Consider the following 57,671-nt stretch of genomic DNA (forward strand, 5'->3'; position numbering starts at 1 on the left):
CCCGTCCGGATCGGCTTTGAGGCCACAGGCAACTATCACCGTGTGCTGATGTATCACCTCGGCGTAGCTGGGTTCGATCTGAAGCTGGTGTCTTCGGTCGCTTTGGCCCGGACGCGGGAGGCGCTGCGGAATGAGCTTCGACCGCAAGCGCGCCTCGCTGGAACGGTTCATCCGCGACGTCATGCCGGCCTTCGCGTGATGGAGCGGTTCCAGCAGTACATCGACGGACAGTTTTCGGACGGGGCGGGCCGCTTCGACAGCCTCGACCCCGCGACCGGGCAGGCATGGGCGTCGATGCCCGATGCGAACGCGGGCGATGTGGACCGCGCCGTGCGTGCCGCCGACCGGGCCTTTCGCGACCCCGCATGGGCCGGGCTGACCGCCACCGCGCGCGGCAGGCTGCTGTTCCGGCTGGCCGATCTGGTGGCGGAGGCCGCGCCCCGGCTGGCCGCGCTGGAGACCCGCGACACCGGCAAGATCATCCGCGAGACCGGCGCCCAGATCGCCTATGTCGCGGACTACTACCGCTATTATGCCGGGCTGGCGGACAAGATCGAGGGCGCGCATCTGCCCATCGACAAGCCCGACATGGAGGTCTGGTTGCGCCGCGAACCCGTGGGCGTGGTCGCGGCCATCGTGCCGTGGAACAGCCAGCTGTTCCTGTCCGCCGTCAAGCTGGGGCCAGCGCTGGCGGCGGGCTGCACCGTGGTGCTGAAAGCCAGCGAGGATGGGCCCGCGCCGCTGCTGAAGTTTGCCCGGCTGGTCGATCGGGCGGGCTTTCCGCCCGGTGTGGTCAATATCCTGACCGGCGGACCTCAGGCCGGCCGCGCGCTGACCAGCCATCCGCTGGTCGCCCATATCGCCTTCACCGGCGGGCCGGACACCGCGCGACATATCCTGCGCGCCTCGGCCGAGAACCTGTCGCGGACCTCGCTGGAACTGGGCGGCAAGTCGCCCTTCGTCGTCTTCGACGACGCCGATCTGGACAGCGCCGCCAATGCCCAGGTGGCGGGGATCTTTGCCGCGACCGGGCAAAGCTGCGTCGCCGGTTCGCGGCTGATCGTGCAGGCAAGCGTGCACGAGGCGCTGCTGGCGCGTCTGGTCGCCAAGGCGAACGCCGCCGCCATCGGCGTCCCCGACCGGATGGAGACTGAGATCGGGCCGCTGTGCACGGCCCGCCAGCGCGACCGGATCGACCGCATCGTGCAGGACAGCATCGCGGCGGGCGCGGTGCTGCGCGCCGGGGGCGTGGTGCCCGAAGGGCCGGGTTTTTTCTATCCGCCCACGATCCTCGACTGCTCTGATGCGCCCGACGCGCCCTGCGTGACGCAGGAACTGTTCGGCCCGGTCCTGTCGGTGCTGTCCTTCGACACCGAGGAACAGGCGCTGCATCTGGCCAACGACACGCCCTTCGGCCTGGCCTCGGGCGTCTTCACCCGCAGCCTGACGCGGGCGCACCGGATGATCCGGGGGCTGCGCGCAGGCGTGGTCTGGGTGAACACCTACCGCGCCGTCTCGCCCATGGCGCCCTTCGGCGGGCACGGGCTGTCAGGCCAGGGCCGCGAAGGCGGGCTGGCCGCCGCGCTGGATTACACGACGGTCAAGACCGTCTGGCTGCGGGTCTCGGACGATCCGATCCCCGATCCCTTCATCATGCGATAACGACCGTGGCCCATCGCAGGCCGCGGCGGCACCCCTCAACAGCGGAGTTCCTATCATGACACTCAAGGCTTTGGCCGCATTGACCCTGATCTCGGCGCTGGCCGTTCCGGCCCATGCGCAGCAGATGGTCTTCACCTCGTGGGGCGGCACCACGCAGGACGCCCAGACCGAACACTGGGCCGCGCCCTTTTCCGAGGCGACCGGCACGACCGTCGTGCAGGACGGCCCCACCGATTACGGAAAGATTCGCGCCATGGTCGAAGCCGGTGCCACGAACTGGGACGTGGTCGATGTCGAATATGACTGGGCCCTGCAGGCGGGCGAAGCCGGCCTGCTGGAACCGCTGGATTTCGACATCATCGACCGCGACGTGCTGGACCCGCGCTTCGTGTCCGATCATGCGGTGGGCTCGTTCTATTATTCCTTCGTGCTGGGCTGGAACCCGGCGCAGTTCCCGGACGCGCAGCCCGCGACGCTGGCCGACCTGTTCGACACCGAGGCCTTCCCCGGCAACCGCACCTTCTACAAATGGTCGGCGCCGGGCGTGATCGAGGCCGCGCTGCTGGCCGATGGCGTGGCCGCCGGGGATCTGTATCCGCTGGATCTGGACCGGGCCTTCGCGAAACTGGACATGATCAAGGGCGACATCATCTGGTGGGAAGGCGGCGCGCAAAGCCAGCAGCTGCTGGCCTCGGGCGAGGCGCCGGTCGGGCTGTTCTGGAACGGCCGCCTGGCCGCGCTGGAGGCCGAGGGCATGCCGGTGGGCATCAGCTGGGACCAGAACATCACCGCAGCCGACGCGCTGGTCGTGCCCAAGGGCGCCCCCAACCGCGACGCCGCGATGGCCTTCATCGCCGCCGCGACAGGTGCACAGCCGCAGGCCGATTTTGCCGCAGCCACCGGCTATGCGCCGATCAACACCGGCTCGGCCGATCTGATGGAGGCGGACCTGCGCGCCACCCTGCCCGACGCGCAGACGGCGGTTCAGGTGAATGCCGACATGGCCTATTGGGCCGCCAACCGCGATGAGATCGGCAACCGCTGGTATGCCTGGCAGGCCGAGTGACCCTGACCGGGGCGCGTGCCCGCGCCCCGGTCCTGGCGAAAAGGTGATCCGATGCTGTCCTTCCTGATGCCCGCCCGTCGCGGGTCGGGCCTGGGCATGGCGCTGCCCGCGCTGGTGCTGCTCTTGGCCTTCTTCGTCGTGCCGGTCACGCTGCTGCTGACCCGCTCGGTCACCGAGCCGCAGCCGGGGTTGCAGAATTACGAGACACTTTTGGGATCGGCCACCTATCTGCGGGTCTTCGGGAACACCTTTCTGGTGTCGGGCACGGTGACGCTGGTCACCGCGCTGATCGCGTTCCCGGTGGCCTGGCTGCTGGCCATCACCACGCCGCGTCTGGCGGGCATCCTCTTCGGCATCATCCTGCTGTCGATGTGGACCAACCTTCTGGCGCGCACCTATGCCTGGATGGTGCTGCTGCAGCAGACGGGCCTGATCAACCGGATGCTGATGGCGGTGGGCGTGATCGACCAGCCGCTGCAGCTGACCAACAACCTGATCGGCGTGACCATCGGCATGGTCTATATCATGCTGCCCTTCATGATCCTGCCGCTGTACGGGGTCATCCGCAAGATCGACCCCGCCATCCTGCAGGCGGCGGCCCTGTGCGGCGCCAGCAAGGGGCAGGCGCTGCGCCGGGTGCTGCTGCCACTGGCCGCGCCCGGCATCGCCTCGGGCGCGCTGATGGTCTTCGTCATGTCGCTTGGCTATTTCGTGACGCCCGCGCTGCTGGGCGGCACCTCGAACATGATGCTGGCCGAGCTGATCGTCCAGCAGGTCCAGAGCCTCGTGAACTGGGGCATGGGGGCGGCGGCCGCCTTCATCCTGCTGGTGGTGACGCTGATCCTGTATGCGCTGCAGCTGCGCCTGTTCGCGGGAAGGGGCGTCTGATGCTGATGAACTTCGACAAGCTGGGGACGTGGCGGTGGGTGCTGGCGGGCATTGCGGTCCTGATGGCTCTGTTCCTGCTGCTGCCGATCGTGTTCATCGTGGCGCTGTCCTTCGGCGACAGCCGCTGGCTGATCTTTCCGCCGCCCGGCTGGACGATGCGCTGGTATCACGAGCTGTTCGCCGATCCGCGCTGGCTGCAATCGGCCTGGACCTCGGCGCGGATCGCGGTCGTGGTCATGGTGCTGTCGGTGATCCTGGGGCTGCTGGCCTCATTCGCGCTGGTGCGCGGACAGTTCCGGGGGCGCGCGGTGCTGCGGGCCTTCTTCCTGACGCCGATGATCCTGCCCGTCGTCATCATCGCCGTCGCGCTCTATGCGTTCTTCCTGCGCATCGGGCTGAACGGCACCTTCACGGGCTTCGTCGCAGCCCACCTGATCGTCGCCCTGCCCTTTTCCATCATCGCCATCACCGGCGCGCTGAAGACCTTCGACCCCGCGATCGAGGATGCCGCCATCCTCTGCGGCGCCCATCCGTGGGAGGCGCGGGCCCGCGTCACCCTGCCTGCGATCAGCCACGGCGTGTTCTCGGCCGCGATCTTTTCGTTCCTGATCTCGTGGGACGAGGTCGTGCTGGCGATCTTCATGGCCTCGCCCACCCTGCAGACGCTGCCGGTGCGCGTCTGGACCACGCTGCGGCAGGACTTGACACCGGTGATCGCCGCCGCCTCGACCCTTCTCGTGTTGCTGACCGTGGTCCTGATGATCGTGGCTGCCCTGATCCGCAAAGGCAAATCCAGATGAGCTATCTGCATATCAACGGCATCCGCAAGGTGTTCGGCGATGTCGTCGCCACCGATCATGTCGAGCTTGAGATCGCGCAGGGCGAGTTCATGACATTTCTCGGCCCATCCGGGTCGGGCAAGTCGACGACGCTGTACATCGTGGCCGGGTTTCAGGACCCGACGGCGGGCGACATCCGGCTGCGCGGCCAGTCGATCCTGAACATCCCCTCGCACAAGCGCAACATCGGCATGGTGTTCCAGCGCTATACCCTGTTCCCGCATCTGAGCGTGGCCGAGAACGTGGCCTTTCCGCTGCGCGTGCGCCGCATGAACCGCGCGGAGATCGACGACAAGGTGCGGCGCGCGCTGGCTCTGGTGCGGCTGGACGGGCTGGGCGAGCGGATGCCGGCCAAGATGTCGGGCGGCCAGCAGCAGCGCGTCGCCCTGGCCCGCGCGCTGGTCTATGACCCGCCGGTCCTGCTGATGGACGAGCCGCTGTCGGCGCTGGACAAGAAGCTGCGCGAGGAGATCCAGCACGAGATCCGCCGCATCCATCAGGAAACCGGGGTCACCATCCTCTATGTCACCCATGATCAGGAAGAGGCCCTGCGCCTGTCCGACCGCATTGCCGTCTTCAATCAGGGCAAGATCGAGCAGGTCGGCACCGGCCCGCAACTGTATGCCAGCCCCGCCACGCGTTTCGTCGCCGATTTCGTGGGCGACAGCGCCTTTCTCAGCGGGCAGGTGCAGGACATGACCGGCACGGGGGCCACGCTGCGCTTTGCCGATGGCACGATGCTGAGGGACCTGCCCCTGCACGGTGCGGGGCGCCCGGGCGGGGCCGCCGACCTAATGCTGCGCCCCGAACGGATCGATCTGACGCCGGGGCGGGGGCGCGAGGGCGCGTCGCTGCCCGTCACGGTCGAGGACGTGACCTTCCTCGGCAACAGCAGCACCATCAGCGCTCGCACCCCTTGGGGCGAGGTGCTGGCCGTGCGTCTGACCTTCGGCCATCCCCTGCTGGGACAGGTGCGGCGCGGCGACCGGCTGACCGTGCAATGGCAGGCGCAGGACGCCCATGCCTTCGCGCGCGACTGACGGATCCCGTCGCGCGGGAGGTCTGCCCAGAAGTCAGGCAAAACCGTCGTTCAGTACGAAAAAGCCGATGCTCGAATAATTTATTCATAGGAAATAAGTATTCGTAAGGATAAATTCGACAGGACACCACCGATGTAAGGATAGAGCCATGTGCGGCATCGTCGGCCTGTTTCTGAAGAACGACTCAATGCGTCCCCGTTTGGGCGAGATGCTGACGGACATGCTGATCACCATGACCGATCGCGGCCCCGACAGCGCGGGCATCGCCATCTATGGCGAAGGCGACCAGCTGAAGATCACCGTGCAATCCGACAGCCCGCAGACCGGCTTTGCAGGTCTGGATGCGGATCTGGCTGCGGCGCTGGACGGCCCGGTCACGATGCGGGTGATCGACACCCATGCCGTGCTGACCCTGCCCGACGGGACCGAGGCGCAGGCCCGCGCCTTTCTGCTGGACCGGGGCCTGCGGGTCATGGGCACGGGACATTCCATGGAGATCTTCAAGGAGGTCGGCCTGCCCCGCGATGTCGCCCGCCGCTTTGGCCTGCGCGCCATGTCGGGCAGCCACGGGATCGGGCACACCCGCATGGCCACCGAAAGTGCGGTGACCACGCTTGGCGCGCATCCCTTCTCGACCGGGACCGACCAGTGCCTCGTCCATAACGGCTCGCTGTCCAACCACAACCGGATGCGGCGGGTGCTGGCCGACAAGGGCTTTGCCCCCCTGACCGCCAACGATACCGAGGTGGCGGCCTGCTATCTGTCGTCCCGCCTGGCCGAGGGCGCCGATCTGGGCCAGGCGCTGGAGGGCACGCTGCAGGATCTGGACGGGTTCTTCACCTTCGTCGTGGGCACCCGCACCGGCTTTGGCGTGGTCCGCGACCCCATTGCCTGCAAGCCCGCCACCATGGCCGAAACCGACGATTACGTGGCCTTCGGGTCTGAATACCGGGCACTGGCCGATCTGCCCGGCATCGAGGCCGCCCGCGTGTGGGAGCCCGAACCCGCCACCGTCTATTTCTGGGAGCGTTAGGATGCAGACCATCGACCTTGCCACCACCCCGCTGCGCGAGCTGAACACCGCCCTGCAGGCGCAGGCGGCGCAGACGAACCAGACCGAATGGCAGATCCTGAACCCCAAGGGCGCCCATGCCATCGCCGTGGGTCTGGACGCGCCCATCGAGGTCACCGTCAGGGGCCATACCGGATACTATTGCGGGGGCATGAACAAGCAGGCGACGATCCGCGTCGCGGGATCGGCCGGACCAGGCGTGGCCGAGAACATGATGTCGGGCACCGTCGTGATCGAGGGCGATGCCAGCCAATATGCGGGCGCCACCGGCAATGGCGGGCTGCTGGTCATCAAGGGCAATGCCAGTTCGCGCTGCGGCATCTCGATGAAGGGCATCGACATCGTGGTGCATGGCAATATCGGCCACATGTCCGCCTTCATGGCGCAGTCGGGCAACCTGGTCGTGCTGGGCGATGCGGGCGACGCGCTTGGCGACAGTCTGTACGAGGCGCGGCTGTTCGTGCGCGGCACGGTCAAGTCGCTCGGCTCGGACTGCGTCGAGAAGGAGATGCGCCCCGAACATCTGGACCTGCTGCGCGACCTGCTGGACCGCGCCGGCGCCGATGCCCGCCCCGAGGAGTTCCGCCGCTATGGCTCGGCGCGCAAGCTGTATCATTTCAACGTCGATCACGCCGCCGCGTATTGAGGAGAGACCGATGGACCGACCCACCCCCCCCTCGACCGCGCAGACGCTGCCCCGCAACAGCCACACCTGGAGCCCCGAGACAAACGCCGAGATCCGCCGCGCCGCCGAGACGGGCATCTACGACATCCGCGGGGGCGGCGCCAAGCGCAAGCTGCCGCATTTCGACGACCTGCTGTTCCTGGGCGCCTCGATGAGCCGCTATCCGCTGGAGGGCTATCGCGAGACCTGCGACACCTCGGTCCTGCTGGGCACGCGCTTCGCGAAGAAACCGATCCGGCTGAAGATCCCGGTGACCATCGCGGGCATGTCCTTCGGCGCGCTGTCCGGCCCCGCCAAGGAGGCCTTGGGACGCGGCGCGACGCTGGCGGGGACCTCGACCACCACCGGCGACGGCGGCATGACCGACGAGGAGCGCGGCCATTCCGACCAGCTGGTCTATCAGTACCTGCCAAGCCGTTACGGCATGAACCCCGACGACCTGCGCCGCGCGGATGCGATCGAGATCGTGGTGGGTCAGGGCGCCAAGCCCGGCGGCGGCGGCATGCTGCTGGGCCAGAAGATCACCGAACGCGTGGCCCGCATGCGCAACCTGCCGCAGGGGATCGACCAGCGCTCCGCCTGCCGCCATCCCGACTGGACCGGTCCCGACGATCTGGAGATCAAGATCCTGGAACTGCGCGAGATCACCGGGTGGGAAAAGCCCATCTACATCAAGATCGGCGGCGCGCGGCCCTATTACGACACCGCGCTGGCGGTCAAGGCGGGCGCGGATGTGGTCGTGCTGGACGGGATGCAGGGCGGCACGGCGGCCACGCAGGACGTGTTCATCGAGAATGTCGGGCAGCCGACGCTGGCCTGCATCCGCCCCGCCGTGCAGGCGCTGCAGGATCTGGGCATGCACCGCAAGGTCCAGCTGGTCGTCTCGGGCGGCATCCGGAACGGCGCCGACGTGGCCAAGGCGCTGGCGCTCGGCGCCGATGCGGTGGCCATCGGCACCGCCGCGCTGATCGCCCTGGGCGAGAACGACCCGAAATGGGGCGCGGAATACGCGGCGATGGGCACCACGGCGGACGCCTATGACGACTGGCACGAGGGGCGCGATCCGGCGGGCATCACCACGCAGGACCCCGTCTTGATGGCGCGGTTCGATCCCCTCGAGGGCGCCCGGCGGCTGCGCAACTATCTGGCCGTGCTGACACTGGAATGCCAGACCATTGCACGGGCCTGCGGCAAGAGCCACGTCCACAACCTGGAGCCCGAGGATCTGTGCGCGCTGACCATCGAGGCCGCCGCCATGGCGGGCGTGCCGCTGGCGGGCACCGACTGGATCCCGGGCCGCACCGGTCTGTGACTTCGGGCCCGTGATCGCGGGCCTGCGACCGACCAGCGCCAGACGGGCGGGGCACCGTATCCCGCCCCGGCCCCTTTCCTCATCAACAGGGACATATCGCCATGACCGATCTGGCAGCCTTTGCCGCCGACAGGGGCATCAAGTACTTCATGATCTCCTATACCGACCTCTTCGGCGCGCAGCGCGCCAAGCTGGTGCCCGCGCAGGCCATTGCCGACATGCAGCGGGACGGCGCGGGCTTCGCGGGCTTTGCCACCTGGCTGGACCTGACGCCCGCCCATCCCGACATGATGGCCCTGCCCGATGCGGCCTCGGTCTTTCAGCTGCCGTGGAAGCGCGACGTGGCCTGGGTCGCCTCGAACTGCGTGATGGCGGGGGGCGGGCCGCTGGATCAGGCGCCGCGCAACGTGCTGAACCGGCTGGTGGCCGAGGCCGCCGATCTGGGCCTGACCGTCAAGACCGGGGTCGAGCCGGAATTCTTCCTGCTGACGCCAGAAGGCACGCAGATCTCGGACCCGGCCGACACGGCGGTCAAGCCCTGCTATGACCAGCAGGCCGTCATGCGCCGCTATGACGTGATCGCCGAGATCTGCGACGCCATGCTGGAGCTGGGTTGGCAGCCCTATCAGAACGACCACGAGGATGCGAACGGCCAGTTCGAGATGAACTGGATGTACGACAACGCGCTGGCCACCGCCGACAAGCACAGCTTCTTCAAGTTCATGACCCGGTCCATCGCGGAAAAGCACGGGCTGCGCGCGACCTTCATGCCCAAGCCGATCATGGGGCTGACGGGGAACGGCTGCCACGCGCATATCTCGGTCTGGACCGATGACGGGCGGAATGCCTTCGCCGATGACAGCAAGGATCTGTCGCTGTCCGACCCGGGGCGGCACTTCCTGGGCGGCATCATGAAACATGCCTCGGCCTTGGCGGCGATCACCAATCCCACGGTCAACAGCTACAAGCGGATCAACGCGCCGCGTACGGTGTCGGGGGCGACATGGGCGCCCAATTCGGTGACATGGACCGGCAACAACCGCACCCATATGGTGCGCGTCCCCGGCCCGGGCCGGTTCGAGCTGCGCCTGCCGGACGGAGCCGTGAACCCCTATCTGCTGCAGGCGGTGATCATCGCGGCCGGCCTGTCGGGGCTGAAGTCCAAGGCCGATCCCGGCAAGCGGTGGGATATCGACATGTATGCCGAGGGCCACACCGTCACCGGCGCGCCCAAGCTGCCGCTGAACCTTCTGGATGCATTGCGGGCTTATGATGCGGATGGCGAGTTGAAGGCGGCGATGGGCTCCGAATTCTCGGCGGCCTATATCAAGATGAAGACCCAGGAATGGAACGCCTACACCGCCCATTTGACGCAATGGGAACGCGACACCACGCTGGACATCTGAGGCGCAGAACCGGTCCAATTGGTTCCCTTTCGCTCTGGCAGCGGGGCGCAGCCGGCGCTAGTCTGGCGGCATGCACGATCCGGTATCCAACCTGCCCGCGGCGGCGGGTTCCCATGTTCCCGCGACCGGCCCGACGGTCCGCCGGGTGGTGGAGCAACTGGTCGCGCACATCCGGCAGGGGGATCTTGCCCCGGGCAGCCGTCTGCCGGCCGAGCGGCTGCTGGCGCGCGATCTGGGCGTCGCCCGCAACACCCTGCGCGAGGCGTTGGATCAGTTGGAACGGCAGGGGCTGATCGACCGCCGCCTTGGCGCGGGCACCTTCGTCACCGGCGCGCCGGAACCCGGCCTGGCCCGCCGGACCGGCCCCCTGCACCTGCATGTCATGCGCGGCATCCTGGAACCCGAGATCGCCCGTCTGGCCATCATGCACATGCCGCAGGCGGGGCTGGACCAATTGGCCGCGCAGCTGGACCTGATGTCGGACCGCGCCAGCCCGGCCGATTTCGCGCAGGCCGAACAGGATTTCCTGTCGATCCTGGCCGAGTCCAGCGCCAACCCGTTGCTGCTGGCCTGCTATCGGCTGGTCCTGCAGGCGCGGCGCGAGGCTGCAAGCGGTGTCATGCTGGACCGCCACCTGACGTCCGAGCGGCGCGACCGGATCCGTGCGGGCCATGGCGCGCTGCTGCAGGCCATCGAGCTTCGCGACATGGCCGAGGCGCAGGCGGTGGTCCAGCAGATGCTGCTGGACGAACAGGCCCTGTTCACCCAGGGCGACTGACGGCGCGCTGCTGCCAGCGTAGCCCCAGATCCTGCAAGTGGTCCAGCAGCAGGCCCTCGTGCCGCGACAACCAGTCCAGCACTGATCCGAACGCCTGGATCCGCGCCCGCCCGTCCTGGATGCGCACCACTGGCCAGTCGCCGATCAGCGCGTTGTCGATGCCGAACAGCGCCTCGCCCTGCCAGCGGGCGGGGCCAAAGGCGTTCATCATCCGCCCGCCCCGCTTCATGGCATCCAGCACCCGGTCGGCCCGGGCCGAGCCCGCGATCTCGACCGCGCTCTGCCACTGGTCCAGGATCGCGGCATATTCCCAGCTGACCGCCGACCAGTGCCCCGGATAGCGGGCTTGAAAGCTGGCATGGAACCCCGAGGGCTGGCGAAAGAAGAACGCCCGCCCGACCAGCGCCGGATCGTCGAAATCGGGAAAGTGAAAGATGAAATCCTGCATGAAGTCGACCGAGGTCCGTTCCACGAGGCGCGGATAGTAATCGCCGGTACAGGACAGGATCGGGCCGCGGAAGCCCGCGTGAAACGCGGCCTCGGTCAGGGCATGGACCATCTGCGGCTCGGACGAGCACCAGCACAGGATCTGCGGACCCTCCTGCAGCATCGCGGCCAGGATCGCCGCGGGATCGGCGCCCTGCGGCGAATAGCGCACCTCGCGCACCCGCGTGATCCCGGCGGCATCGAAGGCCGCGCGATAGGTCGCCAGCGAGGGCAGGCCCATCAGATCCTCCTGACTGCACAGGGACACGCGGCGCAGATCGGGCCGCCGCGCCGCCAGCCACGCGACCGAGGTGACGACGAACAGCGGATGGATCTCGGCCGGGGCGATCAGACTGGGGGTCGCGGGCGACAGATCGAAGGGCAGCAGGGTGGACACCAGCGCGCCCCGATCCATCAGCCATGGCAGCGCCGGGGCCAGACTGTCGCCGCCAAGCGACAGGATGATCCGCGCGCCCTGCGCCACCATCGTCCGCGCCCCCTGCCGCGTCGCCTCGAGACCCCTTGCCGTGTCGCAGTCGAGGATCCGCACGGGATGGCGTGCCGCCCCGATGGTCAGGCCACCCTGCCCGTTCAGCCAGTCGGCCCATAACCGGCATCCTTCCAGCCCCGGCAGGCCCCACGGGGCCAGCGGCCCGGTCAGCGGGGCCAGAAATCCGATTCGCACCGCGGGCGGGCCGGGGCGCAGAGTGCGCGGCAGGGCCCCGCCCAAGGCAAGACGCTGCGCCAGCGACATCTGCACTCCGTGAGTGGGTTTGAGGCATCCTGACCCATCAACGACCAAATTCAAGGCAATTTTCTTGACGCGCAAGAAATAAACTTGACCGGCAGTCACAGGCGGCGCCAATTGGTTCAAGCCAATCATGCCAAAATTACTGTTTCGGTTCATGCCAATGGAGCACAGAATGACACAGAGAGTCGCCGTCATCGGTGCGGGGCCATCGGGACTGGCCCAGCTGCGGGCCTTTCAGTCCGCCGGCGAGGCGACCCCGATCCCCGAGGTGGTCTGTTTCGAGAAGCAGACGAACTGGGGCGGGCTGTGGAATTACAGCTGGCGCACCGGCACCGATGAATATGGCGAACCGGTCCACGGCTCGATGTATCGCTATCTGTGGACCAACGGCCCGAAGGAGGGGCTGGAATTCGCCGACTATTCCTTCGAGGAGCATTTCGGCAAGCAGATCGCGTCCTATCCGCCGCGTGCGGTGATGTTCGACTATATCGAGGGGCGGGTGAAGAAGGCGGGCATCCGCGACTGGATCCGGTTCTCGACCGTGGTGCGTTCCGTCACCCATGATCCGGCGACCGACCAGTTCACCGTCACCGTGCACGACCTGCAGGCCGACCGCGTCTATTCCGAGGTCTTCGATTGGGTCGTCGTGGCCTCGGGTCATTTCTCGACGCCCAACGCGCCGGAGTTTCCGGGCTTCGACCGCTTTGCCGGGCGGATCGTGCATGCCCATGATTTCCGCGACGCCTGCGAGTTCACCGGCAAGGACGTGCTGATCGTCGGCACCTCCTATTCTGCCGAGGATATCGGCTCGCAATGCTGGAAATACGGCTGCAAATCGGTCACGGTCAGCTATCGCACCGCGCCGATGGGCTTTGCCTGGCCCGACAACTGGGCCGAGGTGCCGCTGCTGACCCATGTCGATGGCCGGACCGCGCATTTCCGCGACGGCACCTCGCGCGATGTGGACGCGATCATCCTGTGCACCGGCTACAGGCATTATTTCCCGTTCCTGCCCGACGGGTTGCGGCTCAAGACCGCGAACCGCCTGGCGGCGGCGGATCTCTACAAGGGGGTGGTCTATGTCCACAACCCGCGGCTGATCTATCTGGGCATGCAGGACCAGTGGTTCACCTTCAACATGTTCGACGCCCAGGCCTGGTATGCCCGCGACATCATCCTGGGGCGGATCGCGGTGCCCGCCGACACGCAGGCGCTGTTGGCCGACGTGGCCGAACGCGAGGCCCGCGAGGACGCCGGCAACGACACGAAATATGCGATCAAATATCAGGGCGACTACGTCAAGGAGCTGATCGCCGAGACCGATTACCCCAGCTTCGACGTCGATGGCGCCTGCGCGGCCTTCTATGAATGGAAGCATCACAAGGCGCACGACATCATGGGCTTCCGCGACCAGTCCTATCGTTCGGTCATGACCGGAACGATGGCACCTGCGCATCACACGCCCTGGCGCGAGGCGCTGGACGACAGCATGGAGACCTATCTGCGCAACTGACCCCCCAAGGCCTGCCCGAAGGTGCCCGCCATGACCCCGACCCTGCCCCGCCTGTTCCGACCCGGCCCGCCCGTCTCGTCGCGCCCCCCGCGCGCGGTCGCGGAACGGCATGGCGTGCCGGGCGGCGGGGCGGTGATGCTGCGCCTTTCGGCGGGCGACCGGATCACGCTGCTGAATGACGAGGGCGGGCAGAGGGCCGAACTGGCCACCGCAACGCCGGACGGGCGCCCCGCCGACCTGCTGGACCGGGCCGCGGACCGCCCCGCGCTCGGGCTGCAGGCGGCGCTGTCCTCGGGCGAGGCCAGCCTGCGCCGTCTGGCGGCGGGCATCGCCCGGCGCGGCATCGACCCCGGAGCCCTGCGCGCGGTGACGCTGTTCGGCGCAGCCAGCCCGGCGGGCGACCGCGCCGACCTGACCGCGACCGCGCCGGGCTGGCTGATCGTCTGCGCCCCCGCCGCCCCCATGACGCCCGAGGGGCACGACACCGCCTCGCCCCTCACAGTGCACATCCTGCGCGCCGATCCGGCCCATGCGCTGCGCCATGATCTGCCCGATCCGCTGGCCGATCCGGTGCTGGACCTGCGCGTCGCCTCGGCCACGGCCCAGGCCTATCTGATCCGCGCGGGGGAATATCTGCAGGTGATCGACGTGGACGGGCGCCAATGCACTGATTTCCAATGCTTCGACGCGCGCAAGCTGGACCGGGGCCTGCAGCACCCGCTGGACGTGACCACGACCCGCACGATCCTGGGCCACAGCTATGCCAGCCCCGGCCTGCATGCGAAATATTACGATCAGGACATGGTGCCGCTGGTCGAGGTCGTCCAAGACAGCTGCGGGCGCCACGATGCCTTCGCCCTGGCCTGTTCGGCCAAGTATTACGACGATATCGGCTATCCGGGCCATGCGAACTGTTCGGACAATTTCAACGCCGCGCTGGCCCCGCACGGGGTCGATCCACGCAAGGGCTGGATGGCGGCGAATTTCTTCTTCAACACCGCGATCGACCATGCGGGCGTCCTGATCGCGGACGAGCCGTGGTCGCGGCCCGGCGATTACGTCCTGATGCGGGCGCTGACCGATATCGTCTGCGTGTCCTCGGCCTGCCCCGACGATACCAGCCCCGCGAATGGCTGGGCGCCAAGCGACATCCACATCCGCAGCTATGCCGCGACCCAGAGTTTTCAGCGCGCCTCTGCCTGGCGCCCGATGCCGGACAGCCCCCCGATCATGACCCGACAGACCGCCTTTCACGACGATTTCGCCGCGCTGACCCGGGATTTTGTGGACTACAAGGGGTTCTGGCTGCCCGCCACCTTCCCCAACTCCTCGCCCGAAGAGGAATACCGCGCCTGCCGCACGGGCGTCGCCTTCATGGACCTCTCGGCCCTGCGCAAGTTCGAGGTGACCGGCCCCGATGCCGAGGCCTTGCTGCAATGGGTGCTGACCCGCGATGTCGGAAGGCTGGGCACGGGGCAGGTGGTCTATTCCGCGATGTGTCATCCCCATGGCGGCATGATCGACGACGGCACGCTGTTCCGCATGGGGCCCGACCGGTTCCGCTGGATCGGCGGCAGCGATTTCGGCGGCGAATGGCTGCGCCAGCAGGCGGCCGAGCTGGGACTGCAGGCGATGGTGCGCGGCTCGACCGATCAGCTGCACAATCTGGCGATCCAAGGACCCAAAAGCCGCGACCTGATGGCCGGGCTGGTCTGGACGGCGCCGCAACAGACCGCGATCCCTGAACTGGGCTGGTTCCGCTGGACCCCAGGCCGGATCGGCGGGCCCGACGGCGTGCCGGTCGTCGTCTCGCGCACCGGCTATACGGGCGAGCTGGGATACGAGCTGTTCTGCCATCCCCGCGACGGACGGGCGGTCTTTGCCGCCCTGACCGAGGCCGGGCGCGATTTCGGGCTGGTGCCGATGGGGCTTGCCGCGCTGGACCTGTTGCGGATCGAGGCGGGGCTGATCTTTGCCGATCACGAATTCACCGACCAGACCGATCCGTTCGAGGCCGGCATCGGCTTCACCGTGCCGCTGAAGACCAAGCCTGACGATTTCATGGGCCGCGAGGCGCTGATCCGCCGCAAGGCCCATCCGCGCATCAAGCTGACGGGTCTGGTCATCGACAGCCGCATCCCGGCGGTGCACGGCGACCCCCTGTATCTGGGCCGCGCCCGGGTGGGGCAGATCACATCCGCGATGTGGTCGCCCCTGCTCGGCCAGCAGATCGCGCTGGCGCAGGTCGACGTGACCCATTCCGACCCCGACACGCGGCTGGAGGTGGGGCAGCTGGACGGCCTTCAGCGCCGCCTGCCCGCCCGCGTCACTGCCTTTCCGCATTACGACCCCACCAAGGAACGCGCCCGCGCGTGACCCCGCCCCCCTGATGAACGGAGCATCCCGATGACCAATTCCTGGCGCTTTTCGACCCTGGCCGACCGGCACCGCACGCTTGGCTCGGCGCTGGAGGACTGGAGCGGGATGGGTACCGCATGGTCCTATGACGGCGATCCGATGGCCGAATATGCGGCGATCCGCACCAAGGCCGGGCTGATGGATGTGTCGGGGCTGAAGAAGGTGCATGTCACCGGCCCCGCCGCCAGCCATGTGATCGACCGCGCGACGACCCGGAACGTCGAAAAGCTGATGCCGGGCCGCGCGGTCTATGCCTGCATGCTGAACGATGGCGGCAAATTCATCGACGATTGCGTGATCTATCGCACCGCGCCCAACGCCTACATGGTCGTCCATGGCGCCGGTCAGGGGCACGAGCAGCTGACCATGGCGGCCTCGGGGCGCGACGTGTCGGTGCGGTTCGACGACAACCTTCACGACCTGTCGCTGCAAGGCCCCCTGGCCGTCGACTTCCTGGACCGCCATGTACCGGGCATCCGCGCCCTGCCCTATTTCAGCCACATGGCCACGTCGATCTTCGGCAGGCCCGCGCTGATCTCGCGCACCGGCTATACCGGCGAGCGGGGATACGAGCTGTTCGTGCGCGGGCAGGACGCGCCGCTGATCTGGGACCGCATCCTGGAGGATGGCGCCGATCTAGGCATCATCCCCTGCCGCTTTACCACGCTGGACCTGCTGCGGACCGAAAGCTACCTGCTGTTCTTCCCCTATGACAATTCCGAGATGTATCCCTTCGACGACCAGCCCTGCGGAGATACCCTGTGGGAGCTGGGGCTGGATTTCACCGTCTCGCCCGGCAAGACCGGCTTTCGCGGCGCCGAGGAACACTATCGCCTGAAGGGCAAGGAACGCTTCCGGATCTGGGGCCTGCGGCTGGAGGGCGACAGGGTGCCCGGCAACGGCGCCCCGGTCCTGCGCAACGGGGTGCAGGTGGGCGTCGTGACGCAGGCGATGCACTCGGCCCTGAACGGCTGGACCGTGGCCATCGCGCGCCTGCCGGTCGATTGCGCGAATGACGGCACGCCGCTGGTCGTGGCCTGCCCCGAACATGGTCGGATTGCGGCCACGACCGCGCCGATGCCCTTCCTCGATCCCGGCAAGACGCGCCGGACGGCCAAGGGCTGAACCTGATGACCCCCGCCCCGGCCAACCGCATCCCCAGCCATCCGACCTATGCCCCCCTGCAGCCCCGGCCCGGGCACGCGGCCCTGATGATTGCCGATGCGGGGGGGGCCGTGGCGCTGGCGCAGCTGCTGGCGCAGGCCCCCGATCTGAGGGCCACGGCGCGCATCCTGCTGGTGGCGGCGGATGTCCCGCCCGATCTGCCCGCCGTCACGCCGGTCCCGGGGACAGAGGCGCTGGAGGCGGCCATCGCCGGGGCGCTGCAGGGCGCCCGGATGGGCCTGCAGGCCTATCTGGCCGGATCGCAGGGGCTGATCGGGCAGGCTCAGGCGCTGCTGCTGGCGCAGGGCATGGCGCCGGGCGCGATCCAGATGCAGCAATGCGGCGGCCCGGCGCGGCGCATGCAATGCGTGCATTGCAAGACGATCGCCCCGGATGTCGTCATCGATCCCTATCGCTGCCCCGGCTGCGGGCGGTGGCTTTATGTGCGCGACCATTTCTCGCGCCGCTTGGGGGCCTTCCAAGGCGTCTGCATCGACGCCGAGACGCCCGGCCTTGTCCCGGAACCCACGGAGATCGCGCCATGATGCAGCCGCTGAAACTGGTCCTGAAGCAGCCCCTGTCGCCCCGCGTGACCCGCTTTCGGCTGGAACATCCGGAGGGCGCCCCCCTGCCGGTCTTTTCCGGCGGCGCGCATGTCATGGTCCAGATGCAGGACGGCCCGGTTCTGCGCCGCAACGCCTATTCACTGATCTCGGACCCGCAGGACCGCAGCGGCTACGAGATCGCCGTGCAGCGCGAGGATGCGGGCCGGGGCGGGTCCCTCTGGATGCACCGGCAGGCGCAGCCGGGGATGATCCTGGACGTGGGCGCGCCGGTGAACCTCTTCGCGCTGGACCGGACGGCGCGCAAGCATCTGATGATCGCGGGCGGGATCGGCATCACCCCGTTTCTGGCGCATCTGCACGAGCTGGTGCGGGGCGATGCGGCCTGGGATCTGCATCTGGCCTGGCGCAGCCGGGCCGATCTGCCCGACATGGCCCTGCCGGCGCGCGCCCATCTGCATCTGGGCGACGAGGGGACACGGATGGATGTGCCGAAGGTCCTGTCCGGCCAGCCGCTTGGCACGCATCTCTATGTCTGCGGCTCGGCCCGGATGATCGCCGCTGTGCTGGACACGGCCCAAGGTCTGGGCTGGCCCCCCGAGACCCTGCATGCCGAGGAATTCCTGGCCCCCGCCCCCGGCGCGCCGTTCCAGGTGCATTGCGCCACAAGCGACCGCCATGTCCATGTCGGCGCGCAGGAAAGCCTGCTGGAGGCGCTGGAACGCGAGGGCATCGACGCCCCCTGGCTGTGTCGCGGCGGCGCCTGCGGGCAGTGCGAGACGCGGGTGCTGGCCTGCGACGGCACGGTGGACCACCGCGACCACTTCCTGGCACCCGATGAGCGTGCGGACCGCATCATGCCCTGCGTCTCGCGGTTTCGCGGCACGCTGCTGACCCTCGACCGATAGGAGGCCGCCCGTGACCCTCAGCTTCAGCCAATCCCGGTTCCGCGACGATTACAGCTTTGCGAATTCGGACGCCGCGATCCGCCGCTTTCCCTTCCCCTTCGACCGCGACAGCTACATGTATTCCGTCAACATGGAGCCCCATCGCGCCGCCGGTCCCGAAGACAGCGTGTTCCAGCGCCGCTTCGACGTGGACGAACATTACCTGTCGGAAATGGCGGACCGCGCGATCACGCTGCAGCGCGACCCGATGCGCTGCCAGTCGCTGCCCCATATGCGGCTGGCGGGCTGGGATCTGCTGGAGCTGATCATGACGGCCAAGGCCGAGGATTATCCCGACCTCTTCGCCCTACAGCGCGACGGCGCGTGCTGGCGCTGGATCAACCGGCCCATGGGGATCGACGACCGCTTCACCTTCCTGGACGACGCGACCCTGCCCTGCGGGCCGATGGAGTACATCACCCGCCAGACGCAGGGCGACTTCGCGCTGCTGGACCAGCGGCAGGGCAATCTTTGGATGGATGCCGGCATGATCACCAGTCAGGCGGACTGGAGCCTGGATTTCGACATCGGCATGAATTTCTTCGAATGGCACGCCCCGGTGCCCCGCGCCGCCCAGATGGGCATCTTTCAGCGGGCGCTGAAATTCCTGCTGAACGTGCAGCAGGGCGCCCCCTCGCGGCGGCTGAACTGGACGATGACGGTGAACCCGCGGCTGGACACCAGCCCCGAGACCTATCCCGAATGGGGCCCGGAAAAGCGCAGCCTGACCCCCGAAAATGTGGGGCAACGCCAATTCCTGCGGGTCGAGCTGCAAAGCTTCTGGCGGTTGCCGCGATCGAACGGGCTGGCCTTTCCGATCCGCTGCTATCTCTGCGCGCTGGAGGATCTGGTGACGGTTCCCAAATGGGGCCGCCGCCTGCACCGGGTGCTGCGCGACCTGCCCGAGGATCTGGCGACCTACAAGGGCTTTGCGGTCAACCGTCCGTTGATCGTGGACTATCTGTCGCGGTTCGACGACGGGGCGCCGACCTCGCCCGGGATCTTTCCCGACTGAGAGCGCAGGGCCTGCCGCCGCCGCGCCGGGGGCAGGCCGAACCGCGCCGCATAGAGGCGCGAGAAATGCGCCGCCCCCGCAAAGCCGGTGATCTGCGCGATGTCCAGCATCGACAACCCGCTTTGCACGACCAGCTCGTCCGCCTTGGTCAGGCGCATCTCTCGGTAATGATCGCCGGGGGTCCGCCCCAGCTCGGACCGGAACAGGCGCTGCAGCTGGCGGGGGCTGCAGCCCACCTGCGCGGCGATCCGGGTGGGCGGCAGCGGATCGGCCAGATGGGCGAACATCAGTTCGACCGCGCGCGACAGGCGCGGATCGCGCAGGGACAGACGTTCGGGCAAGGGCGACAGCTGCGGCTCGTCGGCCAGACGCGGGCGGGTGTGGATGAACCAGTCGGCCACCTGTCGCGCGAAATCCGCGCCGTGATCGCGGGCGATGATCGCGCACATCATGTCCAGCGCGGCGATCCCCCCCGCACAGGTCTGCCGGTCGCGGTCGATGACGTAGAGCGCGCGCTCGATCAGCAGGTCGGGCATCAGCTCGGCCAGCGCGTCGACATGCGCCCAGTGCAGCGTGAAGCGCCGCCCCGCCATCAGTCCCAACTGCGCCAGGATCGCCGCCCCGCCCGAGATCCCGCCAAGCGCCATCCGCCGCGCCGCCAGCGCCCGCAAGCCCCGCGCCAGACCCGCGTCGTGATAGTGCAGCGGATTGCCCCCCGCCACGACCAGCGCCAGATCCAAGGGCCCCGCCTGCGCCAAGGGCCGGCTGTCGAACCCCCCGCCCGAGGTCGAGGCCGCGAACCCCCCGCCAGGCGTCAGATACTCCATCCGGTAGAGCGCCCGTCCTGCCAGAAAATTGGCCGCCCGCAACGGCTCGACCGCCGCCGCCAGCGACATCAGCGAATAATCGGGCACCAGCACGAAGCCGATCGTCAGGGCCATGCGGAAACGTTCCTTCTGTCGGGACTATCCTTAGCATCATGTCCGTACCGCACAAGCATCTGTCCGCCACAGGCAAACATCCCCGCCCGGGATCCTCTAACTTGACCTGAAGGCATGGGAATCAAGGCGGGCGGCGGGTGCGATATTCAGGCTTCAAGGTCCTCAGGGAGGCGCTGACCGGCCACAAGGGCTGGCAACCGATCTGGCGCAATCCCGATCCGCAGCCCGCCTATGATTACATCATCGTCGGCGGCGGCGGGCACGGACTGGCCACCGCCTATTACCTGGCGCGGACCTTCCGCCAGGCCCGCATCGCAGTGCTGGAGAAAAGCTGGCTGGGATCCGGAAATATCGGGCGCAACACGACGATCATCCGATCGAACTACGGGCTGCCGGGCAACCAGCCGTTCTACGAATTCTCGATGAAGCTGTGGGAGGGGCTGGAGCAGGAGTTGAACTTCAACGCCATGATCAGCCAGCGCGGCATCCTGAACCTGATCCATTCCGACGGCCAGCGCGACGCCTATCGCCGGCGGGGCAATGCGGTGATGCTGTCGGGCGCCGATGCGGAGCTGCTGGACCAGGCGCAGGTCCGCCGCATGTATCCGTGGCTGAATTACGACAATGCCCGCTTTCCGATCAAGGGCGGGCTGCTGCAGCGCCGTGCCGGGACCGCGCGCCATGACGGGGTGGCCTGGGGCTATGCGCGCGGCGCCGATCTGGCGGGGGTGGACCTGATCCAGAACTGCGAGGTCACCGGCTTTCGCATCGATGGCGGCACCCTGCGCGGGGTCGAGACCTCGCGCGGATACATCGCGGCGGGCAAGGTCGGCGTGGCGGTCGCGGGATCGACCAGCCGGGTGATGGCGCAGGCCGGGATGCGCCTGCCGATCGAAAGCCATGTCCTGCAGGCCTTCGTGACCGAGGGGCTGAAGCCGGTGATCGACGGCGTGATCACCTTCGGCGCCGGGCATTTCTATGTCAGCCAGTCCGACAAGGGCGGGCTGGTCTTCGGCGGCGATATCGACGGCTACAACTCCTATGCCCAACGCGGCAACCTGGGCGTGATCGAGGATGTGGCGCAGGGCGGCATGGCCCTGATGCCGATGATCGGGCGGGCGCGGCTGCTGCGGGTCTGGGGCGGCATCATGGACATGTCGATGGACGGCAGCCCGATCATCGACCGCACGCCGGTCCGGGGCCTCTATCTGAACGCGGGCTGGTGCTATGGCGGGTTCAAGGCGACGCCCGCCAGCGGCTATGCCTTCGCGCATCTGCTGGCCACCGACACCCCGCACCCGACCGCCCGCGCGATGCGTCTGGACCGGTTCGAGCGCGGCCGTCCCATCGACGAAAAAGGCATGGGCGCCACGCCCAATCTGCATTGAGGGCCATGACATGCTGATCCCCCACCCCCTTCTGGGCCTGCGTGATGCCTCGGAATTCACGTATCTGGGCGATGCCGCGCTGCTGGACCGCCCCGACGGCATGGCGCCCGATGCGGCAGCACGGTTCCACGACTATGTCCACCTGCGCGACAACCCGGCAGGGCTGCATCGAGAGCTGTGGTTTCACGAACAGGGCGACCGCAGCTGGCTGGTCGTCACCCGCAACACCCTGACGCACGAGATCCTGGGCGCCGAACTGGCCCGCGACGTCAAGACCGGCGGTGCCGCATGAGCCGTCTGACCGGCGGCCTGATCGACCGCAGCGCTGCGCTATCCTTCACCTTCGACGGGCGGACCTATCAGGGCCATCCGGGCGACACGCTGGCCTCGGCCCTGCTGGCCAACGATGTGCGGCTGATGGGCCGCAGCTTCAAGTATCACCGCCCGCGCGGGGTCTTCTCGGCGGGGTCCGAGGAGCCCAACGCGCTGGTCCAGCTGCGTCGGGGCGCGCGGCAGGAACCCAACACCCGCGCCACCGTGGCGGAACTGTTCGACGGGCTTCACGCCACCAGCCAGAACCGCGTGGGCACGCTGGCCTTCGATCTGATGGCGGTGAACGATCTGGTGGCGCCGGTCCTTGCGGCGGGGTTCTACTACAAGACCTTCATGTGGCCGCGTGCCTTCTGGGAAAAGCTCTACGAGCCGGTGATCCGCCGTGCCGCCGGTCTGGGGCGCCTGTCGCAGCTGCCCGATCCCGATGCCTATGACACGGGCTTTCTGCATGCCGACCTGCTGGTGATCGGCGGCGGGGCGGCGGGTCTGGCCGCCGCACTGACCGCCGCGCGGTCGGGCGCACGCGTCATCCTGGCGGATGAGGATTTCCGCCTTGGAGGGCGCCTGCTGGCAGAACGCGACCCGCTGGAGATGCCCGTCCCCGACTGGATCGCGGCGCTGGAGGCCGAATTCGCCAGCCTGCCCAACCTGCGCGTGATGCGCCGCACCACCATCTGGGGGACCTTCGATCACGGTGTCCATGGCGCGGTGGAGCGCGTCTCGGATCATCTGGCCGATCCGGGGGGACGCGTTCGCCAGACCTTGTGGCGGATCACCGCGAAGCGCACCATTCTGGCCTCGGGGGCGACGGAACGGCATATTCCCTTCGCCGACAACGATCGCCCCGGCATCATGCTGTCGGGGGCGCTGCGGGCCTATGCCAACCGGTGGGCAGTCACGCCTGCAGCCCATGTGGCGATCTTCACCAACAGCGAGGAGGGCCATCGCACCGCCCGCGATCTGGCCGCCAAGGGCGTCGGGATCGCCGCCGTCATCGACGCCCGGCCCGATGTGCCGAAGACCGAGTATCGCACCCTCCACGGCCATGTCACCGGCTCGCGCGGGCGCCTTGGGCTGCGGTCCGTTCAGGTGACGGCAGCGGGTCGCCACGAATGGGTCGACTGCGGCGCGCTTGGCGTGGCGGGGGGCTGGAACCCCAATATCCAGATCGCGTCGCATCATCGGGGGCGCCCGGTCTGGGACGAGGCTGCGCAGACCTTCCTCGCCGGTCCGGGCGGGCCGGTGGGGCTGACCGTCGCGGGGGCTGCGGCGGGACAGGGCAGCACGGCGCAGGCCCTGGCCTCGGGCGCGCGGGCGGCGGTGGCGGCGCTGGCCGATCTGGGGATCGCGGCGCAGCTGCCCGCTCTGCCCGTGGCCGAGGATCAGGCCCCGGACGCCACCCCCCTGTGGCATGTGCCGGGCAAGGGCCGGGCCTGGGTCGATTTCCAGAACGACGTCACCGTCAAGGACATCGCGCTGGCCCATCAGGAAAACATGCGCCCGGTCGAGCATCTGAAACGCTGGACCACGCTTGGCATGGCGACCGATCAGGGCAAGACCGCCAATGTCACCGCCATCGCCGTCATGTCCGAACTGACCGGACAGCCCATCGCCGCCACCGGCACCACGGTCTTTCGCCCGCCCTATACCCCCGTCGCGCTGTCGGTGCTGGGCGGCGGCGACACGGGACCTCAGTTCCGCCCCCGCCGCCTGACCCCGACCCATTCCTGGGCCGAGGCGCAGGGCGCCGCCTTCACCGAGGTCGGGCCATGGATGCGCGCGCAGTATTTCCCCCGCCCCGGCGAGGCGACATGGCGCGACAGCGTGGACCGCGAGGTTCTGGCCGTCCGCGCGGGCGTGGGCGTCTGCGACGTGACGACGCTTGGCAAGATCGACGTGCAGGGCGCGGATGCGGGCGCGTTCCTGGACCGGGTCTATGCCAATGCCATGGCCTCGCTAAAGGTCGGCATGGTCCGCTATGGGCTGATGCTGCGCGAGGACGGGTTTGTCTGGGACGACGGCACCTGCGCCCGGCTGGCCGAGACGCAGTATGTCGTCACCACCACCACCGCGAATGCAGGCACCATCTATCGCCACATGGAATTCTGCCGCCAGTGCCTGTGGCCGGATCTGGACGTGCAGCTGATCTCGACCACCGATGCCTGGGCGCAGCTGGCGGTGGCCGGCCCGCGGGCGCGGGATCTGATGAGCCGCATCGTGGACGGGGTCGATCTGTCGAACGCGGGTTTCCCCTTCATGGCCTGTGCGTCCCTGACGGTCTGCGGCGGGCTGCGGGCGCGGCTGTTCCGCATCAGCTTCTCGGGCGAGCTGGCCTATGAGATCGCCGTGCCCGCCCGCCATGGGGCAGCGCTGATGGCGCGGCTGGTCGAGGCGGGCGCCGATCTGGGCGCCACGCCCTACGGGACCGAGGCGCTTGGCGTCCTACGCATCGAAAAGGGCCATGCGGCGGGCAACGAGCTGAACGGCCAGACCACCGCGCAGATGCTGGGCCTGGGCCGCATGGTCAACCCGAAGAAGGACAGCATCGGCGCGGTGATGTCGCGGCGCGCGGGGATGGTCGCCGACCGCCGCGTTCTGGTCGGTCTGGTGCCGGTGGATCCCGCTCACTCGGTCGTCGCGGGGTCGCATCTGTTCGCCGAAGGCGCGGTGCAGGACACGGATCACGATCAGGGCTGGATCACCTCGGCCTGCCATTCCCCGCATCTGGGATCGGCCATCGGACTGGGCTTTCTGGAGGATGGCGCCGCCCGCATGGGCGAGGTGATCATCGCCGCCAATCCGCTGCAGGGCCAGCAGACGGCCCTGCGCGTCACCTCGCCCCATTTCATCGACCCCGACGGAGGACGCCTTCGTGACTGACCTGACCCCCACCTGCGCATTTGGCGAGCCCACCCCCCGGACCCACCGGATCGGCGCCCTGACCCTGACCGAGGATGCCGGGCTGGGGCTGGCCTCGCTGGCGCTGCGCCGGGATGCGCCCGCGCCCGACCTGACGCTGCCCGGACCCGGCGAATGGGCCGCGACCGGCGATGTCGCGGTCTTCTGGACCGGCCCCGGCCAGTGGATGGTCGAATATCCCGGCGGCGCAGATCGCGATGTCGCGGCCGATCTGGCCCTGCGCGCGCCGGGCTGCGCCGTCACCGAACAGACCGACGGCTTCGTCTGCATCCGGATCACCGGCGCCCCCCCCGCGCTGGAGGCGCTGCTGGAGCGGCTGGTCAATCTGGACCCCCGCCGCTGCGGCCCCGGCACCGCCACCCGCACCGGGGTCCACCATCTGAGCGTCTTCGTCGTCCGCCCCGCAGGGGACCAGCTGGCGATCCTCGGGCCACGCTCGGCCGCACAGACGATCTGGCACGGGCTGGACCTTGCCGCCACCCGACAGGCACGTGTGGCATGAGCGGGCACATCATCGACGGCAGGGCGCAGGCCGGCCTGCTGCGCGCCCGCATCGCCGCGCAGGTGGTGGACCTGGCCACCCGCGGCATCGTGCCGGGGCTGGCCGTGGTGCTGGTGGGCGACGATCCCGCCAGCCATGTCTATGTCCGCAACAAGGGTGTCCAGACGCAAGAGGCCGGGATGGCCAGCTTTGAACACCGCCTGTCCGCCGCGACCGCGCAGCCGGATCTGCTGGCGCTGATCGGACGGCTGAACGCCGATCCGGCCATCCACGGCATTCTGGTGCAGCTGCCCCTGCCGCCGCACCTGGATGCGGGGGCCGTTCTCGGCGCCATCGATCCGGCCAAGGATGTGGACGGGTTCCACGTTCTGAACGTGGGCCTGCTGGGCACGGGGCAGCCGGCGATGGTGCCCTGCACGCCCCTGGGATGCCTGATGCTGCTGCAGGACCGCTTGGGCGATCTGTCCGGTCTGCATGCCGTGGTGGTCGGGCGCAGCAATATCGTCGGCAAGCCGATGGCGCAGCTTCTGCTGGCGCAGAACTGCACCGTGACCATCGCCCACAGCCGCAGCCGCGACCTGCCCGCCCTGTGCCGGCAGGCTGACATTCTGGTGGCGGCGGTGGGCCGGCCCAGGATGATCCAAGGCGACTGGATCAAGCCGGGCGCCACCGTGATCGACGTCGGCATCAACCGCATCACCGAGGGGGACCGCACCCGCCTTGTCGGCGATGTCGATTTCGACGCCGCAGCCCGGGTCGCGGGTGCCATCACGCCGGTGCCGGGCGGGGTCGGGCCGATGACCATCGCCTGCCTGCTGGCCAACACCCTGACCGCCTGCTGCCGCGCCCATGGCCTGCCCGAACCCGCGCCGACCCCCTGACGCGCCCGCAGGCCGCACCCTTCCGAACACCCCCGACATTCCCATCCGACAGCGGAGATTCCGATGCGCACATATTGCCTGACCGTCACCTGCCCCTCGCGGCGCGGGATCGTCGCCGCCATCTCGACCAGCCTTGCGGAACAGGGCTGCAACATCACCGATTCCAGCCAGTTCGACGACACCGAGACGGGCCGCTTCTTCATGCGCGTCAGCGTGGTGCCCGAAACCGGCACCGATCTGGACCAGCTGCACCAAAGCCTGCAACCGGCGGCGGCAGAATTCGACATGGACTATGCCTTCCATGACGAGGCCGTGCGGATGAAGGTCGTGATCATGGTCAGCCGCTTCGGCCATTGCCTGAACGACCTTTTGTATCGATGGCGCATCGGGGCGTTGCCCATCGACATCGTCGCGGTCGTCTCGAACCACATGGACTATCAGAAGGTCGTCGTGAACCACGACATCCCGTTCCACTGCATCAAGGTCACCAAAGTGAACAAGCCCGAGGCTGAGGCCCGGATCATGGCCGTGGTGACCGAGACGGGGGCCGAGCTGATCGTGCTGGCGCGCTACATGCAGGTGCTGTCGGATGCGATGTGCCGGCAGATGTCCGGGCGGATCATCAACATCCATCACAGCTTCCTGCCCAGCTTCAAGGGGGCCAACCCCTACAGGCAGGCCTATCAGCGCGGGGTCAAGCTGATCGGCGCGACCAGCCACTATGTCACCGCCGATCTGGACGAGGGGCCGATCATCGAACAGGACACGATCCGCGTCACCCATGCCCAATCGCCCGAGGATTACGTCAGCCTTGGCCGCGACGTGGAAAGCCAGGTGCTGGCCCGAGCGATCCATGCGCATATCCATCGCCGGGTCTTTCTGAACGGCAACCGGACGGTCGTCTTCCCCGCCTCGCCCGGCAGCTATGCCTCGGAACGGATGGGCTGACATCCGATGGCGGTTGCGGCCGGGCCCGGTGATGCAGGCCACGCGAGCCGGGAACGGCCCGTCCCGGCCCGACGGCGTTTCAGAACTGCAAACCGAATGAAAGTTCACCGCCCCCGTCTGGCGAAAATTCCGGCAAACCCATCCCAAGCCACAGAAATATTCACTGCCGAGAAATTTAGGTGACCGTCGTTTCGCGGCTCTGCGCCATCCTTCGGACGATTCCCCGACATGAGGTGATGTCATGACCTTCAAGATCGCCTGCCGGACGGTGCTGCTTGCCGCCTGTCCGACCCTTGCCTCTGCACAGGATGCTGCCCCTGCGCTGAATGCCGGCGACACCGCCTTCGTGGCGGTCTGCGCCATGATCGTGATGCTGATGATGATGCCCGGGCTGGGCCTGTTCTATGCAGGCATGGCGCGCAGCAAGAACGTGCTGTCGGTCCTCAGCCAGATCCTGGCCTCGATCGCGCTGATCTGCGTGCTGTGGATCGCCTTCGGCTATTCGCTGACCTTCGCCGAGGGCTCGCCCCTGAACACGATCATCGGCGGGACATCCAAGCTGTTTCTGGCGGGCGTGACGCAGGACAGCATGGTCGGCACGATCCCCGAATACCTGTACATCATGTTCATGATGATGTTCGCGGCCATCACGCCGCCCATCATCCTGGGCGCCTGCGCCGAGCGGATGAAGTTCTCGGCCGTGCTGATCTTCATGGGCGTCTGGCTGACCATCAACTACATCCCCATGGCGCACATGGCCTGGGGCGGAGGCTGGGTCTTCGGCGTCGGCGTGCTGGATTTCGCGGGCGGCAACGTGGTGCACCTGAACGCGGGCGTCGCGGCGCTGGTCTGCGCCTTGGTGCTGGGCCCGCGCAAGGGCTATGGCAGCCAAATGATGGCGCCCCACAACATGACGATGACCTATACCGGCGGCGCGATGCTGTGGGTGGGCTGGCTGGCCTTCTGCGGCGGCTGCGCGCTGGCGGCGAACGGCTTCGGCATGATGATCATGCTGAACACGCTGCTGGGCGGCGCGGGCGGGGCGCTTGGCTGGATGGCCGTCGAATGGACGCATCGCAAGAAGCCCAGCACCTTCGGCCTGTTGTCGGGCGTCATCTCCGGTCTGGTGGCGATCACCCCGGCCTGCGGCTTCGTCAGCCCGGCGGCGGCCATCGTGATCGGATTCGTCACCGCGCCGGTCTGCGTGTTCTTCGTCGAGGTGGTCAAGCGCCGCTTCGGCTATGACGACAGCTTCGACGTCTTCGGCATCCACGGCGTCGCGGCCTTTGCGGGAGGCATCCTGACGGTGATCTTCGCAGCCCCCTCGCTTGGTGGAACGGGCTTTCCCGAGGGCCGGACGATGATGACGCAGATGGTGCCTCAGGTGCTGATCATGGGTTTCTCGATCCTGATGTCGCTGGTCACGACCTTCGTGGCGCTGAAGATCGCCGGGGCGCTGGTCGGCCTGCGCGTCGATGACGAGACCGAGACCGAGGGGCTGGATACCGCCGAACATGGCGAGGCCGGTTACCGCCTTGACGATGCGTCCTATGGCGGCACGCCGGTGGCGCCGCACGCGTCCGGGGCACCGCCCGTCATGGCAAGCGGATTGGTGGCCAAGCAGGCCCATTAGGGTCGCGAAGCCGTCACGAGATTGGGGCCGGGCATCGTATGCCCGGCCCTTTTTTGCCGTCAGCTGGGCTGGCGGCTTTGCGGATAGGTGATGATCGACAGATAGCGCGCCGGCAGATCGATCAGATCGACCGGGCCATGCGGCGCATCGGCATCAAACAGCAGCGTGTCGCCGGGTTCGAGGTGATAGATCTGTTCGCCATGGCGATAGCCAAGCCTGCCCTCCAGCATGTACAGCATCTCGATCCCCTCGTGCTGGAAGGTGGGAAAGCGGTCGCTTTCGGTGGTCAGGACGATCATGTAGGGCTCGACCACAACCCCGGAAGCGTTCGACCCGATATGGCCCAGCAGGTGATACTGATGCCCGGCGCGGGTACCGGCGCGCTCGATCTCGACCCCGTCGCCGGATTTCACATGCATGGCGCCACGCGGCTCGGCATAGCCCGCGAACAGCTGGACCAGCGGCACCCGCAGCGCATTGGCCAGCGCCTGGATCGTCGCCAGCGAGGGCGAGATCACGCCGTTCTCGATCTTGGACAGCATGCCGACCGAGATCCCCGTCTGCGCCGACAGATCCGCCCCCGTCAGACGCTGCCGCTTGCGCAGGTCGCGCACCGCGCGTCCGATGGCCACCTCGAGGTTGCGTTCGGGCGTCTCGCGCAGGGCATGGGGATTCTGGGTCAGCGGTTTGGCGGTCTGGTTCATGGCGCTCTTTCCTCTCAGGAAAGTTATTTTGCGCCCTGTGCCCGGGGTTCGCAATGGGCCAATCCGGCGGGACCGGGTAGTGGCTGTTTTGCGTTCGAAGCGCCGACTTCGGCAGACTTCAGGGAGCCGGTCAGGCCGTCAGGCTGACCCGATCTTGGGGCGTGGCGACCGGGTGGCGAGGATCACGCTGATGATCGGCTTTTTCAGACCGCAGAAGGTTGCCGCTGATCCCGGCGACATCGCACGCGGCCCAGCTTCTCATTTCCGAGACCTCGATCAGCGTCGTCGAGGCGCGCCTGCCGGAACGCTGAAGGAGATCCTCGATCGTGTCGGCCGTCGCCAGATCCGTAACGCCTGCAAACAAAAGCGTGGTGTCCGAGGTCAGATGCGCCAGCCGGTCGGACAGATGGCAGGTCCCGAAGCCTGCGCCGGCCTGAAGCCCCGACGCCGCCTCGATTGCCGATATCAACACGTTGCGCGTCGTTCCGGGCAGGACGGACGCTTGCTGAACAACGACGTGGTAGTCGGCCTTGTGCGCAAGAGCCGTGCCGATGGTGCGGCCAAGGACCGACAGAACGTAATCGTCGGCCTCTCCTGTGAAGCTTTCGCTGGCGCCCTGACAGATCAGGGTGATGGTGCTTTCCAGGACGGCGGCGAACGGATCATCGGTCAGGCACAGCATGTTGTCATCCAGATGGGCCCGCCAGGCAGCCTGGCCTGCCGCACCGCTGCGGACCATGTCACCCAATGTGTCCACCATGGTTGGATTGGCATCGGCGCAGATGACGCGGAACCCCCCGCGCAGCAATTGGGCAATGCTGGCAATGGTGTGCTCGTCAATCCCGATGAGGGAGACGGTCGTTCCTGCCGGTGCGCCCTGCGCCGGCTGAGGATTGGCTTTGATGACATGACGCAACATTTATTCACTCTCCTGCTTTGTGTCCCGGTCATGCCACAAGCGGCCGTGAGAGTCCGGGTTTCGGAAGGTCACCAGGCGGGCGCAAAAGGTGCATCGGACCTATACGTTTCCAGCCAGCCCTATCCGAAAGCATAGCCAGGCGAAGCCCGGGTGGGTGCAGGACAGTTTTAAGTAGTTTGTGCGATTGTTTCAGCCTGACCTGTGGCAGACGAGGCTTGGAACGGCCTCTTGCCGTCATCATCAACAGGAGAATGGCCTTGTTCAAGCAGATCCCGGCCGCAGCCTTCGTCATCACCGCAGCGCTGAGTGCAGTTGGCTTCGCGGAACCACAGGCGCCGCTTCTGACGGTCACGAGCGCCGAGGGTATCAGAACCTACACGCTTCCAGATCTCGAGGCGCTGCCCCAGGCAGGGTTCACCACCTCGACGATCTGGACAGACAGGGCAGCCGCCTTCGAGGGCGTGCCGCTCCGGGCCATTCTGGATGCCAACGAAATCGCTGCGGGAACGGTCCTGGCGACGGCGATCAATGACTATGCCATCGAGATCCCCGTATCCGACGTCACCGACAGCTGGCCGATCGTCGCCTATCGAATGGACAGCAAGGAAATGTCGCGGCGGGACAAGGGGCCGCTCTGGGTCATGTATCCGTTCGATGCCGAGCCAAGCCTGAGCACCGAAGTGAACTTTTCCCGCAGCATCTGGCAGCTTGATAGGCTCAGCGCAGTCGAATGACACGCGCTTGCCGGGGTTGCGGACTGGTTTCAAGCCTGTTGCCGGCGCTGTTCGCGCTGGCAGTGGCCGTGCTCTCGGTTGTGGTCTGGAATCATCATCGCGACATCCACCTGCAGATCGACAGGCTGGCCATCGCGAACTCGGACAGCACGCAGTGGTTCCTCGCGCAGCTGGAGGTCGAGGCGATGGCCGCCGAGCGGGCTGTCTTGGCGTTCCGCGACAGCGAAACCACCGACACGCAGCTGGCCGATATCCGAAAGCGGTTCGACATCCTCTACTCGCGCGTCCACACGCTGCGGACGGGCCGGACCTTTGCCGCGCTGCGCAATCAATCCTCTGTTCATGATGCATTGGAGGATCTGCAGGCGAGGCTCGACGCGGTCGTCCCGGTGATCGATGGCAGTTCGGCGCATCTGTCGGCCGCGCGAGACGCCCTGTCGCATGAGCTGGAGGCAGCGCTGCCGTTGGTCCGTCAGATCTCGCTGGCAGGGGTCAGACAATTCGCGAAGCAGTCGGACGAACAGCGTCAGGCCGTCGTGCGCACGTTGTTCCAGCTGTCGCTCCTTCTCGTTCCGCTGATTTTCATACTCATTGCGACGACCGCTGTCCTGTTCGTGATGTTCCGGGCAGCGGGCGTCCAGACCGCGCAGATTTCAGCCGCCGGCGAGCAGATGCGGTCCCTGTTCGATGCCTCGACCGATGCAATCCTGTTCGCGCGCCCCGACGGGCGTGTCCGCGGCTACAACAAGGCCGCCGAACGTCTCTTCGGCTATGAACCCGAAGAGGCCATCGATGCCGATCTCGTCGAGCTGTTGATGCCATTCCCGCAGCGCGAGGCGGTGCGTGCCCTGCTGGCTGAGGTGCAGCTTGGACGGCCGCGCGGCGATGCGTCCGCTTCCGCGGCGGTGACGGCCACCGCGCAGCACAAGTCGGGACGCATCATTCCGGTCGAGATGTCCTGGTCGATCGCCAGCGACAGCCAGGGCCGCCTGCTGGTGGCCTATGTCCGTGACGTCTCGCAGCGCGCGCAGGAAGAGGCAGAGTTGATCGAGGCGCGCGATCGCGCGGTCTCGGGCGAAACCGCCAAGTCGCGCCTGATCGCCGTCATGAGCCATGAGATGCGCACGCCCCTGAACGGACTGCTGGGCACACTCGATCTGTTGAAGCTCACAGAGCTGGACATGCGGCAGCACCGCTATCTGAACGCGATGGAGAAGTCGGGAAGAATGCTTCTGCGCCACGTCAACGACGTTCTGGACGCGTCGCGCGCTGGCGGCAGCAGCCTTACCGAGACGCTTGACCTGGCTGCGCTGGTTCAGAGCACGGTGGAAGGGCTGAAAGCGCATGCCGAACAGCGTGGCAACCAGCTTGAGGTCGCCGTCATCGGTGATCACGACGAGCTTCTGATCGGCAGCCCGCTGCAGATCGAACAGATCTTGATCAACCTCGTCGGCAACGCGATCAAGTTCACGCGGGACGGCGTCATCCGCATCGAGCTGGACCGAAGCGCCGGCGCCGAAGAGATCGAGCTGAGGGTATCGGATACCGGCATCGGCATCGCGCCGGATGATCTGGACCGGATCTTCGATGATTTCATCACACTCGACACGACGTTCGACCGCGCCGAAGGGACTGGGCTGGGCCTGTCCATCGTCCGGACCCTCGTCGGAACGCTGAACGGGCAGGTCGATGTCGAGAGTGTGCTGGGCGAAGGGACGATCTTCTCGGTCAACTTCTGCCTGCCTCTGGCCGATCCGCTCGAGCGGCCCGTCGCCCCCGTCAAGGGGGTGCCATCCGCGTACCGGCTTCGGGTGCTTGTCGTGGATGACAACGAGATCAACCGGTTCGTGGTGTCGGACATGCTGCGCCATCTCGACTGCGACGTGGTCGAAGCCCCCGATGGGCTGGCCGCCTGCGAGATCGCCGAAACGCTGCCGATGGACCTGATCCTGATGGATATCAGCATGCCGCGGCTGAACGGTGTCGGTGCTGCACGGCGCATCAGAACCGCAGGTGCGAACCGACAGACCCGGATCGTCGCGGTGACGGCCCATGCCCTTCCCGAAGATATCGCAGGCTTTCGCGCCGCCGGAATGGAGCATGTTCTTGTCAAGCCGCTGCAGCTGCGCGATCTGTCGGACCTTCTCGAGGCGATGACCGGGGCGCCGCGTCAGGATGCGGCGCAGCGTCCGCCACTTCCCTCGCAGATCCTGCGGCGGATCGACGAGGAGTTGCAGATCGAACTGCTCGACCTGGACCTTCATCAGGCCGACCTTGCCGCACGCGTGCATCGTGTCGCAGGAACCGCCGCACTCGGAGGCTACAGCACGCTGCACGGCACGCTCAGTCAACTCGAGGTCGCACTGCGCCAGGACGCTGCTGCTGCAGACCTGTCACAGCTTCTTCAGGAGGTCGGCACCCTTGTGAAGGGTCTGCAGACCGCATCGCAATATTCTGCCGCCTGAACATGCCCTTAAACAAACGCGCGTAACCTGAAGCAACAAATTCGACGTGAGGGCCGAGCACATGAACATATTGCTTGCAGACGACCACGCCCTCGTGCGCGAGGCGCTGGCAAGTCTGCTGCGGATCGACGGGGCTTACGAGATCAGCGAGGTGGAAACCCTCGGCGGGGCTTTGACGACACTGGAAGCCGAGCCTGACAAGTTCGACCTTGTGCTGCTGGACTACGACATGCCGGGCATGAATGGGCTCGAGGGGCTGGTCAGGATGCGCACCGCCTTTCCGCATGTCCCTGTGGCGATGCTGACGGGGTCTGTCTCTGCAACGCTTGCAAAGCAGGCGCTTTCGGCCGGCGCAGCGGGCTTTCTTCCCAAAACCTTCAGTGCGCGCGGCCTTGCGGCGGCAATCGCCTTTATCCGGACCGGCAGCGTGTTTGCACCTTGCGACCTGATGATGGAAAACACCGCGCCTTCGGCAAGCAAGCTGACCAAGCGCGAGGCGGATGTGCTGACGGGTTTGCGCCAAGGCAAGTCGAACAAGGAAATCGCCCGCGATCTGGATCTGCAGGAGGTGACGATCAAGCTGCACGTCAAGACCCTGTGTCGAAAGCTGGGTGCAAAAAACCGCACGCAGGCAGTTCTGCTGGCGGGGGAAGATCTAGGTTAGGGAGGGTAGCAATTGTGTCTATCAGCCGGCCAGAGGTCGCCATGTCTTGCTGGTTTTGAGGATCGCGTTTGCGATGGTTGCTCTGCCCCCTGAGAACTTGACCGTTTGAAACTGGAGTTTTCGGCTAACCTTCCCTAGCTGGGAGAGGAGTTGGGAACGATGAAGGCACCGAGGTTCACGGAAGCGCAAAAGGCGTTTGTCCTGAAGCAGGGCGAGGAAGGGACACCAGTCGCGGAGGTCTGCCGCAAGGCGGGGATCAGCCGGGCGACCTCCTTCAACTGGAGTAAGGAGGCTCAGTGGACAGTCCGGTGGACTGTTCACCCGACGAACGCGCTATGGCGGTTTGCTGCCGGACGAGATGCGCCGGCTGAAGGCGCTGGATCGAGCCATTGTCCGCCACCGGTTCGAGGACAATGGCGAGGGAGAACAGCAAGCTCAAGAAGATCGTCGCCGACCTGACCCTCGACCGGGAGACGTCGCGAGGCACGTCATCCGCTGAAAGCTCGTTCGCCAGCCGGCTTGAACCGGTGGCGCCTGCTGTCTCACCCTGCCCGGACACGGGAACTGGTCGACGGGATGTTGGCGGGCGGGGGCATATCGATCCGCCGGGCATGTGAGGCCCTGCGCTTCGACCCGTCGAGCTACCACTACAAGTCCCGCCGAACCGGGCAGGCCGCATTGGAACTGAGGATCCGGGAGATTTGCGAAGCACGGGTGCGCTACGGATATCGGCGTGTCCATGTCTTGCTGCGACGGGAGGGCTGGCAGGTGAACATCAAGAAGACGCGCAGGATTTACAATGAGTTGGGTCTGCAGCTCAGGAACAAGAACCCGAAACGTCGGGTGAAGGCCAAGCTGCGAGACGATCGCCAGGAGGCTGTCGGGCCGAACGATGTCTGGGCCATGGACTGAGCCGGGGCAGAAAACAGTCCGGGGGACTGTTTTCCCGGCGAATGTTCATGACCAACTCGCCCTCGGCAACAAGCTGCGGATCCTGACGATCGTGGATACGCATTCCCGTTTCTGTCCAGCAGCCGACCCGCGCTTCGCTTACCGCGGTGAGGATGTACTCCGGACACTGGAACGGGTCTGTGCCAAGGTCGGCTATCCCAGGACGATCCGGGTCGACAATGGCAGCGAATTTATCTCTCGCGATCTCGACCTGTGGGCCTACGCCAACGACGTCACCCTGGACTTCTCACGCCCTGGAAAGCCCACCGACAATGGCTTTATCGAGGCGTTCAACAGCAAGCTCCGGTCCGAATGCCTGAATGCGCGTCTCCATTGCCGCTCGGACCGGTGGCGCACCAATGGCAACTTCATGAGCCTTGCGGACGCGCAGGAAAAACTGGAGACTTGGCGTAGGCACTAAAACGAGGACCGACCTCATAGTGCGATCGGATATAACGTCCCGATCGCCCTGCATTATCCCGGCGGCGCAGCCAGCCCGTCGCCATGACCGAGCCGGAAAACTCCAGCATCCGGCGGTCCAAGCTTGGGGAGCAGCGCATGCCCAATCACGGCCCGTCATTCCCCTCGGCCGCTGCGCATCCTTACTCAGGACGGTGCTGAAACTGCGCCTTTTTATCAGCAGGCCCAAGCTTTGGCCAGGCTACCGTCGGATGCAGACCTGCGGTCAGAAATTCATGAGGAAGCTGGCCGGAAACATTCATCAATTATTCATGATCTGTCAGATCCGGAACGTTCCTTGGGGCGCAGGGTGGCGGATAGGATCGCCAGATCGCCGTTCAATTGCACGCTGCTGCTATTTCTAACCTCGCTCCGCTGAAGCGGACACGAGCGAACGGCTCTGAAAAGTTCAACCGCAGCCCGTCTGCACGTTGACCGGCGACCGCCAAGTTACTCGTATTTTTCCAGGGATCGTGAGTCAGGCATCGCTGATGCACATCAAGTCTTCGAGACCCTCAGCACACCCTTTTTCAGGATGATATTCGCATAAAGCCTGCGTTCGCCCGTGGCGATGACGGCATAGGCGGCGCGGGTGCGCTCGTAGAAGGCGAAACGCTCGACGGGCTCCAGCGTCAGCGGGCGGCCTTCGGCGCGGACCAGCGCGGCCTCGAACTCGGGATAGATCGGGGGCGTCTCGCCCGGCGCGTCCATGGCGGCGGCGGGGTGATCGACGAAATCGTCCAGGGGCAGCAGGGACAGCACCGCGTCCAGCGCATCGGTCGCGCTGATGCCGGGAAGGCGTACCAGCCGTTGCGCCATGCTGTCAGCGGGAAAGTTGGCATCGGTGATGGCGATCTCGTCGCCATGGCCCATATTGGCCAGGATCGCCAGCAGCTCGCCGGACAGCAGGGGGTTCAGGGTCTTCAGCATGACATGGTCCTTTCAGGGGCGTCGTCAGATCCGGGGCGTGTCGAACCAGTCGGCATTCCGACGCAGGCGGGCGGCGGAACGGATGGCAAGAACAGGCAATCCACCGTCTCACGCATCATTATTTTTCCTCCCACGGCTTTGATCGGGTCGCGGTTCCACTGCGCGAATGAGGTCCTACTTTCCCCCAAGCGCTCAGTCCAAACCATAGAAACGCAGTGCGGTCCGACCGAAGATGAGGGCACGATCGGCCTCCGGCAGCGTATCGGTCAGATCCTGGGCGACGGTCAGCCAGTCGGGATAGGACCCGGCCAGCTCCAGCACGGGCCAATCGCTGCCCCAGATCAGTCGGGCGGGCCCGAAGGCCGCCAGCACATGATCGAAGACCGGGCGCAGAGTGTCGACGGACCAGCCGGGGCCGTATTCGGTGGCCAGCCCCGACAGCTTGCAGAAGACCTGCGCATGGGCGGCCAATGCGGTCATGCCATGGCGCCATTCCTGGCCAGGGTCGCCCCCGTCGAAGACCGGCTTGGCGCAATGATCGATGGCGATGGGCAATTCCGGCAGCCGGCGGGCCAGCCTGTCGATCAGGGGCAGGTGGCGGGGGGTGATCAGCGCATCCAGGCGCAGCCCGGCATCGGCCACCTGGCGCAGCCCGTCGATCACGCCATCCTGCAGGATCCAGTCGGTGTCATCGATGTCCTGCAACATCGGTCGGATGCCCCGCAGGGCAGGATGGGTGATCCGCGACAGTTGCGCCCTGACATCGCCGGTCAGGTCGATCCACCCGACGACACCGCGCACCAGCGGCGAGCTGTCGGCCAGATCCAGCAGGAACAGCGTCTCGTCGACCGTGGGGGCGGCCTGCACCAGGACCGTGCCGGTCACGCCCGCGGCACGCGCCAGCGGCTCCAGCTCCGCGGGCAGGAGGTCGCGCCGGAGGGCCGCGACCTCATCCGTCATCCAATCATAGTCGCCCCGCGCGATCTGCCAGAAATGCTGATGAGCATCGATGATCACAAGAATGTCCTTGCCGGTCGTGTACTAAATCATAATAAACCGTATGAAGGAGGTCGCCGGGTGTCAACGCATCACGTGAGGGAACAGGAGGGGGCATGAAGACCAACAGGATCGGCCAGACCAAGGTACAGGTCACCGAAATTGCCTTTGGCTGCGCAAGCATCGGCAATCTGTATCGGGAGGTTGCGGATGACGATGCCCGGCAGGTGCTGCAGGCGGCATGGGATGCCGGTATCCGCTATTTCGATACGGCGCCCCATTACGGGCGCGGCCTGTCGGAACAGCGCTTGGGCCGCTTCCTGGCCGGGCGGCAGGGCTTTGCGCTGTCCACCAAGGTGGGCCGCGTGCTGTCCCCCGCCATCGCCCCCATCCAGGAAGCCGACAGCTATGTCCGTCCGGCTCAAAACGATGTGCGCTACGATTATTCCGGTGACGGGATCGAGGAGAGCTTCGAGCAGAGCCTCGAGCGGCTAGGGGTGCGGCATGTCGATATCGTCTATGTCCACGACCTGGGGCCCTATACTCATGGCGCGGACAACGACCGGCATCTGCAGGATTTTCTGGGATCCGGTTATGAACGGTTGGTCCGGCTGAAGGAAGCCGGGCGCATCGGCGCCTTCGGCCTTGGCGTCAACGAATTCGAAATCTGCCTGCAGGTGATGGATCACGGCCCCCTGGACGCGATCCTTCTGGCGGGTCGGCTGACCCTGCTGGACCGTTCGGCCGAGGACGCGCTGGTGCCGCGCTGCCGCGCGGCGGGGACCAGTCTGGTGCTGGGCGGGATCTTCAACTCCGGCATTCTGGCGACCGGCCCGGTGCCGGGCGCGACCTATGACTATGGCCCGGCCCCGCAGAACGTGCTGGACCGCGTTGCCGAGTTGCAGGACGAAGCTGCAGCACAGGGCATGCCGCTTGCCACTGCGGCGCTACGGTTCGCGCGCGATCATCCGGCCGCCACGGCCGTGCTGCTGGGGACGGCCAATCCGGCGACCCTGCGCCGCAATCTGGAGGCGCTTCGCTAACCCAGATCGTGATGGCGCAGCGATGACAGCAAGGTCGACCTGGAGGTCCGCAGATGCCGTCGCGCCGCCTCGGCCGCGCGGTTGGCATCGCGGGCCTCGAGCGCGTCGATCACCGCCAGGTGTTCCTGGATCGCGGCGGCGTTGCGCTGTTTCTCCTCGGTCTTGTCCCACATGTAATGATAGTGGAAGATCAGGGAGATGACCTTCTGGAACTCGGCCACGAAACGGTTGCGGACGATATCGTTGATGGCCTCGTGGAAGGCCTCGTCCAGCTTCGAAAACGCGTGGAAATGCGTGTCGATCTGGCTGGCCAGGATCAGATGGCGTTCGCGCAGGTCGGCCAGCCGCTGCCAGACGGGATGATCGACTGGCGCCTCGACCAGCTTGGCGATCGCATCCAGCTCGAGCACGAGGCGGAAATCCGACAGCTCGATCGCGAAATCCTTCGTGAAGCCCCGCAGCATCCAGCCGCCCCTTGGCCGGCGGGCCACCAGCCCGAACCGGCTGAGACCGGCCAGGAACTCGTTCAGCTGATGCTGCGTCACCCCGAAGGTGCGGGCCAGCTCGGCCACCGACAGCGGCGTTTCGGCAGGCACGTCGAAGCGCAGGATCCAATCGAGGAATCGCTGCTCCAGATCCTCCCGCCCGTCAGGGCTTCGGGTCACGTCGATGCGATCCTCCGGTCCCGGGACGCGCAGCAGATACTTGGCACGACCGTCCAGCGCGATCACCCCGAGGTCCGACAGCCGCGCCAGGCAGCGGCGCACCACCGTGCGGCTGACACCCGCGATCTCGCTCAGCACGGTCTCGGCGGGCAGAGGCGTCCCGGCGGACAGGGCCGCGCAGTGATCCAGAAGGCGGTTATACGCCTCACGATAGCGCGTGTCGCTGCGGGCCACGAGCGTTTCCTTTCCCTAACGGTTCTTGTCCTAAATTATTAAAAACAATTGACAGGTGCAAGGCGCGTGCACATCCTTGGCCCATATTCGGACGCGATCGGTCGGGGAGGAACGATGACGGACGCAAGCAAGCCCTGGGCGAACGGGAAAGAGCGCAGGCTGAGCATGGCCCGCGACCAGCTGCACCGTGCGTCTGCCCTGCTGACGCTGCTGCTGCTGATCATCGGGTTCGCACTGGCCAGCCCGTCCTTCCTGTCGGTCAACAACGGGCTGACGGTGCTGCTGCAGACATCGGTGATCGGGCTTCTGGGGATCGGGCTGACGATGGTGATCATCACCGGCGGCATCGATCTGTCGGTCGGGTCGGTGCTGGCCCTGTCGGGCGTGGTCTCGGCGATGGCCGTCAAGGCGGGTCTGCCGGTCATTCCCGCGATGTGCGTGGGCGTCCTGGCGGGGGCCGCCTGCGGGGCGTTCAACGGCTTCGTCATCACGCGACTGCGCATCCCGCCCTTCGTGGCCACTCTTGGCATGATGCTGATCGCGCGCGGCATGGCGCTGCAGCTGACCGGGGCCACCCCCATCTCGCAACTGGGCGCGGGCTTCGGGCGGCTTGGCAACGGCGCGCTGTTTCGCGTGGTCGAGATGCAGCCGAACGGCTTTCCCCGCGTGATCTTTCCCGGCATCCCCTATCCGGCGATCCTGCTGCTGATCATGGCGATCGCCGCGACCTATCTGCTGCGCCGCCGCCAGATCGGGCGCCATATCTATGCCACCGGCTCGAACGAGGAGGCCGCGCGGCTGTCGGGCGTCAATGTCGACTGGACCAAGATGTATGCCTACACGATGTCCGGCGCGCTGGCGGGGCTGGCGGGCAACGTGCTGATGTCGCGTCTGGTCACCGCCCAGCCAAGCGAGGGCGTGATGTACGAGCTGGACGCGATCGCGGCGGCGGTGATCGGGGGCGCCTCGCTGTCGGGCGGCGTGGGCACGATCGCGGGCACGATGATCGGGGCCTTCATCATCGGCATCCTCAGGAACGGTCTGAACATGTCCGGCGTGTCGGCCTTCATCCAGCAGATCGTCATCGGGCTGGTCGTCATCGGTGCCGTCTGGATCGACCAGGTCCGCAACCGGCGCTGAGCCGCAACACCATCATCATCGGAGGAGGAACCAAGATGACATTGCTGAAGACCTGTCTTGCCGTATCGGCCTTGGCACTTACCGCGGCTGCGGCGCAGGCCGGAGAGATCGCGGTCATCGTCAAGACGACCAACTCGAACTTCTGGCAGAACGTGAACCTGGGCGCACAGGCCGCGATCGAGGGTCAGTCGGAACATACCCTCAGCTTCGACGGTCCGACGGCCGAAAGCGCGGTGGCCGACCAGGTCAACCTGGTCGAGAACGCCATCAACCGCGGCGTGGCCGGACTGGTGCTGGCCCCGTCCGATCCCGAGGCCCTGATCCCCGTGGTGCAGCGCGCCTACGAATCCGGCATTCCGGTCGTCATCATCGACAGCACCCTGGGTGAGGGGGCCGAGGGCAGCTTTCAGGCCTTCCTGTCCACCGACAACTGTGCCGCCGGCGAACAGGTCGCGCAGCGCATGATCGACGAGGCCGGGACGACCGGCAAGGTCGGCATCATGTCCTATGTCGCGGGCGTGGGGTCGGAGATCGGCCGCGTGGGCTGTTTCACCGAGTACTTGGAAGCCAATTCCGAGCTGGAGATCGTCGGCCCGCTCTATTCGCAGAGCCAGATGGCCAATGCGCTGAACCAGACCACCGACATGCTGGCCTCGAACCCGGATCTGGTCGGCATCTTCGGCGCGAACGAGCCGACCGCCGTCGGCATGGGCCGCGCCATCACCCAGGCCGGGAGGGCGGGCCAGTTGACGGCCCTGGGCTTCGACGGCAACGAGGACCTGCAGCAGTTCGTGCGCGACCGCGTGCTGACGGCGACGGCCGTGCAAGGGTCCTTCGCCATGGGCGAATTGGGCGTACAGGCTGTCATGGATATCATCGCGGGCGAGACGGTCGAGCCGTTCATCAACACGGGCGTCGTGATGGTCGATCAGGACAACATCGAGTCCGACGAGGCGCAGAACGTCCTCTATTGATCCTGCCGGGGGCCGCTACCCCGGCCCCCCATTGACGACACGTTGCAAAGGGCAGGCCATGTCACTCCAGCCGCTGGTCCAGATGACCGACATCGAAAAGAACTTCGGCGGCGTCCGGGCCGTCGACCATGTCTCCGTCAGCCTCTATCCGGGCGAGGTCGTGGGCCTGCTGGGGCATAACGGCGCGGGAAAGTCCTGCCTGATGCGCATCCTGTCGGGCGCGATGACGCCCAGCAGCGGCGAGATCCGCGTCAACGGCGAGGCGGTGACCTTCGCCGAGCCCAACGATGCCCGCGCGAGGGGGATCGAGACGATCTATCAGACGCTGGCGCTGGCCGACCATCTGGATGCGCCCAGCAACCTGTTCCTGGGCCGCGAGCTGAAGACCCGGTTCGGCAACCTGGACGACGCCGCCATGCTGCGCGCCGCCCGCGAGGTGCTGGCCCGGCTAAACCCGAACTTCACGAACTTGCGCGATCCCGTGTCCAGCCTGTCGGGGGGGCAGCGGCAGGTCATCGCGATCGCGCGCGCGATCTATTTCGACACCCGCATCCTGATCATGGACGAGCCGACGGCGGCCCTCGGGCCGTCGGAGACCGCGATGGTCGCCGATCTGATCCGCAAGCTGCAGGCCGATGGCATCGGCATCTTTCTGGTCAGCCACGACATCCATGACGTCTTCGACCTGTGCGACCGGGTCGTGGTGATGAACAAGGGCCGTGTCGTCGGGGCCCATGCCATCACCGAGGTGAGCAAGGACGACGTCCTCAGCCTGATCGTGAAGGGCGAACTGCCCGGCGGCTGGACCGCGCGCCCGATCGAGGCCGCGCAATGAAGGACGACACGACCGCCATGATGGACTGTGGCATCTGCCTGAAGCCGGGCCAGTTCGACGTCGTCTCTCGCCCCCGCCCGACCGAGGCCCCCGAGGGCTGGGTGCTGGTGGACATCGCCGCGATCGGGATCTGCGGCACCGATTATCATATCTTCGAAGGCAAGCACCCCTATCTGGATTACCCCCGGGTGATCGGGCACGAGCTGTCGGGCCATGTCGTCAGCGGACCCGAGACCGGTCGGCTGGTCGTCGTGAACCCCTATCTGTCCTGTGGGACATGTCGCGCCTGCAGACGCGGCAAGCCCAACTGCTGCGCCTCGATCGCGGTCCTGGGGGTGCATCGCGATGGCGGCATGTGCGCGCGCATCGCGGTGCCAGTGAGCAACCTCTACCCTGCCGACGGCCTGAGCGTGCGGCAGGCCGCGATGGTCGAGTTCCTGGCCATCGGCGCGCATGCCGTCGCCCGGTCGGGCGTGGGCAAGGGTGATCTGGCATTGGTGACTGGCGCGGGGCCTATCGGGCTTGGCACCGCCCTGTTCGCCCGGCTGGCCGGGGCCGAGGTGCACCTGATGGACCTCAGCGACGAACGGCTGGCCCTGGCCAAGCGCCTGTGCGGGTTCGACCGCCTTCACCGCCCCGGCGATGACATCCTCAGCGGCGATCTGGCCGAGGGGTTCGACGCGGTTTTCGACGCCACGGGCAGCGCCAGGGCGATCGAGGCGGGCTTTCCCCTGCTCGCCCATGGCGGGACCACGGTTCTGGTCAGCGTGGTGAAAGGCGACATCGGCTTTTCGGACGCCGAATTCCACAAGCGCGAAGCGCGCATCCTCGGCAGCCGCAATGCGCTGCAGTCCGATTTCGACCGCGTCATCGCGGCCATCCGCGATGGGCTGATCCCCACCGACGCGCTCGTGTCGGATGTCGTGCCTCTGGCCGATCTGCCCACCCGGTTCCCCGCGCTGGTTCATGACCGCAACGACATCGTCAAGATCCTGGTGACCCCGTGACACATCCCGTTCCGACCGCCATCCACCTGCACGACCGCGACAACATCATGGTGGCCCTGACGCCTCTGGCCCCGGGGGCGCCCGTCGCGGGTGACACGGTCGCCGCCGAGGCAATCCCCGCGGGCCACAAGATCGCCCTCCGCCCTATCGCGGCGGGCGAGCCGGTGCTGAAATACGGCCAGGTCATCGGCACGGCCACGCAGGCCATCGCTGCGGGCGCGCATGTGCATACGCAAAATCTGGGCATGGGCGCGCATCGGCAGGATTACGGGTTCGGCAGCGCCGTGGAGCCGCTGCCCGGCCTCGACGACTTGGCCTCGTTCCAGGGGTTCCACCGCCCCTCGGGCCGGGTGGGGACGCGCAACTATATCGGCATCCTGACCTCGGTGAACTGCGCGGGGTCCGTCGCGCGCTTCATCGCGGAAGAGGCCGAGCGTCAGGGATGGCTGGCCGATTACCCCCATGTCGACGGCATCGTGCCCATCGTGCACGGCACCGGCTGCGGCATGTCCGGGAAGGGCGAGGGATACGAGACGCTGTTCCGCACCATCGCTGGCTATGGCCACAACCCGAACTTCGGCGCGATCCTGATGGTGGGTCTGGGCTGCGAGGTCATGCAGATCCCCGACCTGATCGACCGGCAGGCGCTGAAGGACAGCGCACGCTTCCGCTACATGACCATCCAGCAGACCGGAGGCACGCGCGCCACCGTCGACAAGGGTGTGGCCGTGCTGCGCGACCTGGCCGCCGAGGCGAACCGCGCCACGCGCCAGACCGCACCGGCCTCGAAACTGGTGCTGGGCATGCAGTGCGGCGGATCGGACGGCTATTCGGGCATCACCGCCAACCCCGCGCTCGGCATCGCGTCTGACCTGCTGGTCGCGCAGGGGGGCATCTCGATCCTGTCGGAAACCTCCGAGATCTACGGCGCCGAACATCTGCTGACGCGCCGGGCCGATGCGGACACCGGTCGCAAGCTGATCGACCTGATCAAGTGGTGGGAGGAGTACACCGCCCGCAATTTTGGCGAGATGGACAACAACCCCTCGCCCGGCAACAAGCGCGGCGGCCTGACCACGATCCTGGAGAAGAGCCTGGGCGCCGTGGCCAAGGGCGGCAGCGCGCCCCTCTCGGCGGTCTATCGCTATGGCGAACCCATCGACCGGCCGGGCTTTGTCTTCATGGACAGCCCCGGCTATGATCCCTGCTCGGTCACCGGGCAGGTGGCATCGGGCGCCAACCTGATCGCCTTCACCACCGGGCGGGGCAGCGTGTCGGGATACCGCCCCGTGCCCTGCATCAAGATCGCCTCGAACCCCGACCTGTGGCGCCGGATGGAGCCGGACATGGATGTCGATTGCGGAACGATCCTGTCCGGGGTCACCTTGAAGGAGAAGGGCCGCGAGATCTTCGAGCTGATGCTGGCGACCGCGTCGGGCACCGAGACGAAAAGCGAGGCGCAGGGCTTCGGCGCGGTCGAGTTCGTGCCCTGGCAGATCGGCGCGGTGATGTAAGTGAAAGGAAGACCCATGACAGCTACAGGCCTTGCCGGACAGCGCGTCCTGATCACCGCCGCCGCCCAGGGGATCGGCCGTGCCAGTGCAGAGGCCTTCCTCCGCGCGGGCGCCCAGGTCACCGCGACCGACATCAACGGGGACGGCCTGTCCGGGCTGGAGGGCTGCCGGACGGCGCGCCTCGACGTTCTGGACAGCGCGGCGGTGACGGAATTCTGCGCCGCTCTGGGACCGGTGGACGTGCTCTTCAACTGCGCGGGCGTGGTCCATGCGGGCAGCATCCTGGACATGCCCGATGCCGATCTGGACTTTGCCTTCGATCTGAACGTGCGCGCGATGGTGCGGATGATCCGGGCCGTGCTGCCGGGCATGATCGACCGGGGAGCGGGGGCGATCATCAACATGTCCTCGGTCGCGTCCTCGGTGAAGGGGGTGCCCAACCGCTTGGCCTATTCGACGACCAAGGCCGCCGTGCTGGGGCTGACCAAGTCGGTCGCGGCGGATTATGTCGGCCAGGGCATCCGCTGCAATGCGATCTGCCCCGGCACCGTGCAGTCGCCCTCGCTGGAGCAGCGCCTCGCCGCGACCGGCGACGCCGAGGCCGCCCGCGCCGCCTTCGTCGCCCGCCAGCCCATGGGGCGCATCGCCCGGGCCGAGGAAATCGCCGATCTGGCCGTGTATCTGGCCGGCGCAACCTATACCACGGGCCAGGCCGTCTGCATCGACGGCGGCTGGACCATCTGATCCGAGGGAGACGACATGAAACTTGTTCGCTTTGGGGCCAAGGGTGCCGAGACACCCGGCCTGATCGATGCCGAGGGCCGGATCCGCGACCTCTCCGCACATGTCCCCGACCTGTCGGGCGCGCATCTGCATGCCGACACGCTGGCCCGTCTGGCCGCCCTGGACCCGGCCTCGCTGCCGCTGGTCGAGGGGAACCCGCGCCTCGGCCCCCCGGTGGCGGGCACCGGCAAGTTCATCTGCATCGGCCTGAACTATGCCGACCATGCCGCCGAATCCGGCATGGAGGTCCCGCCCGAGCCGGTGATCTTCATGAAGGCCACCAGCGCCATCTGCGGCCCCGACGATCCGATCGTCATCCCGCGCGGCAGCGAGAAGACCGATTGGGAGGTCGAGTTGGCCGTCATCATCGGCACGCCCGCCAAATATGTGACCGAGGCCGAGGCCATGTCCCATGTCGCGGGCTTCGCGGTGACGAACGATGTGTCCGAGCGCGCCTTCCAGACCGAACGTGCGGGCCAGTGGACCAAGGGCAAGTCCTGCGACAATTTCGGCCAGCTGGGCCCCTGGCTCGTCACCCCCGACGAGGTCGCCGACCCGCAGGACCTGAGCATGTGGCTGAGCGTGAACGGCGCGAAAATGCAGGACGGCTCGACCCGGACGATGGTCTATCAGGTGCCCTTCCTGATCCATTACCTAAGCCAGTTCATGACGCTGCACCCGGGCGACGTGATCTCGACGGGGACACCGCCGGGCGTGGGCATGGGCATGCGCCCGCAGCGGTTCCTGAAGGCCGGAGACGTGGTCGAGCTGGGCATCGACGGCCTAGGCCAGCAGCGCCAGGACGTGATCGCCGACTGAACGCGCTTCGGGTCAGTGGGCAGAGGCCCGCTGATCCAGGTCGCAGGTTATTGCCGCCAGTTGGGGGCGCGTGTCGCCGTGGTGATGAGCGGCCGGTTGCCGCACAAGCCGCCGAAGCACGGATTGGCGGTAACTATGGGATCAGGATTGGACCCAAAGCCTTCCGGTGTTGACCTGCTGCACACCCTGCCGCGTGGGAGCCGTTCCACGCGGCAGGGTGTGTATCATGTTGAACGGAAAGGCTCGGGCGAAGATGTTGGCGAGCGCTGGCTAAGATGCGTTTTGTCCGATCGTCAGCCGCTGCAATGGCGGTGGCAGGGCTGTCCTTGCCGACCTTAGGGCCGCGGCAGCGGGGCATGGCGATGGTCTGGTCCAATATCCCAAATTTGCCGATCGGCGCAGGGACGACAGCTGCCCTTCGGCACCGCAGGCCTGACCGTCAGGTCGGCGTCCAGTCGGTGACGTTGTCCTGCTGGCGGCGCAACCGCAGCAAGTGGGACCCCTCGTCCAGATCGACATCGCCGCACAGGATGGGCCTGCCCGCCCGGACATCGCGCCGCAAGGCGCGGCCGGCGGCAAGATAATAGGGGATCGGCACGTCATCGCCCAAGGCCCGCGCGGGGGTCATCCGGCCCGAGACATGGGCGATGGTGTGGTGATGCCCCATGGCCGTCAGCACCGTGCCGGCGGACAGGTCCGCATCCGCGAAGGCCGTCAGGTCGATCACCGGCCGAGGCGCGACCGCACCCGAGGAGGTCGCCCTCAGCGCGGCCTCGAACACGGTCGTCGCGGCCTCCAGCCCCAGCAGATGGCGCGGCAGGCCGATCATCGCCGTGCGCCCGTCGGTCGAGACAACATGTCCCTTTTCGGCCAGCATCCCCCACGTCTCGGGATCGTCGCAGGCGACGGTGACGAACACGCCGCCCGCAAAGCTGGCCTCGCCGGGCAGGCGCAGGCAGTGGAACACGTCCAGACGCCCCTGCCCGGTTAGCAGGCCGCCGCGATCGGTCATCAGGTCCGCCACCTCGGCGATGCGGGCGATGGGCGCGTGCAGGTCGGCGCGGTCGGGCAGCAGCCCAAGCGCGTTGGCGACCAGCGTCAGTTCGCACAGATCCGGCACGGCGCGCTGCGGCAGGGCGGCGGCCAGATCCGCGCGAGCCTGCGCGATATCGGCCCAAGGGCGCTCGTCGGGCATCAGCCAGTCGGACAGGCCAGGCGCGTCAATCGAATGGCCGTTGCTGGTCAGCCCGCCCGTGGCGGGATCGAAGACGAAATCGTATTCGCTGGACTTGCCCGCCGCGATCACGTCCAGCCCGATCACCTGCGCCCAGGTTGCCAGCCCGATCAACAGGCTGGGTTGATCGCCATCCACCGGCGTCACCACCCTGCCCCGCGCGCGCGCCATGCGCGACAGGATCGGCCCCACGACGCTGTCGGTCTCCTTGGTGACCATGACCACGTGGCGGTCGGCCTCGATGGCCATCCGCGCATGGCGCGCGCCCGCCTCGGGGTCGCCGGTGGCCTCCAGCACGACATCGACGGGCAGACCCTCTGTTACCGCCAGATCGGCGGCGGCGATCCAGTGGCCCGCATCCCACGCGGCACGAGCCTGCGCCGCGTCCATGCAGGCGACGATCCGGCCTGGATCGACGCCGACCGAGGTCAGGGCCGACGCGGCGACAGATGCCTCGCGGTCGATGGCGATCCGGCAGGACAGGCCCTGCACGCGCCGCGCCTGTGCCAGGAAGCTGCGGCCGAAGCCGCCGGTCCCGACGATGATGCAGTCGACCGTGCGGGTGCGGCGGGCGGCGAAATGGTGATCCAGGTTCATGGCGCGATCTCCTTGCGGCGGCGCAGGCTCAGCGCCAGGCCAAGCGTCTTGGGCAGGATCAGCAGCGCCAGCGCCACCATCATGATCCCCGTCACCAGCGGATTGGCAAAGAAGATCCCAAGCGAGCCGTCCGACAGCAGCATGGATTGATGGAACGAGTTCTCGGCCTTGTGGCCCAGAACCATGGCCAGGATCAGCGGCGCCAGCGGATAATCCAGTTTGCTGAAGACATAGCCGACCAGACCAAAGGCCAGGACCAACCACAGATCGAACGTGGCGCTGCCGACGGTATAGGCGCCGACGAAGCAGATCACGACGATCATCGGCCCGATGATGGTGAACGGGATGCGCAGCAGGGCCGCGAACATCGGCACCGTCGCCAGCACCAGGATGACGCCCAGCAGGTTCGACACGTACATGCTGGCGATCAGGCCCCACACGAAATCGGGCTGGGTCGCGAACAGCATCGGACCCGGCGTCAGGCCCCAGATCATCAGACCACCCATCATCACCGCCGCCGTGGCCGACGAGGGCACGCCAAGCGCCAGCATCGGCAGCATGGCGCAGGTGCCCGCGCTGTGGTCGGCGGTCTCGGGCGCGACGATCCCCTCGGGGCGGCCGGTGCCGAAGGCCGCGCCCTTGCGGCTGGCCTGCCGCGCGACGCCATAGGACATGAAGCTGGCCGCCGTGGGCCCGCCCGGCGTGATGCCCATCCAGATGCCGATCAGGCCCGAGCGCAGGGTCGTGGCCCAGTATCGCGGCAGCTCGGCCAAGGTCTTCAGAACATCGCGCAGGTCGATCTTGGAATTGACTCCGCGGAACCGCAGCCCCTCCTGCACGGTGGACAGCAGCTCTCCGATGCCGAAGAGGCCGATGACCACCACCAGAAAGCTGACACCCCCCAGAAGGTCCGAGAAGCCATAGGTCAAGCGGATCGCGCCGGTCACCGTATCCATGCCCACCGAGGCCAGGATCAGTCCCGTGGTCAGCGACACCAGCGTCTTGGCGGGCGAGGCGCTGCCCATGCCGATGAAGGCGGCGAAGGCCAGGAAATAGACCGCGAAATATTCCGGCGCGCCGAATTTCAGCGCGAATTGCGACGCCCATCCGGCCAGCAGGGTGATGACCATGATGCCCATCAGCGCCCCCACGCCGGACGACACGAAGGCCAGCGTCAGCGCGCGTGTGGACTCGCCGTTCCGGGCCATCGGATAGCCGTCGAAGGTGGTGGCGACGGAGGACGGCTCTCCGGGGATGTTGAAGAGGATCGAGGTGGTCGAGCCGCCGAACAGCGCCCCCCAATACATCGACGACAGCAGGATGATGGCCGAGGTCGGGTCCAGCGCGAAGGTCAGCGGGATCAGCAGCGAGACCCCGTTGGGCGCGCCCAGCCCCGGCAGCACGCCGACGACCAGTCCCATCAGCACCCCCGCCACCATCAGCATCAGATGCGTCGGCGTGATGGCGATGGAAAACCCGTGCATCAGCAGATCGAAATTGCCCATTGGTCCCGGCTCCCTAGTAGATGCCCAGAAGCGGCTCCAGCGGCCCCTTCAGCAGCGGTATCTGAAAGGTCACCTCGAAGATGACATAGAGCGCCACGGCAAAGATCGCGCCAAGGCTCAGGCCGATCCACGGGCGGAACCCGCCCTGGCGCCACGCGCTCCACCCGATGTACAGCGTCGCCGCGACATAGAGGCCAAGCATCAGCGTGCCGATGACAAATGCGGTCATGGCGGCCAGGAACATCGCGACGCGGCCCAGATGGTCGCGGGGCAGGAACGGATCCTCGGGGTCGTCCAGCGGGTCGGGGGGCGTGCGCAGCGCCTGGCGATGCGTGACGATGGCGCGGCCCAGATTCCACAGGCTTGCCCCGACCAGCACGATCGCCACCCAGAAGGGGAAATACCCCGCCTGCGGGCCGTGATCGCCCCAACCGGTCCCCAGTTCGGCCGCGCCGATGATGGCAGCGACCCCCAGACCCCCGGTCACAAGTGCCGTGCCGATTTCGGCCTGATAGCGTTTGACGGTCATGCGCCCCTCCCCCCTTGAGTTGTCGTGACAGGTGCCACCCGGGCTGCGGCCCGGGTGGCCCCGTGGCATCACTGCGCGGCGGCGGTGGTCCAGCCCTCGGCCTCGAACACCGTGACGGTCGCCGCCTCGTTTTCCGCGATGAAGGCGGTCAGCTCGTCCCCGGTCAGCGCGGCGGCGGTCTGCGAGGTCTTGGACAGGTAATCCTGCCATTCGGCGGTCGCCGCCACCTGGGTCAGGATGTCCTCATAATACGCCACCACCTCGGGCTCGGTCCCGGCGGGCAGCCAGACCGTGCGCGGCATCTGATAGCGTTCGATGTCCAGCCCCTGCTCGACGCAGGTGGGGATGTCATGCCATCCCATGTCGCCGCTGACCGGCTCGGATTCCGCCATCCGCTCGGGCGAGAACACGCATAGCGGTCGGATCGCGCCGGCCTGCCACTGGCCGATATTCTCGTTGGGGTTGTTGACATTGGCCGCGACATGGCCCCCGGCCAGCTGCACGCCGACCTCTCCGCCGCCGTTGAAGGGGATGTATTTGAAATCCGCCCCGGTGGTCTGTTCGATCAGGGCGACCAGCGTCTCGTCGGTGTCCTTGGACTGGCTGCCGCCGAACACGATGCTGCCGGGTTCGGCCATCGCGGCCTCGATCAGCTCCATCGGCGTCTGCCACGGCGCGTCGGCCTTGACCCAGATCAGGAATTCATCCAGCGCCAGCGCGGCGACCGGCTGCAGATCCTCGGCGGAATAGGCCAGCTGCGCCACATGCGGCAGCAGATAGACGTTATTGGTGCCGAAGATCAGCTTGTGCGGATCGGCGGCGTTCTGGCGGGCATAGAGAAACGCCTCGGCACCCGAACCGCCGCCCTTGTTCAGCACGACCATGTTGCGGTCCACGATCTCGTTGCGGGTCATCGCGGACTGGATGGTGCGGGCGAAGTTGTCGGTGCCGCCGCCCGCGCCGGATGCGACGACGAATTCGATCGGGCGCGTGGGCGCCCATTCGGCCAAAGCGGGGCCGGCGGTGCCGATGGCGGTGGCGGCGATCAGTGCGGATTTCAGGGTCATCTTGGGTCTCCTCCCTCAAGGTTGACCCGCGCCGCATGGCGCGGGGGTGTGCTATGGCGGCCCCTTACAGGGCAGCCATGGTGGCATGGGTATCCGCCCAGCCTGCGGGCAGCGCACGCGCCGGACCGCGATCGGGGTTCAGGCGGGCCAGATCAACACCAAGGCGCGCGGCCATCAGCGTGGCGCCCATATCGGCGCGTCCCTGCCCCGCGATGTCGAAGGCCGAGCCATGTGCCGGGGTCACGATCGGAAAGCCGTAGCCCGCGATCAGCGTGACGCCCCGGTCGAAGCCCATCAGCTTCATCGCGATCTGGCCCTGATCGTGATACATGGTCAGCACCGCGTCGAATTCGCCGCGCACCGCGCGCACGAAGACGGTGTCGGAGGGGATCGGGCCGGTGGCGTCGATCCCCTCGGCCCGGGCGGCGGCCACGGCGGGGGCCAGGATTTCGTCATCCTCGTGGCCGAAATTGCCGCCGTCGCCCGCATGGGGGTTCAGGGCCGCGACGCCGATCCGCGCGCCGGGCTTGCCCGCGCCGGCCATCACCTCGGCCGTCAGGCGCAGGCTGGCCAGGATGCGGTCGGTGTTCATTGCCGCCGCGACCTCGCGCAGCGGGATGTGGCTGGTGACGCGGGCGTTCCAGACCTCGTCCAGCACGTTGAATTCGCGGCCGCTCCGGGTGGTGTCCAGGATGGCGTTGATGAACCCGATCTCGTCGACATAAGCGGGACGGGCCAGGCGCATCGAATGCTTGTTGAAGGGTGTGAACATCGCCGCGTCCGCGATGCCCGCATGAGCCATCTGCAGCACGCAGGCAAAGTTCTGCAGGCTTGCCGCCCCGGTTGCCGGGTCGGACTGGCCCAGAACCACGCGGTCGGCGGGGCAATTGGCCAGATCCAGCAGCACATGGCCCCCCGCCATGCCGGGACCGACCTGGTCGGCGCGGATCACCGGCAGGTCCAGCCGGACCCCCGCATGGCGCGCGCCCATCGCCAGCGTCGTGGCGCAGCCCGCGACGATCACGTCATGGGCAGCCATCTCCGGATGGGTCAGCAATTTGGCGGCCAGTTCGGGGCCGACGCCCCCGGCATCCCCGATGGCGAGCGCGATGCGCATGGGCAGTCCTCCTGTCGAAACATGGGTCAGGCGGGGGCGCGACGGCGCCCGCGCGAAAAATCAATCGGCCAGCACTTCGGCCACGGTCCGGGCGCAGAGCGCCAGCGACACGGCCCCCGCATCGGGATGGCCGATGCTGCGTTCGGCCAAGGGCCGCGCGCGGCCAAGGCGCGGGGTCAGATGGGCGGTGGCATCTGCCGCGTCCGTCGCGGCCTGCGCCCCCCGGCTCCAGGCCTGCGCCAGGGGTGCGTCCGTGGTCTGCAGCGCCTCAACCAGCGGGACGAAGGCATCGACCAGGGTCTTGTCGCCCGGTTGTGCGCCACCCAAGCGCGTGACGGCCGTCAGCGCCGCCCGCGCGCCCTGCGCCACGCGAGCCGCATCGGGGGCCGCGTCGTCGCCCAGAACCTGACCCCAAGCCCGCAGGGCCACGCCCCACAGCGCGCCGGACGTGCCGCCCGCCCGATCCGCCCAGGCATCGCCGGCCAGCGCCAGGACGGTCCCCGGCCCTGCCCCTGCATCGACCGCCTGCCGCGCCGCATCGGCTGCGGCGGCGGAACCGCGCGCCATGCCTTGGCCGTGATCGCCGTCGCCCGCGATGGCGTCGATGCGGCCCAGCTCGCCCTCGGCCCCGGCCAGCACGTCGGCCAGCCGCGCGATGACCCGGGCGATGCAGGGCGCCGCCGCCCGCCCCGCTGCCGAGGCTTGCGGGACGGCAGCAGCAGCATCGGCCACGCGCACGGCACCCCGATGCGGTGCGACCTGACCCGACGAGCCGCGCCGAAAGGCCGGCGTGTCGGCAGGAGCGGTCCACAGGGCCTCGAGTTCGTCATCCAGCCACAGGATCGACAGGGAGCATCCCTCCATGTCCAGGCTGGTCACGAACTCGCCGATCTCGGGGGCGACGGGGGTCAGGCCGTGATCCTTCAGCATCCCGGTCAGGTGATGCCACAGGACGAACAGTTCCTCGTATTTGGTGCGACCCAGACCGTTCAGCACCACCGCGACCCGGCCATCCTGGCCTGCCGGACGTTCCGCCAGCAACGGCTCCAGCAGCAACCGCGCCAGTTCGGCGGCGGGCACCAGAGGCTGGGTGCGGATGCCGGGCTCTCCGTGGATGCCCAGGCCCAGGGCCACCTGCCCCGCGGGCACGGTGAACAGCGGGGCTCCGTGGCCCGGCAGGGTGCAGCCGTCGAACGCCATCCCGAAGGACATCGTGCGGCTGTTGGCGCGCAGGGCGACATCCATCACCGCGTCCAGATCAAGACCCGCCTCGGCGGCGGCACCGGCGATCTTGAAGACCAGCAGATCGCCCGCGACCCCCCGGCGGCGGGCCCGATCACCGGGACCGGCGCTGGCGATGTCATCGGTCACGGCCAGGATTCGCGCGTCGATCCCCTCGGCGCGCAGACGCTCGGCCGCCGCACCAAAGTTCAGCACGTCGCCCGCGTAATTCCCGAACCCCAGGATCACGCCGCCCCCCGCCTCTGCCGCCCGTGCCACGCTGGCGATCGCGCTGGTCGAGGGCGAGGCGAAGACGTCGCCCGCCACCGCCGCATCCGCAAGACCCGTGCCGACATAGCCCAGAAAGGCCGGGTAATGCCCGGACCCGCCGCCCACGACGACGGCGACCTTGCCCGGAGGCACCGCCCCGGCGCGCAGCGCGCCATGGGGCACGGAAACCACATGACCGGGATAGGCCGCACAGAACCCGGACAGGGCGCTGGCCGCGAAATCCTCGGGACGGTCAAGGACGGATGTCATCGCGGGCCTCCCTCTGCGCCAAGATGCGGCGGATGTAATCACGGTTCTCGGCACAGACGGACAGGCCGTCCCCGCCATAATGCTCGACCAGGAATGGGCTGTCGAAGCCCAGGTCCAGCGCCTGGTCAATGGCGGCGCGCCAGTCGATGGTGCCGCCCAGCAGGGGCGCGGGATGGGTCATCACGGTGCCCCCCGCGCCCTCCATCCGGTAGTAGTTCTTGACGTGCCAATATCCGGCATGAGGTGCGCACAGCGCGATCATCTCGGCCCAGGGCTCGACGGGGCGGTGCAGGCGGATCAGATTGCCGATATCGACATTCAGCTGCACGGACGGATGATCCACGTCGGTGACAAAGCGCACGGCCTCGCGCGCGGTGCCCAGATAGGTGTCCTCGTACATCTCCAGCGCGATCCGCACGCCGGCGGTCTGCGCATGGCGGCCCAGATCGCGGATGCGGGTGACGGCCAGCGCCCGGGTCTCGGGGTCGTCGGGGTTCTGCATGCCCGCCTCGGTCCAGAACCACAGGGCGGCGCGCTGCGCCGCCGTCAGCGGGCCGAACAGGCCGAAGCTGACATGCCCGATGCCCAGGTCCGCCGCGCAGTCGATGACCCGATGCGCGTAGTCGAGATACTCGGCCCCCCGCTCGGGATCGATGACGCTGCGCCGCGCGGTCGAGAGGGCTGGCACCGACAGGCCCAGATCCGCACAGATCGCCATGAACGCCGCCCGGCGGTCGGGCGTCAGGTCGGCGATCCGCAGCCAGCCATCCGTCGGATCGACCGCGTCGAAACCCGCCAATGCCACGGCGCGCAAGTCGCGGGCCCAGACCTCGGGGGCGGCATCCTGCAGGATCGTGCCGTCGGGGCGCTGTCCCGGAAACGGGATCATCGCCGCCGCGATCGGCCAGTCCTGGGCGCTCCAGCGCATCGTGGTCATCGATCCCTCCCCGAATCATCTCCCTGTCGATTGCTAGCATGGCCTCGCGACCGCATCAATAATTCTGTATACAGAAGACAATGAACAAGATTGACTTGTGGAGGGCGCGGCCTTAGCCGGAGGGAACGGCAGTCGGAGGCGGGACACATGGATCATCTTGATATGTCGGATCAGGGCGAACAGCGCATCGAGCGCCTGCCCCTGCACGAGGCCATCCTGAACCGGCTGCGCGACATGATCATCGAGGGGCACCTGCCTCCCGGCGCGCGCCTGAACGAAGGGCAGATCGGCCTGCAACTGGGCGTGTCGCGCACCCCCCTGCGCGAGGCAATTAAGTATCTGGCCAGCGAGGGTCTGGTCGAGTTGATCCCAAGCCGCGGCGCCGTGGTCAAGACCTTCGGCGCCAAGGAGGTCCGCGACATGCTGGAGGTCGTGCGCATGCTGGAGCAGCAGGCGGGCGCGCTGGCCTGCCAGTTGGCCGACGACGCGGGTATCGCCCGCATCCGCAACCTGCATGACGACATGCTGGCCCATTACGCGCGGCGCGACCGGCTGGCCTATTACAAGGTCAACCAGGCGATCCATACCGGCATCGTGGCTCTGGCCCGGAACGAGGCGCTGTCGGACGTGCATGCGCGCCTGCAGACCCGCCTGAAGAGGGTCCGCTTCATCGGCCACGAGGGGGCCGAGAAATGGGCCAGTGCCGTCACCGAGCACGAGGAGATGATCGCCGCCCTCGAGGCGCGCGACGCCCCCCGCCTGACCGAGATCCTGGGTCGCCATCTGCGTCTGGCCTGGGACCGCGTGCGCCACGACATTCCCGGGGCGCCCGAGGTCGACTGACGGGCGATGAAGCTCGCCGCGGGTGCACCGAGCTTCCGTTTCGTCATAGCGATCAGTGCCTCATCAATCGCCAGAGTTTAGCGACAAGTCCGACCTCCTGCGCCCAACTCTCGTTTAGAAGGCGATCTGCACCTTCATGGCACGGCTCCGATCCGAGGCCAAAGCGAACCCCTCGGCCGCGCGGTCCAGTGGCAGGGTGTGGCTGATCAGCGGGGACACGTCGATCAGGCCTTGCCGCATCAGGGCGACCCCGGTGGCCAACTCTTCGTGGAAGCGGAAGCTGCCACGCAGATCCAGTTCCTTCGCAGTCAGCATCATCATCGGCAGACTCATGTCGCCGCCCAGCCCCAGTTGCAGCACGATACCGCGGGGGCGCATCGCAGCGATCCCCGCCACCAGCGCGGGCTGCGCCCCGGTGCATTCGTAAAGTACGTCGAAATGGCCCTTGTCGGCGGCAAAGCCCGCCAGACCGTCGGGATCGGTCTTGAGGTTCACAACCTGAGCCGCACCGACTCGGCGGGCGAGATCCAGCGTGTAGTCCGACAGCTCTGCGGCCAAGACCTCAGCCGCCCCCGCGCGCTGCGCCGACAGGATTGACAGCAGGCCGATCGGTCCGCAGCCTGTCACCAGCACCCGCGCGCCCAGCATGTCGCCCGCGCGCTTGGTAGCATGCAGGGTGACCGCCAGTGGTTCGGCCATGGCCGCCTGTCCCGGCGTCAGCCCGGTCGCGTCCACGCATTGCGCGGCATCCGCCACCAGCAATTCCCTAAATGCGCCCTGCACATGCGGGAACGGCATCGCCGAGCCATAGAACCGCATGTTCAAGCAATGGTTCGGCAGTCCTTTATGGCAGAACCGGCAATCCCCGCAGGGCCGCGACGGCGACACGGCGACCAGCTGGCCGGGCGCGAACCCGGTCACGCCTTCACCCAAAGCCTTTACATGGGCAGAGACTTCGTGGCCCAGGATCATCGGTTCCTTCAGTCGGATCGCGCCGAAGCCGCCATGGTTGACGTAATGCAGGTCGGACCCGCAGATCCCCCCCACGGCCAGGCGCAGCAGCAGCTGGCCCGGGCCGGGGGTCGGGTCGGGTCG

At 67.3% G+C, this 57,671-nt stretch carries 50 protein-coding genes and 2 pseudogenes (1 of these 52 running past the window's edge); 37 read left to right on the plus strand and 15 right to left on the minus strand.

The window, feature by feature from the left end:
• From FA743_RS11135 to FA743_RS11185, 11 genes and pseudogenes are all read left to right on the plus strand, one after another.
• A pseudogene (locus FA743_RS11135) lies at nt 1-132 on the plus strand (IS110 family transposase); the annotation flags it as partial.
• Nucleotides 133-198: 66 nt separating this feature from the next.
• Complete coding sequence (locus tag FA743_RS11140) at nt 199-1,662, plus strand: aldehyde dehydrogenase (RefSeq protein WP_136886291.1); 1,464 nt, start codon at nt 199-201, stop codon at nt 1,660-1,662.
• A 55-nt stretch (nt 1,663-1,717) separates the two neighbouring features.
• Nucleotides 1,718-2,728 carry an ABC transporter substrate-binding protein gene (locus FA743_RS11145; protein ID WP_136886189.1) on the plus strand — a complete coding sequence of 337 codons (1,011 nt, stop codon included), beginning with the start codon at nt 1,718-1,720 and terminating at the stop codon, nt 2,726-2,728.
• A 51-nt stretch (nt 2,729-2,779) separates the two neighbouring features.
• A complete protein-coding gene (locus tag FA743_RS11150) occupies nt 2,780-3,616 on the plus strand; it encodes an ABC transporter permease (RefSeq protein WP_136886190.1) in 837 nt (278 codons plus the stop codon).
• On the plus strand, nt 3,616-4,416 hold the full coding sequence (locus FA743_RS11155; protein ID WP_136886191.1) for an ABC transporter permease: 801 nt from the start codon (nt 3,616-3,618) through the stop codon (nt 4,414-4,416). The genes FA743_RS11150 and FA743_RS11155 overlap by 1 nt, the downstream gene beginning before the upstream one ends.
• On the plus strand, nt 4,413-5,495 hold the full coding sequence (locus tag FA743_RS11160; protein ID WP_211242245.1) for an ABC transporter ATP-binding protein: 1,083 nt from the start codon (nt 4,413-4,415) through the stop codon (nt 5,493-5,495). The genes FA743_RS11155 and FA743_RS11160 overlap by 4 nt, the downstream gene beginning before the upstream one ends.
• Before the next feature lie 148 nt (nt 5,496-5,643).
• Nucleotides 5,644-6,528, plus strand: coding sequence for a class II glutamine amidotransferase (locus tag FA743_RS11165; RefSeq protein WP_136886192.1), 885 nt, complete (start codon nt 5,644-5,646; stop codon nt 6,526-6,528).
• Nucleotide 6,529: 1 nt separating this feature from the next.
• The gene (locus FA743_RS11170; RefSeq protein WP_136886193.1) at nt 6,530-7,213 is read left to right on the plus strand and encodes a GltB/FmdC/FwdC-like GXGXG domain-containing protein; all 684 of its coding nucleotides are present in this window, start codon (nt 6,530-6,532) and stop codon (nt 7,211-7,213) included.
• 10 nt (nt 7,214-7,223) lie between these two features.
• A complete protein-coding gene (locus tag FA743_RS11175) occupies nt 7,224-8,564 on the plus strand; it encodes an FMN-binding glutamate synthase family protein (protein ID WP_136886194.1) in 1,341 nt (446 codons plus the stop codon).
• A gap of 101 nt (nt 8,565-8,665) precedes the next feature.
• Nucleotides 8,666-9,970: a type III glutamate--ammonia ligase gene (glnT, locus tag FA743_RS11180; protein WP_136886195.1), complete on the plus strand. Its 1,305-nt coding sequence runs from the start codon at nt 8,666-8,668 to the stop codon at nt 9,968-9,970.
• A gap of 70 nt (nt 9,971-10,040) precedes the next feature.
• Nucleotides 10,041-10,748, plus strand: coding sequence for a FadR/GntR family transcriptional regulator (locus tag FA743_RS11185; RefSeq protein ID WP_136886196.1), 708 nt, complete (start codon nt 10,041-10,043; stop codon nt 10,746-10,748).
• Here FA743_RS11185 and FA743_RS11190 read toward each other — a convergent pair.
• Nucleotides 10,732-11,988 (minus strand): ABC transporter substrate-binding protein, encoded by a 1,257-nt coding sequence (locus FA743_RS11190; RefSeq protein WP_169308857.1) that lies wholly within the window; start codon nt 11,986-11,988, stop codon nt 10,732-10,734. The two genes, FA743_RS11185 and FA743_RS11190, sit on opposite strands and share 17 nt — an antisense overlap.
• 169 nt (nt 11,989-12,157) lie before the next feature.
• Here FA743_RS11190 and FA743_RS11195 point away from each other — a divergent pair, with 169 nt between their 5' ends.
• Genes FA743_RS11195 through FA743_RS11220 form a run of 6 tightly spaced genes read left to right on the plus strand, consistent with a single transcriptional unit; the run spans nt 12,158 to nt 19,605 of the window.
• Entirely contained in the window at nt 12,158-13,498 is a 1,341-nt protein-coding gene (locus FA743_RS11195; protein ID WP_136886198.1) for a flavin-containing monooxygenase, read from the plus strand.
• A 30-nt stretch (nt 13,499-13,528) separates the two neighbouring features.
• Nucleotides 13,529-15,874 carry a trimethylamine N-oxide demethylase gene (locus tag FA743_RS11200; RefSeq protein WP_136886199.1) on the plus strand — a complete coding sequence of 782 codons (2,346 nt, stop codon included), beginning with the start codon at nt 13,529-13,531 and terminating at the stop codon, nt 15,872-15,874.
• A gap of 30 nt (nt 15,875-15,904) precedes the next feature.
• Nucleotides 15,905-17,041 (plus strand): aminomethyl transferase family protein, encoded by a 1,137-nt coding sequence (locus FA743_RS11205; protein WP_136886200.1) that lies wholly within the window; start codon nt 15,905-15,907, stop codon nt 17,039-17,041.
• Nucleotides 17,042-17,046: 5 nt separating this feature from the next.
• Nucleotides 17,047-17,625, plus strand: a complete 579-nt coding sequence (locus FA743_RS11210) for a dimethylamine monooxygenase subunit DmmA family protein (protein WP_136886201.1) — start codon at nt 17,047-17,049, stop codon at nt 17,623-17,625.
• Entirely contained in the window at nt 17,625-18,551 is a 927-nt protein-coding gene (locus tag FA743_RS11215) for a PDR/VanB family oxidoreductase (protein ID WP_136886293.1), read from the plus strand. Before FA743_RS11210 ends, FA743_RS11215 begins: the two co-directional genes overlap by 1 nt.
• Before the next feature lie 10 nt (nt 18,552-18,561).
• Entirely contained in the window at nt 18,562-19,605 is a 1,044-nt protein-coding gene (locus tag FA743_RS11220) for a heme-dependent oxidative N-demethylase family protein (protein ID WP_136886202.1), read from the plus strand.
• Here the strand turns inward: FA743_RS11220 and FA743_RS11225 are convergent.
• Nucleotides 19,548-20,546, minus strand: coding sequence for a GlxA family transcriptional regulator (locus FA743_RS11225; RefSeq protein WP_136886203.1), 999 nt, complete (start codon nt 20,544-20,546; stop codon nt 19,548-19,550). The two genes, FA743_RS11220 and FA743_RS11225, sit on opposite strands and share 58 nt — an antisense overlap.
• Before the next feature lie 137 nt (nt 20,547-20,683).
• Between FA743_RS11225 and FA743_RS11230 the strand changes: the two genes are divergently transcribed.
• The 7 genes from FA743_RS11230 to FA743_RS11260 all read left to right on the plus strand — a co-directional run bounded on the left by FA743_RS11230 (nt 20,684) and on the right by FA743_RS11260 (nt 29,150).
• Nucleotides 20,684-21,934 (plus strand): sarcosine oxidase subunit beta family protein, encoded by a 1,251-nt coding sequence (locus FA743_RS11230; RefSeq protein WP_136886204.1) that lies wholly within the window; start codon nt 20,684-20,686, stop codon nt 21,932-21,934.
• A gap of 10 nt (nt 21,935-21,944) precedes the next feature.
• Nucleotides 21,945-22,226, plus strand: a complete 282-nt coding sequence (locus FA743_RS11235) for a sarcosine oxidase subunit delta (protein WP_136886205.1) — start codon at nt 21,945-21,947, stop codon at nt 22,224-22,226.
• Nucleotides 22,223-25,147 carry a sarcosine oxidase subunit alpha family protein gene (locus FA743_RS11240; RefSeq protein WP_136886206.1) on the plus strand — a complete coding sequence of 975 codons (2,925 nt, stop codon included), beginning with the start codon at nt 22,223-22,225 and terminating at the stop codon, nt 25,145-25,147. The genes FA743_RS11235 and FA743_RS11240 overlap by 4 nt, the downstream gene beginning before the upstream one ends.
• Entirely contained in the window at nt 25,140-25,688 is a 549-nt protein-coding gene (locus tag FA743_RS11245) for a sarcosine oxidase subunit gamma (protein WP_136886207.1), read from the plus strand. Before FA743_RS11240 ends, FA743_RS11245 begins: the two co-directional genes overlap by 8 nt.
• On the plus strand, nt 25,685-26,569 hold the full coding sequence (gene folD, locus FA743_RS11250) for a bifunctional methylenetetrahydrofolate dehydrogenase/methenyltetrahydrofolate cyclohydrolase FolD (RefSeq protein WP_136886208.1): 885 nt from the start codon (nt 25,685-25,687) through the stop codon (nt 26,567-26,569). The genes FA743_RS11245 and folD overlap by 4 nt, the downstream gene beginning before the upstream one ends.
• Before the next feature lie 63 nt (nt 26,570-26,632).
• Nucleotides 26,633-27,517 carry a formyltetrahydrofolate deformylase gene (gene purU / locus FA743_RS11255; protein ID WP_136886209.1) on the plus strand — a complete coding sequence of 295 codons (885 nt, stop codon included), beginning with the start codon at nt 26,633-26,635 and terminating at the stop codon, nt 27,515-27,517.
• A gap of 241 nt (nt 27,518-27,758) precedes the next feature.
• Nucleotides 27,759-29,150 (plus strand): ammonium transporter, encoded by a 1,392-nt coding sequence (locus FA743_RS11260; protein WP_136886210.1) that lies wholly within the window; start codon nt 27,759-27,761, stop codon nt 29,148-29,150.
• A gap of 59 nt (nt 29,151-29,209) precedes the next feature.
• Here FA743_RS11260 and FA743_RS11265 read toward each other — a convergent pair whose 3' ends face one another.
• Together FA743_RS11265 and FA743_RS11270 are read right to left on the minus strand one after the other, a co-directional pair.
• Complete coding sequence (locus FA743_RS11265) at nt 29,210-29,854, minus strand: helix-turn-helix domain-containing protein (protein ID WP_136886211.1); 645 nt, start codon at nt 29,852-29,854, stop codon at nt 29,210-29,212.
• Between the two features lie 130 nt (nt 29,855-29,984).
• Entirely contained in the window at nt 29,985-30,773 is a 789-nt protein-coding gene (locus FA743_RS11270; RefSeq protein WP_136886212.1) for a nucleotide sugar dehydrogenase, read from the minus strand.
• Nucleotides 30,774-31,030: 257 nt separating this feature from the next.
• On the opposite strand from FA743_RS11270, the gene FA743_RS11275 reads away from it, so the two are divergent.
• From FA743_RS11275 to FA743_RS11290, 4 genes and pseudogenes are all read left to right on the plus strand, one after another.
• Nucleotides 31,031-31,507 (plus strand): putative pterin-binding protein, encoded by a 477-nt coding sequence (locus FA743_RS11275; protein WP_246054932.1) that lies wholly within the window; start codon nt 31,031-31,033, stop codon nt 31,505-31,507.
• Between the two features lie 38 nt (nt 31,508-31,545).
• Entirely contained in the window at nt 31,546-33,972 is a 2,427-nt protein-coding gene (locus FA743_RS11280; protein WP_169308858.1) for a hybrid sensor histidine kinase/response regulator, read from the plus strand.
• Between the two features lie 61 nt (nt 33,973-34,033).
• Entirely contained in the window at nt 34,034-34,636 is a 603-nt protein-coding gene (locus tag FA743_RS11285; RefSeq protein ID WP_136886215.1) for a response regulator transcription factor, read from the plus strand.
• A gap of 159 nt (nt 34,637-34,795) precedes the next feature.
• A pseudogene (locus FA743_RS11290) lies at nt 34,796-36,095 on the plus strand (IS3 family transposase).
• 449 nt (nt 36,096-36,544) lie between these two features.
• Here the strand turns inward: FA743_RS11290 and FA743_RS11295 are convergent.
• Both FA743_RS11295 and FA743_RS11300 read right to left on the minus strand, forming a co-directional pair.
• Nucleotides 36,545-36,976: an RbsD/FucU family protein gene (locus tag FA743_RS11295; protein WP_136886216.1), complete on the minus strand. Its 432-nt coding sequence runs from the start codon at nt 36,974-36,976 to the stop codon at nt 36,545-36,547.
• 192 nt (nt 36,977-37,168) lie between these two features.
• A complete protein-coding gene (locus tag FA743_RS11300; protein ID WP_136886217.1) occupies nt 37,169-37,993 on the minus strand; it encodes an amidohydrolase family protein in 825 nt (274 codons plus the stop codon).
• Nucleotides 37,994-38,088: 95 nt separating this feature from the next.
• On the opposite strand from FA743_RS11300, the gene FA743_RS11305 reads away from it, so the two are divergent.
• Complete coding sequence (locus tag FA743_RS11305) at nt 38,089-39,015, plus strand: aldo/keto reductase (RefSeq protein WP_136886218.1); 927 nt, start codon at nt 38,089-38,091, stop codon at nt 39,013-39,015.
• On the opposite strand, the gene FA743_RS11310 is transcribed toward FA743_RS11305, so the two are convergent.
• On the minus strand, nt 39,012-39,914 hold the full coding sequence (locus tag FA743_RS11310) for a GntR family transcriptional regulator (protein WP_136886219.1): 903 nt from the start codon (nt 39,912-39,914) through the stop codon (nt 39,012-39,014). The genes FA743_RS11305 and FA743_RS11310 overlap by 4 nt on opposite strands.
• A gap of 114 nt (nt 39,915-40,028) precedes the next feature.
• Here FA743_RS11310 and FA743_RS11315 point away from each other — a divergent pair, with 114 nt between their 5' ends.
• From FA743_RS11315 to FA743_RS11345, 7 genes are read left to right on the plus strand one after another with little or no spacing between them, the layout of a single operon-like run.
• Nucleotides 40,029-41,054, plus strand: a complete 1,026-nt coding sequence (locus FA743_RS11315) for an ABC transporter permease (RefSeq protein WP_136886220.1) — start codon at nt 40,029-40,031, stop codon at nt 41,052-41,054.
• Between the two features lie 35 nt (nt 41,055-41,089).
• Entirely contained in the window at nt 41,090-42,028 is a 939-nt protein-coding gene (locus tag FA743_RS11320; RefSeq protein ID WP_136886221.1) for an ABC transporter substrate-binding protein, read from the plus strand.
• A gap of 58 nt (nt 42,029-42,086) precedes the next feature.
• A complete protein-coding gene (locus FA743_RS11325) occupies nt 42,087-42,863 on the plus strand; it encodes an ATP-binding cassette domain-containing protein (protein ID WP_211242246.1) in 777 nt (258 codons plus the stop codon).
• Nucleotides 42,860-43,870, plus strand: coding sequence for a zinc-binding alcohol dehydrogenase family protein (locus tag FA743_RS11330; RefSeq protein ID WP_246054933.1), 1,011 nt, complete (start codon nt 42,860-42,862; stop codon nt 43,868-43,870). The genes FA743_RS11325 and FA743_RS11330 overlap by 4 nt, the downstream gene beginning before the upstream one ends.
• Nucleotides 43,871-43,917: 47 nt before the next feature.
• The gene (locus FA743_RS11335) at nt 43,918-45,384 is read left to right on the plus strand and encodes a UxaA family hydrolase (protein WP_136886296.1); all 1,467 of its coding nucleotides are present in this window, start codon (nt 43,918-43,920) and stop codon (nt 45,382-45,384) included.
• A gap of 15 nt (nt 45,385-45,399) precedes the next feature.
• Nucleotides 45,400-46,128 (plus strand): SDR family oxidoreductase, encoded by a 729-nt coding sequence (locus tag FA743_RS11340; RefSeq protein WP_136886222.1) that lies wholly within the window; start codon nt 45,400-45,402, stop codon nt 46,126-46,128.
• A gap of 15 nt (nt 46,129-46,143) precedes the next feature.
• Nucleotides 46,144-46,986 (plus strand): fumarylacetoacetate hydrolase family protein, encoded by an 843-nt coding sequence (locus FA743_RS11345; RefSeq protein ID WP_136886223.1) that lies wholly within the window; start codon nt 46,144-46,146, stop codon nt 46,984-46,986.
• 439 nt (nt 46,987-47,425) lie between these two features.
• Here the strand turns inward: FA743_RS11345 and FA743_RS11350 are convergent, their stop codons facing one another.
• The 7 genes from FA743_RS11350 to FA743_RS11380 form a co-directional block, all read right to left on the minus strand.
• Nucleotides 47,426-48,817, minus strand: a complete 1,392-nt coding sequence (locus FA743_RS11350; RefSeq protein WP_136886224.1) for a flagellar biosynthesis protein FlgA — start codon at nt 48,815-48,817, stop codon at nt 47,426-47,428.
• A complete protein-coding gene (locus FA743_RS11355; RefSeq protein ID WP_136886225.1) occupies nt 48,814-50,322 on the minus strand; it encodes a tripartite tricarboxylate transporter permease in 1,509 nt (502 codons plus the stop codon). The genes FA743_RS11350 and FA743_RS11355 overlap by 4 nt, the downstream gene beginning before the upstream one ends.
• Before the next feature lie 13 nt (nt 50,323-50,335).
• Nucleotides 50,336-50,851: a tripartite tricarboxylate transporter TctB family protein gene (locus tag FA743_RS11360; RefSeq protein WP_136886226.1), complete on the minus strand. Its 516-nt coding sequence runs from the start codon at nt 50,849-50,851 to the stop codon at nt 50,336-50,338.
• 68 nt (nt 50,852-50,919) lie between these two features.
• The gene (locus FA743_RS11365; RefSeq protein ID WP_211242247.1) at nt 50,920-51,918 is read right to left on the minus strand and encodes a Bug family tripartite tricarboxylate transporter substrate binding protein; all 999 of its coding nucleotides are present in this window, start codon (nt 51,916-51,918) and stop codon (nt 50,920-50,922) included.
• 64 nt (nt 51,919-51,982) lie between these two features.
• Nucleotides 51,983-53,035: a 4-hydroxythreonine-4-phosphate dehydrogenase PdxA gene (locus FA743_RS11370; protein ID WP_136886227.1), complete on the minus strand. Its 1,053-nt coding sequence runs from the start codon at nt 53,033-53,035 to the stop codon at nt 51,983-51,985.
• A 60-nt stretch (nt 53,036-53,095) separates the two neighbouring features.
• On the minus strand, nt 53,096-54,796 hold the full coding sequence (locus FA743_RS11375) for a dihydroxyacetone kinase family protein (RefSeq protein ID WP_136886228.1): 1,701 nt from the start codon (nt 54,794-54,796) through the stop codon (nt 53,096-53,098).
• Complete coding sequence (locus FA743_RS11380) at nt 54,780-55,733, minus strand: sugar phosphate isomerase/epimerase family protein (RefSeq protein ID WP_136886229.1); 954 nt, start codon at nt 55,731-55,733, stop codon at nt 54,780-54,782. Before FA743_RS11380 ends, FA743_RS11375 begins: the two co-directional genes overlap by 17 nt.
• 147 nt (nt 55,734-55,880) lie before the next feature.
• Between FA743_RS11380 and FA743_RS11385 the strand changes: the two genes are divergently transcribed.
• A complete protein-coding gene (locus FA743_RS11385) occupies nt 55,881-56,576 on the plus strand; it encodes a GntR family transcriptional regulator (RefSeq protein WP_136886230.1) in 696 nt (231 codons plus the stop codon).
• Between the two features lie 114 nt (nt 56,577-56,690).
• Here FA743_RS11385 and FA743_RS11390 read toward each other — a convergent pair whose 3' ends face one another.
• Nucleotides 56,691-57,671 carry the 3' portion of an L-idonate 5-dehydrogenase gene (locus FA743_RS11390; RefSeq protein WP_136886231.1) on the minus strand. It continues 48 nt past the right edge of the window, so the window shows 981 of its 1,029 coding nt (coding positions 49-1,029); its start codon lies off the right edge, out of view — the gene reads right to left on this strand; it ends in the stop codon at nt 56,691-56,693.

Origin of the sequence: Paracoccus gahaiensis (genome assembly GCF_005048225.1) — a bacterium.
In the GTDB taxonomy this organism is placed as follows: Bacteria; Pseudomonadota; Alphaproteobacteria; order Rhodobacterales; family Rhodobacteraceae; genus Paracoccus; species Paracoccus gahaiensis.

Excerpts from the sequence above, each read along its gene's own strand:
- FA743_RS11140 (WP_136886291.1), top strand. The coding sequence starts at position 199 with ATGGAGCGGTTCCAGCAGTACATCGACGGACAGTTTTCGGACGGGGCG.
- FA743_RS11145 (WP_136886189.1), top strand. The coding sequence starts at position 1,718 with ATGACACTCAAGGCTTTGGCCGCATTGACCCTGATCTCGGCGCTGGCC.
- FA743_RS11150 (WP_136886190.1), top strand. The coding sequence starts at position 2,780 with ATGCTGTCCTTCCTGATGCCCGCCCGTCGCGGGTCGGGCCTGGGCATG.
- FA743_RS11155 (WP_136886191.1), top strand. The coding sequence starts at position 3,616 with ATGCTGATGAACTTCGACAAGCTGGGGACGTGGCGGTGGGTGCTGGCG.
- FA743_RS11160 (WP_211242245.1), top strand. The coding sequence starts at position 4,413 with ATGAGCTATCTGCATATCAACGGCATCCGCAAGGTGTTCGGCGATGTC.
- FA743_RS11165 (WP_136886192.1), top strand. The coding sequence starts at position 5,644 with ATGTGCGGCATCGTCGGCCTGTTTCTGAAGAACGACTCAATGCGTCCC.
- FA743_RS11170 (WP_136886193.1), top strand. The coding sequence starts at position 6,530 with ATGCAGACCATCGACCTTGCCACCACCCCGCTGCGCGAGCTGAACACC.
- FA743_RS11175 (WP_136886194.1), top strand. The coding sequence starts at position 7,224 with ATGGACCGACCCACCCCCCCCTCGACCGCGCAGACGCTGCCCCGCAAC.
- glnT (WP_136886195.1), top strand. The coding sequence starts at position 8,666 with ATGACCGATCTGGCAGCCTTTGCCGCCGACAGGGGCATCAAGTACTTC.
- FA743_RS11185 (WP_136886196.1), top strand. The coding sequence starts at position 10,041 with ATGCACGATCCGGTATCCAACCTGCCCGCGGCGGCGGGTTCCCATGTT.
- FA743_RS11190 (WP_169308857.1), bottom strand. The coding sequence starts at position 11,988 with ATGTCGCTGGCGCAGCGTCTTGCCTTGGGCGGGGCCCTGCCGCGCACT.
- FA743_RS11195 (WP_136886198.1), top strand. The coding sequence starts at position 12,158 with ATGACACAGAGAGTCGCCGTCATCGGTGCGGGGCCATCGGGACTGGCC.
- FA743_RS11200 (WP_136886199.1), top strand. The coding sequence starts at position 13,529 with ATGACCCCGACCCTGCCCCGCCTGTTCCGACCCGGCCCGCCCGTCTCG.
- FA743_RS11205 (WP_136886200.1), top strand. The coding sequence starts at position 15,905 with ATGACCAATTCCTGGCGCTTTTCGACCCTGGCCGACCGGCACCGCACG.
- FA743_RS11210 (WP_136886201.1), top strand. The coding sequence starts at position 17,047 with ATGACCCCCGCCCCGGCCAACCGCATCCCCAGCCATCCGACCTATGCC.
- FA743_RS11215 (WP_136886293.1), top strand. The coding sequence starts at position 17,625 with ATGCAGCCGCTGAAACTGGTCCTGAAGCAGCCCCTGTCGCCCCGCGTG.
- FA743_RS11225 (WP_136886203.1), bottom strand. The coding sequence starts at position 20,546 with ATGGCCCTGACGATCGGCTTCGTGCTGGTGCCCGATTATTCGCTGATG.
- FA743_RS11235 (WP_136886205.1), top strand. The coding sequence starts at position 21,945 with ATGCTGATCCCCCACCCCCTTCTGGGCCTGCGTGATGCCTCGGAATTC.
- FA743_RS11240 (WP_136886206.1), top strand. The coding sequence starts at position 22,223 with ATGAGCCGTCTGACCGGCGGCCTGATCGACCGCAGCGCTGCGCTATCC.
- folD (WP_136886208.1), top strand. The coding sequence starts at position 25,685 with ATGAGCGGGCACATCATCGACGGCAGGGCGCAGGCCGGCCTGCTGCGC.
- purU (WP_136886209.1), top strand. The coding sequence starts at position 26,633 with ATGCGCACATATTGCCTGACCGTCACCTGCCCCTCGCGGCGCGGGATC.
- FA743_RS11260 (WP_136886210.1), top strand. The coding sequence starts at position 27,759 with ATGACCTTCAAGATCGCCTGCCGGACGGTGCTGCTTGCCGCCTGTCCG.
- FA743_RS11265 (WP_136886211.1), bottom strand. The coding sequence starts at position 29,854 with ATGAACCAGACCGCCAAACCGCTGACCCAGAATCCCCATGCCCTGCGC.
- FA743_RS11270 (WP_136886212.1), bottom strand. The coding sequence starts at position 30,773 with ATGTTGCGTCATGTCATCAAAGCCAATCCTCAGCCGGCGCAGGGCGCA.
- FA743_RS11285 (WP_136886215.1), top strand. The coding sequence starts at position 34,034 with ATGAACATATTGCTTGCAGACGACCACGCCCTCGTGCGCGAGGCGCTG.
- FA743_RS11295 (WP_136886216.1), bottom strand. The coding sequence starts at position 36,976 with ATGCTGAAGACCCTGAACCCCCTGCTGTCCGGCGAGCTGCTGGCGATC.
- FA743_RS11305 (WP_136886218.1), top strand. The coding sequence starts at position 38,089 with ATGAAGACCAACAGGATCGGCCAGACCAAGGTACAGGTCACCGAAATT.
- FA743_RS11315 (WP_136886220.1), top strand. The coding sequence starts at position 40,029 with ATGACGGACGCAAGCAAGCCCTGGGCGAACGGGAAAGAGCGCAGGCTG.
- FA743_RS11320 (WP_136886221.1), top strand. The coding sequence starts at position 41,090 with ATGACATTGCTGAAGACCTGTCTTGCCGTATCGGCCTTGGCACTTACC.
- FA743_RS11325 (WP_211242246.1), top strand. The coding sequence starts at position 42,087 with ATGTCACTCCAGCCGCTGGTCCAGATGACCGACATCGAAAAGAACTTC.
- FA743_RS11330 (WP_246054933.1), top strand. The coding sequence starts at position 42,860 with ATGAAGGACGACACGACCGCCATGATGGACTGTGGCATCTGCCTGAAG.
- FA743_RS11335 (WP_136886296.1), top strand. The coding sequence starts at position 43,918 with ATGGTGGCCCTGACGCCTCTGGCCCCGGGGGCGCCCGTCGCGGGTGAC.
- FA743_RS11340 (WP_136886222.1), top strand. The coding sequence starts at position 45,400 with ATGACAGCTACAGGCCTTGCCGGACAGCGCGTCCTGATCACCGCCGCC.
- FA743_RS11345 (WP_136886223.1), top strand. The coding sequence starts at position 46,144 with ATGAAACTTGTTCGCTTTGGGGCCAAGGGTGCCGAGACACCCGGCCTG.
- FA743_RS11350 (WP_136886224.1), bottom strand. The coding sequence starts at position 48,817 with ATGAACCTGGATCACCATTTCGCCGCCCGCCGCACCCGCACGGTCGAC.
- FA743_RS11355 (WP_136886225.1), bottom strand. The coding sequence starts at position 50,322 with ATGGGCAATTTCGATCTGCTGATGCACGGGTTTTCCATCGCCATCACG.
- FA743_RS11360 (WP_136886226.1), bottom strand. The coding sequence starts at position 50,851 with ATGACCGTCAAACGCTATCAGGCCGAAATCGGCACGGCACTTGTGACC.
- FA743_RS11365 (WP_211242247.1), bottom strand. The coding sequence starts at position 51,918 with ATGACCCTGAAATCCGCACTGATCGCCGCCACCGCCATCGGCACCGCC.
- FA743_RS11370 (WP_136886227.1), bottom strand. The coding sequence starts at position 53,035 with ATGCGCATCGCGCTCGCCATCGGGGATGCCGGGGGCGTCGGCCCCGAA.
- FA743_RS11375 (WP_136886228.1), bottom strand. The coding sequence starts at position 54,796 with ATGACATCCGTCCTTGACCGTCCCGAGGATTTCGCGGCCAGCGCCCTG.
- FA743_RS11380 (WP_136886229.1), bottom strand. The coding sequence starts at position 55,733 with ATGACCACGATGCGCTGGAGCGCCCAGGACTGGCCGATCGCGGCGGCG.
- FA743_RS11385 (WP_136886230.1), top strand. The coding sequence starts at position 55,881 with ATGGATCATCTTGATATGTCGGATCAGGGCGAACAGCGCATCGAGCGC.